Origin of the sequence: Nocardia sp. NPDC019219, from assembly GCF_040632645.1 — a bacterium.
Classification (GTDB): Bacteria; Actinomycetota; Actinomycetes; order Mycobacteriales; family Mycobacteriaceae; genus Nocardia; species Nocardia sputorum.
In genome coordinates this window covers 56,767-114,157 of sequence record NZ_JBEYCG010000011.1, presented here as the reverse complement: position 1 = coordinate 114,157, position 57,391 = coordinate 56,767, and the positions used below count along the sequence as shown (strand labels likewise).

Genomic DNA, 57,391 nt, shown 5'->3' with positions numbered 1-57,391 from the left:
TCCACCGAGGCGGTGGGGTCGATGCAGGATCGGTTGCCGTTCTTCGCCGATCTGGACGCCGCGCAGCGCGCCGGCGTGCAGATGCTGGTGCAGACCGCGGTGGTGAACTTCCTGGAATGGCTGCAGGACCCGGACAGCGACATCCGGTTCAGCCTGGACGCCTTCCAGGTGATCCCGCAGGATCTCGCGCGGCGGCTGACGCTGCGCCAGACGGTGGACATGGTCCGCGTCGCCATGGAGTTCTTCGAGCAGTGGCTGCCCGCGCTCGCGCGCAACGATCGGCAGCTGGTCGCTCTGACCGAGGCGGTGTTGCGATACGGGCGCGAGCTCGGATTCGCCGCCGCCTCGGTGTACGCCAGCGCCGCCGAGTCGCGCGGCGCGTGGGACACCCGGTTGGAGGCGCTCGTCGTCGACGCCGTGGTGCGCGGCGACACCGGGCCCGACATGCTCTCCCGAGCGGCGACGCTGAACTGGGACGCCACCGCACCGGCGACGGTGCTGGTGGGCACCCCGCCCGGCGAGCAGGGCGTCTCGTCGGTGGGTGCCGTGCATTCCATCGCGGCGCGGCACGGGCGGGCCGCGCTCGCGGTCGTTCAGGGCACCAGGCTGGTGATGGTGGTCTCGGGGCACCTGGGGGAGACCGGTCAAGTCTCCCCGTTCCTGGCCGACCTGCTCGCCGAGGTGTTCTCCGACGGGCCGGTGGTGATCGGGCCGACCACGCGCACGCTGGGCGCGGCCCACGCGAGTGCGGTGGAGGCGCTGGCCGGAATGGAAGCCGTGGTGGGCTGGCGCGGGGCGCCGCGACCGGTGCACGCGGCGGAATTGCTCCCGGAACGCGCGTTGCTGGGTGATCGAGCTGCGATCGACGCGCTGAACGAGTACCTTGTCCTACCGTTGGCCGCAGCGGGGTCGTCGCTGGCGGACACGCTCGATGCCTACCTGGATTGCGGCGGAGCGGTCGAGACGTGTGCGCGTCAGCTGTACGTCCATCCAAATACGGTCCGGTATCGGCTCAAGCGCATCGCCGAGGTCACCGGCCGTGATCCGCTCAATCCGCGGGACGCGTATGTGCTCCGGATCGCCGCCACCGTGGGTCGTTTGACACGAACCCGTAACGAATCATCAGCTTCTGCCCCAGAGGTCACTTCGGTGGCCTTCGGTACCGAGGGCCTGTAACGCATCCGTGGAATCGGTCGATTCGGACAGCCCACGTGGTCTTTTGTGGAACCCCCACAAAAGCGCTTCCGAACCTTCATTCGCGTCGACATCTCGTGCGGCCCGCCTCACAGTGTTTTCTTAGAGGCGTGATCGCGTTGTTCGCCCCTGGACAGGGCTCTCAGACACCCGGCATGCTCGCGCCTTGGCTCGACCTTCCCGGCGCGAATGAGCGCCTGACGCTGTGGTCCAAGGCTTCCGGCCTGGACCTGGTCCGTCTCGGCACCACCGCGACGGCCGAGGAGATCACCGACACCGCTGTCACCCAGCCCCTGGTGGTCGCCGCGGCGCTGCTGGCGTTCGCGGAGATCTCGCCCGACGAGCTTCCCGCCGCTACCATCGTCGCCGGGCACTCGGTCGGTGAACTCGCCGCCGCCGCGGTCGCCGGAGTCATCTCCGCCGACGACGCGGTTCGGCTGGCCGCCATCCGCGGAGCGGAGATGGCCAAGGCGTGTGCACTGGAGCCGACCGGAATGTCCGCGGTGCTCGGCGGCGACGAGGCCGCCGTGCTCGAACGGCTCACCGAACTCGACCTCGTGCCGGCCAACCGCAACGCGGTGGGTCAGATCGTGGCCGCGGGCCGGTTGGACGCTCTCGCCGAACTCGCCGCGAACCCCCCGGAGAAGGCCAGGGTTCGGGCGCTGCCCGTCGCGGGCGCGTTCCACACGGCGTTCATGGCCCCGGCGCAGGATGCTGTGACCGATGCCATAACGAAGATCACGCCGAACGAGCCGACCAGGACCTTGCTCTCGAATTTCGACGGCAAGCCGGTCGCGTCCGGACAGGACGCGATCGATAAGCTCGCCGCGCAGGTCACCAGGCCCGTGCGCTGGGACCTGTGCACCGAGACCGTCCGGCAAGCCGGCGTCTCGGCGGTGGCGGAACTGCCGCCGGCGGGCACCCTCGTCGGCATCGCCAAGCGGGAACTGAAGGGCACGCCCACGCTGGCCCTGAAGACCCCGCAAGACCTCCCCGCGTTGGCTGAGCTGACCGTCTCCGGCTAGCTTTCCTCCGCGACCATGCATGCAGATGCGAGGTCGTGACCGAGAGGCGGTAACTATTACCGCGCTCGATCCGAAAAAAACCAGTAGAGCCCTACAAAGTATCAAGAAGGGAGCCACGAAGTGGCCGCTCTGACCCAGGAACAAATCGTCGAGGAACTCGGCAAGATCATCGAAGAGGTGACCGGCATCGAGCCCTCCGAGGTGACGATCGAGAAGTCCTTCGTCGATGACCTGGACATCGACTCGCTGTCCATGGTCGAGATCGCGGTTCAGACCGAGGACAAGTACGGCGTCAAGATCCCCGACGAGGATCTGGCCAGCCTGAAGACGGTCGGCGACGCCGTCAACTACATCCAGAAGCTCGAAGCCGAGAACGCTGAGGCGGCGGCCGAGCTCAAGGCCAAGTTCGACAACGCCGAGTAGGGCCGAAACTGTGACCACTCCTTCCACCTTGAACGGGAACTTCCCCAACGTCGTCGTAACCAGCCTTGCGGCGACCACGTCGATCGCGGGTGACGTCGATGCGACGTGGAAGGGACTCCTCAACGGCGAGAGCGGCATCGACGTTCTCGAGGATTCCTTCGTCGAGGAATACGACCTTCCGGTCCGCATCGGCGGTCACTTGAAGGTCCGGCCCGACACTCTGCTGTCTCGTGTCGAATGCAGGCGCATGGCCTACGTCGAGCAGCTCGCGACCGTGCTCGGTCGTGAGGTCTGGCGGAACGCGGGCAGCCCGGAAGTCGACCCGGAGCGGCTGGGTGTGGCCATCGGCACCGGATTGGGCGGCGGTGACGCCCTCATCGATTCGGTGGACAAGCTGAAGAACGGCGGTTATCGCAAGATCTCGCCGTTGGCTGTGCAGATGGTCATGCCGAACGGCCCGTCGGCCGTTGTCGGCCTCGAACTGAAGGCCAGGGCAGGAGTGGTCACTCCGGTCTCGGCATGCTCGTCGGGCTCCGAGGCCATCGCCAACGCCTGGCGCATGATCGTCATGGGTGACGCCGACATCGTCGTGACCGGTGGCGTCGAAGGCTTCATCGACGCGGTGCCGATCGCGGCGTTCACCATGATGCGCGCCATGAGCACCCGCAACGACGACCCGAAGGGCGCGTCGCGGCCGTTCGACAAGGATCGCGACGGCTTCGTCTTCGGCGAGGCGGGCGCTCTGATGGTCATCGAGACCGAAGAGCACGCGAAGGCCCGTGGCGCGACCATCCACGCGCGCCTCCTGGGCGCGGGCATCACCTCCGACGGCTTCCACCTCGTCGCCCCCGATCCCACGGGTGACGGCGCCGCGCGGGCGATGACCAGGGCGATGCAGTCCGCGGGTCTGACCAAGAAGGACATCACGCACATCAACGCGCACGCGACCGCGACGCCGATCGGCGACACCGCCGAGGCGAACGCGATCACCAAAGCCGTGGGCACCCACGCCTCGGTGTACGCGCCCAAGTCGGCACTCGGCCACTCGATCGGCGCCGTCGGCGCCCTGGAGTCCGTGCTGACCGTGCTCAGCATCCGCGACGGCATCGTGCCGCCGACGCTGAACCTGGAGAACCAGGACCCGGAGATCGACCTCGACGTGGTGAAGGGCGAAGCCCGCCGCCAGGAGATCGAGTACGCGATCAACAACTCCTTCGGATTCGGTGGGCACAACGTGGCGCTCGCCTTCGGTCGGGCGTAGCCGCGCGATCGACTGCACAACGATCCCGGCGGGGCCGGCCATCTGTAGTGGCTCGGCCCCGCCGTGTTTCGACATACGCAGCCGCGGCAGCGGCGCACTCATTGAGGTTGAGGAGACAACGCGATGACAATCATCGCTCCCGCGTTGCATCAGGAGACGGCGACCGACCCGCGTGATCCGCTCGGTCGACTCCAGCGCTTCTTCGATCCGGGCACCATTCTTCCGCTCCACCCGCGTGACAAGTCCGGCGTGCTCGCTGCCATCGGCGAGGTGGACGGCGTCCGCACCGTGGCATACTGCTCCGACGCGACCGTCATGGGCGGCGCGATGGGCGTGGAGGGCTGCAAGCACATCGTCGACGCCATCGACACCGCCATCGACTCCGGTGTCCCCGTGGTCGGCCTGTGGCACTCCGGCGGCGCCCGCCTGGCCGAGGGCGTCGAGGCGCTGCACGCGGTCGGCCTGGTCTTCGAGGCCATGGTCCGCGCGTCCGGCCTGGTTCCGCAGATCTCCGTGGTGCTCGGCTTCGCAGCCGGTGGCGCCGCCTACGGTCCGGCGCTGACCGACATCGTCATCATGGCTCCGGAAGGCCGCGTCTTCGTGACCGGCCCGGACGTGGTGCGCAGCGTGACCGGCGAGCAGGTCGACATGGCCACCTTGGGCGGGCCGGAGACGCACGGCAAGAAGTCCGGCGTCACCCACATCGTCGCCGACGACGAAGCCGACGCCCTGCACCGCGCGCGCAGGCTGGTGTCGATGTTCGCCGAGCAGGGCGAGTTCGACCTGGTCGCGGCCGAGCACGGCGACGTGGACCTGAAAGCGATGCTGCCGGAATCGGCCAAGCGCGCCTACGACGTGAAGCCGATCATCCACGAGCTGCTCGACAACGTCGACGGTGAGTCGTCGTTCGAGGAGCTGCAGGGCGGGTACGCCCGCAGCATCGTCACCGGTCTGGGCCGTCTCGGTGGCCGCACCGTCGGCGTGCTGGCGAACAACCCGATCCGCCTCGGCGGCTGCTTGAACTCCGAAAGCGCGGAGAAGGCGGCGCGTTTCGTGCGGCTGTGCGACGCGTTCGGCATTCCGCTGATCGTGATCACCGACGTGCCGGGTTATCTGCCCGGCGTGGGCCAGGAATGGGAAGGCGTCGTGCGGCGCGGCGCGAAACTGCTGCACGCGTTCGCCGAGGCGCGCGTTCCGCGGGTCACGCTGGTCACCCGCAAGATCTACGGTGGCGCCTACATCGCGATGAACGCCCGCTCGCTCGGTGCGACGGCGGTCTACGCGTGGCCCGGTTCCGAGGTGGCCGTCATGGGCGCCAAGGCCGCGGTCGGCATCCTGCACAAGAAGGCCCTCGCGGCCGCGCCGGAGGAGGAGCGCGAGGCGCTGCACGAGCGCCTCACCGCCGAACACGAGCGCATCGCGGGCGGTGTGGAGCGCGCCATGGCGATCGGCGTCGTCGACCAGGTCATCGACCCGGCGAAGACCCGCAGCATCATCGCCGCGGCGCTCGCCGCGGCTCCGGCTCGCGCCAGCCACCACAAGAACATTCCGCTCTGATCCACGCATCGAAGCGGGCCCCGGCACTGCCGGGGCCCGCTTCGCGTTTCCGGACTCCGCGCCAATGCCGCGTCCGCGAACGGGCGGTGCGAGCCCACTCGGTGGTTTCGTGCGATGTACTCGTCCGGGCAGGCGGCGGTCGTGAGGTTTCACGGGGCGGGGGCGGCTGGGTGGTCGGTAGCATCGGAAGGTGCGCTACGAAGAACTGGCCGATGTGCCGTGCTCGATCACGCGCCCACTCGTGATCTTCGGTGACCGCTGGACGCTGCTGATCCTCAAGTCGTGCTTCTCCGGTATCCGGCGGTTCAACGCTTTCCAGAGCGCACTGGGCATCTCGCGCAGCAGGTTGCAGGATCGGTTGGACCGGCTGATCGACAACGGCATCCTCGTCAAACAGAAGGCTGCCGTGGGTGCGCACGAGGAGTACCGCCTCACCCCGAAGGGCCACGACATCTACCCGATCCTGCTGGCCATCCGCGATTGGGGCGACACCTACATGGCGCCCGAAGGTCCGCCGGTGCGCTACGGCCACCGCGATTGCCCGGGCGAGGCGCACATCCGGCTCGAATGCGACTCGTGCGGAACCGAACTCACCGCGCGCGAGGTCATCCCCGAGCCGGGGCCGGGCCTGCTCGGCGCCGCCGGTGCGGAGGCCGCCGGTCGCACGCGCTGAGGCATGCTCGAAAGGACGATGCCGTCGGTGCTGGGGTGGCCGGAAGACGCGCGTCAGTGGCCTGTCCGCACGAGCGCGTCGAAGATCCGGGCGGTGGGTGACCCCGGTGTCGCGCAGTACACGATCATGCGTTGATCGGTGTCGGAGATGTGCAGCACTTGGCATGCTTGGCCCACGATCGCCGTCCGGGGGTGGTACAAATCGGTCCTCCCCGGCGGCAGCGGCGGATGACAGCCTCGTGGTGTGACGACAACCGCATTGATCACCGGCGCCAACAAAGGCATCGGATACGAAATCGCTCGGCAACTCGGCGCACGTGGCGCGACCGTCCTGGTCGGCGCCAGGGACGAAGCCCGCGGCGCCGCGGCCACCGAGAAGTTGAACGCCGAGGGCGCCGACGCGCACTTCGTGCGACTGGATGTCACCGACGCCGATTCGGTCGCGCGGGCGGCGGCCCGAATCGAGGAGGAGTTCGGGGAGCTCGACGTGCTCGTGAACAACGCGGGCATCGCCGGTCGCCTCGACGGGGATGGCAAACCGTCGTCCACCGCGCTGTCCACCTTGCGAAAGGTCTATGAGACCAACGTCTTCGGTGTCGTCGCGGTGACGAATGCGATGCTGCCGCTGCTGCGCCGGGCCGAGGCCGCTCGAATCGTCAACGTGTCCAGCGAGGTCGGATCACTGGCCTTGATGATGGATCCGGACGGGCCCATGTGGCCGATGGCCGCGATCGCATACCCGTCCTCGAAAACCGCGCTGACCATGGTGACCGCGATGTATGCCAAGGAGTTGTGGGATACCCCGATCAAGGTGAATGCCGCGAACCCCGGGTATTGTGCGACCGACTTCAACGGCCACAGCGGTTTTCGTACAGCCGCGCAGGGCGCCGAAGTCGCCGTGCGTCTCGCGACGCTGCCCGCCGACGGACCGAGCGGGCAGCTGTGGGGATACCGCTGGGGCGCTGCCGGGGACGACGAATACGGCGTGCTGCCCTGGTGACACGACCGCCGGGGCCAGGGGCCATCGTGCGTGCTCCGCCGCCACCGAGCAGTGTCGGGCGGTGGCGGAGCCCGCGGCCCGAGACCTCACTCGGCGAACCAAGTGGCGACTTCGTCCGGCTCCGCCCGTGTCGTGCGGAAACCGTTGACCGGGTGATCGGTGTCCGGGTAGCCGAAGGAGATTCCGCAGACCACCTTTCGGTGATCGGGAATGCCGAAATAGTCGCGGATGAAGGGGGAGTAGGAGGCCAGTGCGGCCTGCGGCGCCGCGCCGAGGCCGAGGCTCTGCGCGCCCAAGAGGAAACTGCCGATGTAGAGCCCGCAGTCCACCGCCCCGTAGACGCCCAGATCCGCTTCGCTGGTCACGATCGCGACGTGCGGCGCGTCGAAGAGTTCGAAATTCCGCACGGCCTGCCGCATGGTCTTCTCGTGATCGCCTTTTGCGATGCCGACGCTGTCGTACAGTTGCTTCCCGCATTCGCGCCTGCGCTCCCGGTACACGCCGGTGTATTGCGCGGGGAATTCGAAATCCGGTGCGGGGACAGCGGTCGCGATGTGCTCGATGAGGTTTTTGCGGAAGCGATCTGTTCCGGCGCCCTCCGTCACCACGACCTGCCAGGGCTGGGTGTTGCACCACGACGGCGTCCGCTGAGCCAGCCGCAGCAACGCGCGGATGGTGTCGCGCTCGACCGGCTCGGAACGGAACTGCCTGCAGGTCCACCGCTCGTCGAGCACGCGCGTCAGCGCCGCGAAGTCGTCGGTCGTCACGGTCATCCCCCGCCTCCTTTGGGAGTCTTATTTTGAGACCGAACGCTAGCATCGAACCCCTCGGCGCGAAAGCACTGGCCGCGGTGGTGCCGGGCGAGTCGATCGCGACGCGCGCGATCGCGCGATCCAGTTGCCCCGTTGCGGCGATCGGCGCGGCCGCAGCAGGCAGAATCCCGATATGGCGTCCGAAGCCCCCGCCGCGCGGGACCGCAAGCGGCACGGCAGGCATTACACACCACCCGTGCTGGCCCGGTTTCTCGCGCAACGGCTACTGCGCCATGTCGAGCCGTCGGACGCCGGCGTGCTGCGCGTGCTCGATCCCGCCTGCGGCGACGGTGAATTGCTGTTCGCCGTGCATCGCGAGGCCGCGACCCGGTTCCCCGGTGTCCGCTTGGTGCTGATCGGCTACGACCTGGACGCCCACGCGCTGGCGGTCGCCCGCGAGCGCGCCCGTGCGGCGGGGATCGCCGCGCACTGGCGCAGGGCCGATTTCCTCGCCGTCGAGGCGCGGCTCCCGGACGGCTCGTTCGACGCCGTGATCACCAACCCGCCGTATGTGCGTACCCAGCAGCTGGGCGGATCGACCGCGCGGTTGTTGAGCAAGCGGTTCGATCTGCGCGGGCGGATCGATCTGACCCACCCGTTCGTCGCGACGCTGCCCCGCCTGCTGACCGCGGGAGGTGTGCTGGGCCTGTTGTGCGCCAACCGATTCCTGACCACGAAGGCCGGTGCGAATATCCGGCGGTTGCTGCTGACCGACCTGGCTCCCGTCGAGCTGTACGACCTGGGGGACACCAAACTGTTCACCGCCGCCGTCCTCCCCGCGATCACCATCGCGCGCCGTTCCGAGCGCGACGACCGCTGCCGTTATGTCTCCGCCTACGAGGTCAGCGGCGCTGAACCCGGCGCCGGAACGCTGTTCGAGGCGCTGGTCGGCCAAGACGGCTCGATCGTCGCGTACAACGGCCGGACGTTCGTGGTCGAGGTCGGCACGCTCGTGACCGAATGCGGGCCCGTCGGCAGTTCCGGAGCCGGTAGGAGCCGCGGCGACAGCGCGATCGGCGCGGTGACGCGCGACGGGCCGCCGGAACTCGCCGCCGGACGAACGACCCGCCGCGGCGAGACGGAGGCGGCGTGGCGGATGTCGCACGAGGCGATCGATGCGTGGCTGGCGCGGATAGCGACGACGACCTGGCGCAGTTTCGGCGACCTCGCGCGCATCCGGGTCGGCATCAAGACGACCGCCGACCGCGTGTTCATCTCCGACCGCTGGGCGCAGGCCGACCCGTGCCCGGAGCCCGAACTGCTGCTCGATCTGATCACGCACCACGACCTCGCGCCGTGGCGGACTGCGCGCGCCCGCGACGTGCGCGTGCTCTACCCCTACGACCTGGCCAGTGCGCGTCGCACGCCGATCGATCTGGAGGAGTATCCCGGCGCCGCCGCGTATCTGCGTTCGCATCGGGAGACGCTGGCCGGGCGACGCTATGTCGCCGAGAGCGGTCGCGCCTGGTACGAGATCTGGGTTCCGCAGCGTCCGCATCTGTGGCGGGAGCCGAAACTGGTCTTCCCCGATATCAGCGACCGCCCCCGCTTCGCGCTGGACAGTTCGGGCGCGGTGGTCAACGGCGACTGCTATTGGATCTCGCTGCCCGATCTGGCCGGTGCGCCCGCCGAGGCGACGCGCCTCGCGTATCTGTTGATGGGCGTGGCCAATTCGGCGCTGGGGTTGCGGTTCTACGACGTGGTCTGTGGCAATCGGTTGTACTCGGGCCGGCGGCGCTGGATCACCCAGTACGTGTCGCGGCTGCCGGTGCCCGATCCCGCGGCCGCCCGGTCGGCGGACGTGATCGACCTGGTGCGGGAGTTCGTCGAGGGCCGGACGCCGGATCCGGCGGCGCGGGCCGAACTCGACGAGCGGGTGGCCGCCGCGTTCGGTGTCGGTTTACGCGTCGACCCGGACGCCGACCATCGGCAGCAGGGTGCGGCGGGCGAATTCGCGCGCCGCGTTCCGGTCGCTGACCGGGATCAGGCCGTCGGGGGTCAGGGCCAGCGACAGCGCCAGCCGGGCCATGATCTCGGCGACCAGATCGGCGTCGAAGTCGTGCGTGCCACCGGCATTCCGTAACTCGCGCAGCTTCTCGGCCAGATAGTCGCGGCCGACGGCGAGGATCGGCCCCGCCTCGGTGGTCAGCCGGGGCAGGATCAGGTCGGGCTCGGTCCGCAGGAGCCTGCGCAGCAGTTCGTTGCCCGCGATGGCGCCGATGAACGCCACGAAGATCTCGACCAGCTGATCGTCGTTTCCGGAGACGGTGTGCACCTGCTTCTCGATCGAGGCGACGAAGCGCTGTGCCTCCCGGACGCTGACCGCCTCGACGAGATCGTTTTTGGACTCGTAGCGCCGGTACAGCGTGGCCGGGCTGATTCCGGCGCGGCGGGCGATCTCGCCCATGCTGGTCCGCTTGATGCCGAAATCCAGGAAGGCCGACAGCGCGCTTTCCAGGAGCTTTTCGCCGTCGGCGACCGGCTTCTCGAGGATGCGCTGCAGCATGGGCGAGATGGTTGGCATCGGATCTCCAGTGGGTTCGGCGCGGTGGCCGGGCCGTGGCCGGTGGGCGCGGCCTCGCGACGGGTGCGGACGGGAACGTCCATTATTTCATTGGGCGGGCGCAGCGGGACCGGGCATTGCCCGACCGCACGATCCCGTCGAGCAGGTCGCGTGTCCAGATCCGACTGGCTAGCCTGTGGATGACGTCCGGCCGCTTCCTCGGCCGGTGCGGAAAGGGGTTGAACGGTGGGGTATTTCGCGGATCGCGTAGTGGCGGTCACCGGCGCGGGCGCGGGTATCGGCCGGGAATTGGCGGTGGCCCTGGCCGGTGCGGGGGCGTGGTTGGCACTGTCGGATAAATCGACGGAGGCCGTCGCCGAGACCGCGCGGTTGTGCGCCGCCGCGGGCCGGGAGCCCGCGGTGAGCACGGTGGACGTCACCGATCGCGCGGCCGTGTTCGCCTACGCGGAGCGCACCGTCGCACGGTACGGGCGGGTCGAGGCGCTGTTCAACAACGCGGGCATCCTGCACGTCGGCGGTGTGCTGGAGTCGCCGTTCAGCGATTTCGAAGAGGTCATGGCCGTCGACTTCTGGGGCGTGGTCAACGGAACCAAGGCGTTCCTGCCGCATCTGCTGGCCGCCGATCGCGCGCATGTGGTGAACATGTCCTCGGCCTTCGGGTTGGTGGCCGTGGCGCGGCACGCGCCGTACAACGCGGCGAAGTTCGCCGTGCGGGGCTTCACCGATTCGCTGCGCCAGGACATGCGCGCGGCGGGCGGGTCGGTGCGGGTCACCGGGGTGTATCCCGGCGGCGTGCTCACCGGGATCGCCCGGTCGGCGAGCCTCGCGCCGGGGGTCGACGCGGGGCAGGTGGTGCGCCGATTCGAAGGGCACGTGGCGCGGACCAGCCCGGCCGCCGCGGCGCGGACCATTCTGCGCGGCGCCGCGCGCGGCGAGGCGAAGGTGCTGGTCGGACTGGACGCCGTCGTTGTGGACCTGGTCACACGGATCGCCGGGTCCTGCCACGAGAAGGTGCTGGACATGGTATTCCGTTCCTGAGACCGCGCGCACGGATCCGCGGTCAGGGACGGGGATGTCGAAATGATAACTGGTAGAACGTATCTCACGTTATGGGGGTTGGTCGACGCTCCGCGCCGCGCCGGTGACGGCGCGCGGGGGCGTCAGCGGTGACGAAATGGATTCTCCTCGAATGTTTCTCGGGTTCTCCGGGACGAGTGATCGCGGTGGGGTCGGCGCCGAAATCGTTCGTGCCGCTGACCAATATCGTGCGCAATCCGGCGTCGCTGGCCGACGCCGAGTCCGCGATGCGGCAGGCGTGCGCCGCCGGCGTGCCGGTGGGGTGGGTCTCGGGTGACGGGCGGCGCACGGTGCGGGCCGAGCCGCTGCTGATCGCGCCGGGGAAGACGCATGCCGTGCGACTGTGGGTTGGCCCGCGGCAGGAGGCGGTCGCGGCGGCCGACCCGATGGGTGCCTGGCACTTCGACCTGACGACCAATCGTTCGGTGCGCAGCATCGACCTGCTGGACCTGTACGGCGTCGCGCCGCGAGACCGTGCCGCCGAGCTGGCCATCGCAGGCGCGTTCACCCGGCTGGTCACCAACCGCGACGAGAGCGAGGCGCTGGCCAAGATCGTCAACTCCGCGCCGGGCACCGAGCATCAGGCGGTCTGGACCATCCGGCGCGACGACGGCGCCCTGCGGGCGGGGCATTTCGCCTGCCGGATCGTGACCGAGTTCGATGACGCGGGCGAACGGCACGTGCTGCTGCGCGGCGTGACGCAGGACATCGGCGCGGCCACCGCGGTCTCCGCCGCCCCGCCGCCGACGATCCTGGAGTACGCGGTGCTGGAAGCCGCCACCGAACCCGGGGAGTACCGCGCGATCGTCAACCTGCGCTCGTTGCGGCTGATCCGGTGGATCGGTCAGCCCATGCCGGACATCGCCTGGGAGGATCTCCCGGGGCAGCCGAGGCCGCAGATTCATCCGGAGGACCTGGCGACCGCGAAGACCATGTCACGAGACCTGGCGCGGCATCGCACGGAAGGGACGGTGCGCCTGCGGCGACTGGACGGTGGTTGGCAACCGGTGCGGATACGGGCCGCGTTGATGGCGCTGGATCAGCACACCACGGCCGGACTCGCCACGGTCACCGCGGCATAGCCGGCCGCGGTGACCGTGGCGTCGAAGTCATTGGCGCGGCAGATCCAGCTCGGCCATTTCCTTCTCGATCGCATTCGCGGCGAAATCCACGCCGCGGGAACGCAACTCATGAACCCGGCGCTGGAGTGCCTCGACTCCCCCGGGCTGGGCCGCGATGTCGGCGACGCTGATCCGGCCCTTGGGCCCGTGCACACCCGACTGCACGTACGACACCGTGATACCTCCTGCCTGCACGCTCACCCACCCACCGACCCGGGTGGGTTCCCCACTGCGCTACAAGTCGCACGACAACCGTGTCGACAGGAGAGCCCGGGTCGCCGGGCACGCTGGCTGAATGCTATCAGCGAACCGTACTGGACCCTCGAGCGATGTGTCGTGTTTCACACCTCATTCGCCGTGCGATGTTGAGCTGTATTTGCTAGGTAGACAGACGCATTCAGGCGAATGCGATCTTGCTCCTCGGCGCGCAGCTCCCGGCGCACCTTGCCGGGCACGCCCGCCACGAGCGAGCCCGGCGGAATCTGCGCGCCTTCCGGGATCAGCGCGTTGGCCGCGATCAGGCTGCCCGGCCCGACGACGGCCCCGTTGAGGATGGTGGCGCCCATGCCGACCAGCACGTCGTCGCCGATCGTGCACCCGTGCAGGATCGCATTGTGTCCCACCGAGACCCCCGTGCCGACGGTGAGCGGGAAGCCCGGATCGGCGTGCAGCACGCAGCCGTCCTGGATATTGCTGCGCGCGCCGACCTCGATCGTCTCCAGGTCACCGCGCAGCACCGCGTTGTACCAGACGCTGACCTCGGCGCCGAGCCGCACCCGGCCGATCACCGTGGCGTTCGGCGCGATCCACGCGCTCTCCTCGATCTCCGGCGCATGTTCGCCCAGCTGAATCCGCATGGTCACGAACTTAGCCGCCCCGCTGTCCGGGCCGCCCACGGCCCGCGCGGCGGGATCTCCGGTCAGCTCTGCCCTTGGAAGCTGGCGCGGTGCGCGGCGGGGCTGGTGCCGAGGATGCGGTGGAAGTGGTGGCGCAGGCTCATCGCCGTGCCGAAGCCGGTGTCGACCGCGATGCGTTCCACGGTGTCGGTGGTGGACTCCAGCAGCAGCCGCGCCCGGTCGGTGCGCTGGAGCAGCAGCCACTGCTGGGGGCTGGTGCCGGTGCGATCGCGGAAGCGGCGGGTGAAGGTGCGCCGCGACATCAGCGCGACGCGGGCCCAGCCGTCCAGGTCGACCGGATCGCCGAGATGCGTCCGTGCCCAGACCATGGCCCGCTCGATCGGATCGTCGTCGGCGGCCTCGGGCACCGCGACGGGAATGTACTGCGCCTGTGAGCCGCTGCGGTGCGGAGCGGTGACCAGCGCCCTGGCCAGTTCGGTGGCCGCTTTGCTGCCTAGATCCCGGCGGACCAGGTGCAGGCAGCAGTCCAGCGCCGCGGCCACGCCCGCCGAGGTCACGACGTCGCCCAGATCCGACCACAGCGTGTCGGCGCGAACCCGGACCGCGGGGAACGCGCGGGCCAGCTCGGCGGCGGAGGCCCAGTGCGTGGTGACCTCCCGTCCGTCGGCCAGCCCGCTCGCCGCCACCGCCCACGAGCCCAGGCACAGGCCGACGATCCGGGCGCCGCCCGCGTGGGCGGTTCGCAGGGCGGCGCGCAGTTCGCCGGGCAACGGTTCGCCGGAACGCCAGCTCGGGATCACGACGGTGTCGGCGCGGGTCAGCGTCTCCAGGCCGTGCTGGACGTGGATGTCGAAGCCCGCCGGTGTGCGCAGGCTTCCGGGCTGTTGGGCGCACACGTCCACGCGATACGGCGCGGGCCCTTCGACGCCGACCCGGCCGAAGACCAGGCTGGGCACGGACAGATGAAACGGGCTGATCCCGTCGAACGCCAACACGGCCACGGTGCGCATGGCCCGATCTTAACGGTAAGCGGCTCTCGGGCCACTGTTGTCGCCGTTGCGGGCGGGACAAGATCAACGACATGAGCGACACGATCGAACGCACCGGCCTGGAAATCCTGCACGTCGGCGGTCCGACCCTGCGGTTCCGCTACGCGGGCCGCACCTGGCTGACCGACCCCACCTTCGACGAGCCGGGCGACTACCCAGGGCCCGTCACGTTGCACAAGCTCACCGGACCCGCGGTGTCGGCCGACGAGGTCGGCCCGGTGGACGTGGTGCTGCTCTCGCACGACGAACACGCCGACAACTTGGACGACTCCGGCCGGAAGCTGCTGACCACCGTGCCGACCGTGCTCTCCACGCCCGGCGCCGCCACCCGCATCGACGGTGTGCGCGGACTGGAGAACTGGGAGACCGTGACGGTGCACGGAGTGCGGGTGACCGGTGTGCCCGCCCTGCACGGACCGGAGGGGTGCGAGCCGTTCAGCGGGATCGTCACCGGGTTCGTGCTGCGCGCCGACGGGGAGCCGACGGTGTACGTCTCGGGTGACAACGCCTCCGTGGACGTGGTGCGGGAGATCACCGAACGGATCGGCCGCATCGACATCGCCGTGCTCAACGTCGGCGGCGCGAACGTCGGACGTTTCGGGGACACCGACGTCACCTTGAACGCGCGCACCGCGCTACAGGCGGCCGAAGTACTCGGCGACGCGGTGATCGTGCCGGTCCACTCCGATGGCTGGGCGCATTTCAGCGAGACGCTCGATTACCTGGGGCACGTTTTCCGTTTCGGCGGCCGCGCCGAGCAGTTGCGGATACCGCCGTTGGGTCGCCCGGCCACCGTGTGAGGCGGGCCGCCCGCGCTCAGCTGGGCAACGTGCCGAGAAACTCGCCCCGGCGCGGGTCGCGGGTGGTCGCGGTGCGCGCTCGGCGCGTCGATCGTGGCGCGGGCCCCGCCCCGGGGCGACGATGACGGTATGAGGATCGGAGTACCACAGGAGGTCAAGGAGCAGGAGTTCCGAGTGGCCCTGACTCCGGCGGGCGCCGGGGAACTGGCCGGGCAGGGACACGACGTGCTGGTGCAGGCGGGCGCGGGCGTCGGATCGGGCTTCCCCGACGCCGACTACGCCGCGGCGGGAGCCCGCCTGGTCCCGGACGCCGACCAGGTGTGGCGGGAAGCCGAGCTGGTGTTGAAGGTGAAGGAACCGATCGCACCGGAGTACCCGCGGATGCGCCGCGGGCAGGTGTTGTTCACCTTTCTGCACTTGGCGGCCTCGCGCGACTGCACCGACGCGGTGCTGCGCTCGGGTATCACCGCCATCGCCTACGAGATGGTCCGCGCCGCCGACGGGTCGCTGCCGTTGCTGGCCCCGATGAGCGAGATCGCGGGCAAGCTCGGCGCCCAGGTCGGCGCGTACCACCTGATGGCCCCGCTCGGCGGCGCGGGGCTGCTGCCCGGCGGCGTTCCGGGCGTGCGCCCGGCGGAAGTCGTGGTGCTCGGCGGCGGCGTCGCGGGGTCGAACGCGGCCGCGGTCGCCGTCGGCATGGGCGCGCGGGTCAGTGTGCTGGACACCAACCTGCATCGGTTGCGCGAGCTCGACGCTCGCTTCGACGGGCGGATCGCCACCGTCGCGTCGAACGCCGCCGAGATCCGGCGCGCGGTGCTGTCGGCCGATCTGGTGATCGGCGCGGTGCTGGTACCGGGGGCGCGTGCGCCGGAACTGGTTCCCGACGACCTCGTCGCCGGTATGCGCCCCGGTGCCGTGCTGGTCGACATCTCCATCGACCAAGGTGGCTGCTTCGCCTCCGCGCACCCGACGACGCACGCCAATCCCACCTTCCGGGTGGCCGATTCGCTGTTCTACTGCGTGGCCAATATGCCGGGAGCGGTGCCGCACACCTCGACGATCGCGCTCACCAACGCGACCCTGCCCTACGTGCGGGCGATCGCCGACCTCGGCTGGCAGGAGGCATGCGCCACACATCCCGATCTGGCGCACGGGCTGACCGCGGACGCCGGGCGGCTGCTGTCGGCGGAAGTGGCGGCCGCGCACGGGTATTCGCGGCCGCTCGGCGTCGCGGGCTGACTACTCCTGCTCGGTGCGGCCCTCGCCCATGAACCAGTCGGGCATACCGTCCGTGGGCAGGTCGCGAAGCTTGTCCGGGTTGCGGACCACGTCGATCGCGACGATGCGTCCGTCGTCGACGGTGAAGGAGAACACGCCGGTGTGGGTGCCGTCGAACACCACCAGGCCGGGCTGGCCGTTGACGAGCACCGCGCGACCCCAGCCACCGACCGCGGACGGCGAGTGGTACCAGCCGAGCAGCAGCTTGGCCACGAGTTCGGCGCCGCGCACGGGCTGCCGGATCGCGGGCACCTTGCCGCCGCCGTCGGCGGTGAGGCTGACGTTCGCGTCGAGCACACCCAGCAGGGCGCTGAGGTCGCCGGAACGCCAGGCCACCGAGAAGGCGGACACCACCTTCTTCTGCTCGTCCGGCGAGGCCGGGAAGCGCGGCGTGCCCTGCTCGACGTGCTTGCGGGCCCGTGAGGCGAGCTGGCGGACGGCGGCCGGGGTGCGGCCGACCACTTCGGCGACCTCGGGGCCGCTCATGCCGAAGACGTCCTGGAGCACGAACGCGGTGCGCTCGGCCGGGGACAAGGATTCGAGCACCACCAGCAGCGCGGTGGTGACCCGCTCGTCCTGCGTGATCCGGTCGGCGGGGTCGTCCCAGCTGGTCACCTCGGGCTCCGGCAGCCATTCGCCGACGTACTGCTCGCGGCGGACGCGGGCGGAGCCGAGGTGGTCGAGGGCCAGCCGGCCGGTGACGGTGGACAGCCAGGCGCGCAGGTTGTCGATCTCGCTCGCGGCGCCCGCCTCGTACTGGCGTTGCAATCGCAACCACGCCTCCTGCACGACGTCGTCGGCGTCGCTCAGACTGCCCAGCGTGCTGTAGGCGAGCCTGCGCAGATAGGGGCGGTGCTCCTCGAACCGCCGCGCCAGCTCGGCCTGGTCGAGGGACTCGGGGGAAGGCTGTTCGGAAGTCACTGCTGTTCGCCGTTCGTCGTTCGGGCCCCGCCGGGCGAGTCTATGGATGCGTCACCGGGTCGACGACGCAGGGGCACAGAGTGTGACACGGGGGCGGGCGGTCCGGGCCGCGCGCGCCGGTCGACGCGCGCCCGATACTGTCGCCGGGTGCAGAAGGGGACCTCCACCGCGCTCGGTTTGCTGCTCGGATTCGCGCTCGATCGAGTGTTCGGGGATCCGCGCCGGTGGCATCCGGTGGCCGGATTCGGCTCGGCGGTGGCGGCTTTGGAGTCGGTGACCTACGCCGACCGGCGCGCGGCGGGGTTGCTGCACGAGACGCTGGCCGTCGGCGCGGTGGTCGGGCTCGGGGCGGCCGTGCGGCGCGGCGGCGTGGCCGCGACCGCCGCCGCCACCTGGACCGTGCTGGGTGGACGCAGTCTGGCCCGGACCGGTCGCGCGATGGCCGACCGGTTGGCCGGTGGCGACCTCGACGGCGCTCGCGCGCTCCTGCCTTCTCTCTGTGGCCGCGATCCGCAGGCGCTGGACGCGGACGGGCTCGCTCGCGCGGCACTGGAGTCCATCGCCGAGAACACCTCCGACGCGTCCGTCGCGCCGGTGGTGTGGGGAGCGGTGGCGGGCATCCCGGGTCTGCTCGGGTATCGCGCGGTCAACACGCTGGACGCGATGATCGGCTACCGCAACGAGCGCTACCGGCGTTTCGGCTGGGCCGCCGCCCGCGTCGACGACGCGGCCAACCTGATCCCGGCGCGGATCACCGGTTTGCTCACCGCCGCCCTCGCCCCCTTGATCGGTGGCGGGCCCGCTGCCGCCCTGGCCGCATGGCGGCGGGACGCGGCCGGCCATCCCAGCCCCAACGCGGGGGTGGTGGAAGCGTCGATGGCCGGGGCGCTCGGCGTCCGGCTGGGTGGCCGTACCGAGTACCCGCACGGTGTCGAGATGCGCCCGATCCTCGGGGACGGCCCGGCTCCCACGGTGCACGACCTGCGCCGCGCGGTCCGTCTTTCCGAAGCAGTGCAGCTTGCCGCCACGCTGCTCGCCGCCGCCGTCGCCTTGACCAGGCGCTGAGTGGTCCGACCGGGCCGCCGCCGCGCTCCAGCGGGAATGCGCACCGCGCATACGGCGGGCCCGGTCGCGCGACCGCACGACACACGCTCCCAACGCGCTGTCGGTTCGCTCGCCGGTCGTCCGCGGAGACAGCCCGCCCATGTCGCGCGGCACGCCGTAGACATGGCACGCGGGCAGAGCACCTGGACGGGCTCCCAGGGACCGGCGCGAGTGCCGTCGGCCTCGCAAGCCCGCGTGCTGATCCGGATAGGCTTCCGCGATGCGGATCGGACTGATGACCATCGTCGTGGCGGAGTACGACCCCGCGATCGCCTTCTTTGTCGATTCACTGGGATTCGAGCTGGTCGAGGACTCGGCGGCGCTCACCGACGACGGTCGCGCGAAACGGTGGGTGGTGGTGCGCCCGCCCGGCGCCGAATCGGGCATCCTGCTCGCCCGGGCCGACGGTGCGGCGCAAACCGCGGTGATCGGGCAGCAGGTCGCGGGCCGGGTCGGCTTCTTCTTACAGGTCGAGGACTTCCACTCGGCGTACGACCGGATGGTCGCGCGCGGTGTCGAGTTCGTGCGCGCGCCCCGCGACGAGCCGTACGGGCGGGTGGCGGTCTTCCTCGACATCGCGGGTAACCGGTGGGACCTACTGGGGCCGAATCGTTCCTGACTCGACGAACGCCGAATCGGGGTGCTCACCCGCGGCCGCGGCCGTAGCGGTCGGCGAGGCGGGCTTCCGTGGTCGGTGCGGCGGGTGCGGTCGGAGTGGTCGAGGCCACCGGTTCGGATCGGGGCCGTTCGGTGGGGGACGCGCGTACCGGCTCGGCGGCGGAGCCTTTCTCCTTCCGTCGTTCGCGGATCTCCGCGTAGACGAAGTAGCCGAGGCCGAGCGGAGCCATGATGCCGAAGGCCAGCCATTGCAGGCCGTAGGACAGGTAGGGGCCCGCGTCCAGCTGGGGGAGCGGAGTCGGGGTGAACGCGCCCGGTTGGCTCTCGCTCAGCTGCAGGTAGCCGCCGCGTTCGCCGCCGGTGGGAACGGCGGTGAGGGGTTGTCGCAGAACCGTCGATTCCTGGGCGGTGTCGATGGAGTACACCTGGCGATAGCCGTCCTGGACGCTCGGGTCCTTGCCGGGCGTGACGCCCTCGGACATCCGGACCCTGGCCTCGATGCGCTGCGGTCCCGCGGGCGGCTCGGGGACCTGGGGCGGGCGGGTGCCGTCGACCGCCGACACCAGTCCGCGGTCGACGAGCAGCACGCGGCCGTCGTCCAGCCGGAACGTCGCGAGCACCGCGTACCCGGGAGCGCCGTCGAGGTGGCGCAGCCGCACCAGCACCGTGGAGTCCGGCAGGTAGCTGCCGGAGGCGGTGACGCGCCGCCACTCGGTGTGCTCGCCGGTTCCGGAGAGCACGGTGGTGACGTCCACGGGCTCGGCCTTCACCGAGTCGGCGATCAACTGGTTGCGGTGCGAGGTGGCCGTGTTCTTGCCGAGCTGCCACGGCGCGAGCACGGTGAAGCACAGGTAGGCGAACGCGGCGACCAGCACCGCCAGGATCAGCCAGCTGGGGCGCAGCAGGAAGGCGAGCCTGCGCATCAGGATCGCTCGTCGGAGACGAGGCGCGGATCGGGCGGTTCGGCGGCGGCCAATTCGGCGCGCACCCAGTCGAGCAGGCCGGGCACGGCGGCCTCGATCTGCGCGCGCACGAGTTCGAAGTCCGTCGCGTCGCCGTAGTAGGGGTCGGCCACGTCTTGGCCGTCGGCGTCGGGGTCGAAGGCACGCAGCAACCGCAGTCGCTCGGCCGGGATGCCGAGCCGGGCCAGGTCGCGCTGGTGCGAGCGGTCCAAGGCGATCACCAGATCCGCGTCGCTGTGCTCGGCCCCGAACACGGCGGCGACGTGGCCGGTCGGGTATCCGTACTTGCGCAGGGTCGCGCAGGTCCGCGGGTCGGCGTCGTCGCCGACGTGCCACGACCCGGTGCCCGCGCTGCTCACCCGCACCCGGTTGGCGAGCCCGGCCCGGTAGAGGTGCGAGGCGAAGATCTTTTCCGCCATCGGAGAGCGGCAGATGTTGCCGGTACAGACGAACGAGACGTGCAGCTGACCCACGCCTGCCATTCTGGCCGGTCCCGCTCCCGCAGCGCCACGTAGGGTGTGATCTCGTGGCCGAGGACACCGTCGATCGCGCGAAACTGCGTCACCACGGCGACGTGGACGCGCGCCCGGGCATGCTCGATTTCGCGGTGAACGTCCAAGGGACGGCGCCACCGAAGTGGCTGCGCCTGCGCCTGGCCGGGCGGCTGTCCGATCTGGGCCGCTATCCCAGCGCCGAGGACGCCGAGGCCGCGCGCCGGGCGGTCGCGGCCCGGCACGGCCGTGTCCCGGATGAGGTGTTGCTGCTGGCAGGGGCGGCCGAAGGTTTCGCGCTGCTGCCCCGTCTCGCGCCACGTTCGGCCGCGGTGCTGCACCCGTCGTTCACCGAGCCGGAACTCGTGTTGCGGGAGGCCGGCGTCCCCGTCACCCGGGTCGTTCTGGAATCGCCCTACCGCCTGGATCCCGGCGCGGTGCCCCCCGAAGCCGACCTGGTGGTGCTCGGCAACCCGACCAACCCGACCTCGGTGCTGCACCCGGCCGACACGATCCGCGCCCTGCGCAGGCCGGGCCGCGTCATCGTGGTCGACGAAGCCTTCGCCGACGCGGTCGCGGGCGAGCCGGAATCCCTCGCCGCCGACCCCGCGCCCGACCTGCTCGTTCTGCGCAGCCTCACCAAGACCTGGGCGCTGGCGGGCCTGCGCTGCGGCTATTTCCTGGGAGCACCGGACGTTCTCGCGCGCCTCGGCGCAGGGCGGCCGCACTGGGCGCTGGGCACGCTGCAACTGGAGGCGATCACCGCCACCGCGAGCCCGGCGGCCGTGACCGAGTCCGAGCGCTGCGCGCGCACGCTCGCCGTGCATCGCGCCGCGATGATCGAGCGCCTGACCGGCCTCGGCATCGCCGTCCACACTCCGGCCGAGGGGCCGTTCCTGCTCCTGCGCGTCCCGGACGGCGAACTGCTGCGCAAGCACTTGGCCGCGGCGGGAATCGCGGTCCGGCGCGCGGACACCTTCCCCGGCCTCGGCCCGGACCATCTGCGCGTCGCGGTCCGCGGTGCGGCGGAGGTCGATTTGCTGGTGGAGGCGATCCGGTCGGCAGATGTCGGGATCGAAGCAAAGGAAGGTGGACGATGACCACGCTCGCGGATCTCATCGGGGTGCTCGACGCGGCCTACCCGCCCACGCTGGCCGAGCCGTGGGACTCGGTCGGCCTGGTCTGTGGTGACCCGGCCGAGGAGCTGACCCGGGTGCTGTTCGCCGTCGACGCGACCGCCGCGGTCGTCGAGGAGGCGATCGACTGGCGCGCGCAGGCCCTGGTGGTGCACCACCCGCTGCTGCTGCGCGGCGTCGACACCGTCGCGGCGAGCACGCCGAAAGGCGCGCTGGTGCACCGGCTGATCCGTTCCGGTTGCGCGCTGTTCACCGCGCACACCAACGCCGACTCCGCCGCCCCGGGTGTCTCCGACGCACTCGCGGCCGCCCTCGGACTGACGGTCACCGGCCCGCTGGATGCGAAACCCGAATCGGCTGTGGACAACTGGGTGATACAGGTGCCGAGCACGCACACCGACGCGGTGCTCGCCGCGCTCTTCGCCGCGGGTGCGGGCCGACGAGTGGACCACTGCGACTGCGCGGTGCTGGTACCGGCCAAGGCGCAGTCCCGCCCGACGACCGAAGGCTCGCCCGTGCAAGAGACCTTGGGCGAACTCCAGTACGCCGAGGAGGAGCGGGTGGAGGTCGCCGCCCCCTCGTCGGCCCGTTCCGCCGTGCTCGCCGCGCTGCGCGCCGCGCATCCCGGCGAGGACCCGGTCTACCACATCGGTGAACGCGCCCAGCTGCCGTCGTCGCTGGGCCTCGGCCGGGTCGGCACCCTGCCGGAACCGGAATCGTTGCGCGCCTTCACCGATCGCGTGGCGCGCGCGCTTCCGCCCACGGCATGGGGCGTGCGCGCCGCTGGTGACCCGGACCGCTCCGTCTACACCGTCGCCGTCTGCGGCGGCGCGGGCGACTCCTACCTGAGCCGGGCCACCGCGCTCGGCGTCGACGTGTACGTCACGTCCGATCTGCGCCACCATCCGGTCGACGAGCACCTGCGCAAGGGCGGTCCCGCGTTGGTCGACGCCGCGCACTGGGCCACCGAATTCCCTTGGTGCGCGCAGGCCGAAGCGGTCGTGCGCAGCGCTCTGCCCGGCCTGGAGACCAGGGTGTCCACGTTGCGCACCGACCCGTGGACGGTGCGCGGCACCGGCTGAGCGCCCGAAACCGTTGGCGCGCCGACGGAGTGGTAGCGGCGTGTCGGGGCGTGTCCGCGCCGAGCCGGGACGGGTTGGGCGGATTGCGTGAATCGAGTAGTTCGTGCGGGGTACAACTACCGCATGAACTTCCCGGTTGACTTCGGGCTCGTGCAGATCGGGCTGATCCTGCTGCTGGTCGTCGGTGTGGCGCTGATCGTCTCCGGTTTGGTCGCGTGGCGCCGGGTGGGGATGCGGCCGCTGCTCGCGCGCGGGTCGGGCGGGCTCGCGCTGCTGCTGGTCGCGGCGGTGCTGCTGTGGATCGCGACCCTGCTGCAGACCTACCTCGGACTGACCGGCGAGATCAAGGCGGCGCACGTGGTGGCCAAGCCGGTGGCGGGGCAGGAACACCAGATGGACGTCGACCTCGTCCTGTACGGCGACGACGATCACCCCGAGCAGCGCCGGACCTACCGGGTCGAAGGTGACATGTGGGTGCTGCAAGCGGGCATCGTGGAGCTGGAGCCGTGGGTCAACGCCCTCGGCTTCCATTCCGGCTACCGGATCAGCCGCCTGTACGGCCAGCGCCTCGACGGCGTCGCGACCCGGCAGAACCAGATCTTCCTCAACGACGGCGACAGCGACTTCTTCGCCGACATGCGCGAGGGCCGCTGGTGGACCCAGCCGTTCGTGCGCTCCGCCTACGGCAACGCGGTGATCGCGGTGCCCGGCGAGTACGACGTCTACATCTCCCGCGACGCCATCAAAACTCGCCCCGTCGGCGGCTGACGCCGGTTCGCCGATCCGGCGGGGTACGGTGGAACTTCGGTCCCGTCCACCCCGCCCAGGAGTTTGTCCGCGTTGAATGTCGAACCCCCGATCCAGGCCGAGCTGCTGCGGCTCGCCGCCGTCGACGCCGAGCTGACCCGGATCGCGCACCGTCGCACCGTGCTGCCCGAGCAGCAGGAGGTGGCGCGGCTGGAAGCCGAGCGCAACGCGCACTCCGACGCCGCGGTGGCCGTGCAGATCGTGCTGGACGACCTCGACCGCGACATCCGCAAGCTGGAGGGCGAGGTCGAGGCGGTGCGCAAGCGCGAGGAGCGCGACCAGGCCATGCTCACCGCGGGAACGGTGAACGCCAAACAGCTTTCGGAGCTCCAGCACGAGCTGGGCAGTCTGCAGCGGCGCCGCTCCGTACTGGAGGACGAGCTGCTCGAGGTGATGGAGCGGCGGGAGGCCTCCGCCGCCGACTACGAGCACGCGGGCGCGCGGTTGAGCAAGACCGAGGACGAACTCGCCGCCGCCCGGCGGCAGCGCGACGAGGCGCTCGCGGATCTGGACGTGGCGCAGACGCGCTGCGAGACCGATCGCGCGGGCATGGTGGCGAAGGTTCCCGGCGAGCTGCTCGCCATCTACGACCGGCAGCGCATACAGCACGGCGCGGGCGCGGCGCTGTTGCAGGCTCGCCGCTGTGGCGCGTGCCGGATCGAACTCGATCGCGGCGAGATCGCGCGCATCGCCAAGACGGCGCCGGACGTGGTCGTGCGCTGCCCGGAGTGCGGCGCGATCCTGGTCCGGACCAAGGAATCGGGGCTGTGAGTTCGTCGCGACCGGTTGCCGGGCGATCGCGATGAGAGTGCCCGAGGTGATCGTCGAAGCCGACGGCGGTTCCCGTGGCAATCCCGGCCCGGCCGGTTACGGAGCCGTGGTCTACGACGCCGACCACGCCCGGGTGCTCGCCGAGCGCCGGGAGTTCCTCGGCGTGGCCACCAACAACGTCGCCGAATATCGCGGTTTGATCGCGGGGTTGGCGGCGGCGGCCGAACTGGGCGCCGAGTCGGTCGTCGTGCGCATGGACTCCAAGCTGGTCGTCGAGCAGATGTCCGGGCGCTGGAAGATCAAGCACGCGTCCTTGATTCCGCTCGCCGACCAGGCCCGCAGGCTCGCCGCCGGATTCACCCGGGTCAGCTACGGCTGGATTCCGCGCGCGCAGAACTCGCACGCCGACCGGCTGGCCAACGAGGCCATGGACGAGGGAAGCGGCGTCGCCGAGAACCGCGCGGCGGCCGCGGACGCGCGCACCGCCGAGGCCGCCGATCCGGCCCTCGCGGTCACCGAGCGCGACCTGCCGAGCTGGATCGATGAAGTCAGGGACGTGCACGCCGAGCAGGCCGCCCCGGCGCAGCACGGTCCGGGCTGGACCCGGGCCACCGGTCGTCCCACCCGGTTGCTGCTGCTTCGCCACGGCCAGACCGAGTTGTCGGTGCAGCGCCGCTATTCCGGTCGCGGCAATCCGCCGCTCACCCCGCTCGGGCGGGAACAGGCCGCCCGCGCCGCGAAAATGCTGGCCGCCAAGGGCGGCATCGCCGCGGTGGTCAGCTCGCCGCTCGGCCGTGCCCGGGAGACCGCCGAGGCGGCTGCCGGCGCGCTCGAGGTCCCGGTGGAGATCCACGACGGGTTGATCGAGACCGACTTCGGCGCGTGGGAGGGCCTGACCTTCGCCGAGGCCGCGCAACGCGATCCCGGCCTGCACGCCCGCTGGATCGGTGATCCCACCGTCGCCGCGCCCGGCGGGGAGAGCTTCGAGCAGGTCCTCGCGCGGGTGGACGCGGCTCTGCGCGATCTCGTCGAGCGGTATCCCGGCGCCAATGTGGTGGTGGTCAGTCATGTGACCCCGATCAAGACGCTGCTGCGGCTGGCCCTCGATGCCGGCCCGTCGCTGTTGTACCGGTTGCATCTGGATCTGGCGTCGCTATCGATAGCGGAGTTCTATCCCGACGGTGGGTCTTCGGTGCGCCTGGTGAACGACACGTCCTACCTCTGACGCCCTCCGCCGCACCGGAATCGAGGGCGAACGCGGTGCGCGGAGGGCGAATTATGCCCCATTGCAACACATTTGCGTTTCACATTCGCGCGATGCGGTGAATCTCACTTCAACTCTGCCTTGCGCGCCGAGTAGCGGTAGGCTTCCCGTCGGTCAGGCACAGGCGTCCCAGGGGCCTGCTTGGCCGGGGTCGACGCAGTGACCTCGGTCAGCGCTGCTCGCTGGGATGGTTTCGCGCGGGCAGTGTGGCCCGTGGGCCGCGTCGCGGCAGAAAGCACCTGTGCCGTCGAGTGGTTCGATGAGAGTGCAGGTTCGATGAGCAGTCCGATCAAGGTTGTCGTTCTCGGGGCGGGGATCGGAGGACTCACCACCGCGGCCGCCTTGCGGCATGCGGGTTTCGGCGTCGAACTATATGAAGCCGGTCCGGAACTGCGGGCGCAGGGCTTCGGACTTTCCGTGCAGGCCAACGGCATCAACGCGCTGCGCACCCTCGGCCTCGGGCTCGACGAGCAACTGCTCGAGCGCGGCGGCCGGGTCGAGACCTTCCGTTTCTGCAACCCCGACGGCAGCCCGATCCGGGTGCTCCCGGTGCATCGGCTCGACGCCCAGCTCGGCGCGCCCGCCGTGGCGCTGCACCGCACCGACCTGCACGACGTGCTGTTGAGCGCGATCGGTGATACGCCGACTTTCGTCGGCGCGCAAGCCACCCGCTTCGTCGACGACGGCGAGCACGTGCGCGTCGAGTTCGCCGACGGCCGGGTCGCCGAGGGTGACCTGCTCGTCGGCGCCGACGGCATCCACTCGATGGTGCGCGCCCAATTGCACGGCCGCGCCGAGCCGCGCCCCGGCAATTTCGTGTGCTGGCTGGCCTGCATCCCGTTCGAGCACCGCAACGTCGCCCGCGGCCTGTCGGCGCACTTCTGGGGCACCGGAATGCGTTTCGGCATCCACGACATCGGCCACGGCCGGGTCTACTGGTGGGGCACCAAGACCTTGCCCGCCGACGAGGCCGCGAACTGGCAGGGCGGCAAGGAAGACCTGCTGCGCCTGTACGCCGGATGGGCGCCGGAGGTGCGCGCCTGCATCGAGCAGACCGACGAATCGGCGATCCTGGCCGTGCCCGCGCAGGATCGGCCGCCGCTCGCGCAGTGGGGTCGCGGCCGGGTGACGCTGCTCGGCGACGCGGCGCACCCGATGCTGCCCAGCCTCGGCCAGGGCGCCAACGCCGCCATCGAGGACGCGGTCGTGCTGGCCAGTGTGCTGCGCAACGCCCTGGATCCGGTTGCCGGGCTGCGTCGTTACGAGAAGCTGCGTGCCGACCGCACCGCCATGTTCGTCAACGGTTCGGCCTCGCTGGCCAAGATCGAACAGACCACCGATCCGCGCTTGGTGCGGGTGCGCGACACCTATTTCCGGCACGCGCCTACCGAATTCTTCCTGCGGGAACTCGGCAAGCCGATGTCCTTCCCGGCGCCGGACGGGCCGACCGCGCGGCTGCCGCGTCCACTCTCGCCGGTCGAGCGCTGGCACTGGATCGCCGATCAGCTGGCGCCGCTGCACATCCTGTCGCGCGTGCGAATCCGCGGACACGTCGAGGTCGAGCGGATTCGCGCGGGCTTGGACGAGGTGCAGCGCCGACATCCGCTCCTGCGGGTCGCCGTCGCCGCCGAACCGGACGGCACCGCACCGCGATTCGTGCCGGTACAGGCGCCGATCCCGCTGCGGGTGATCGAATCCGAGGACAGCACGAACTGGCTGGCCGAGGCCGACGAGGTGGAATTGCGTGAGCCGTTCGACTGGCGCACCGGCCCGCTGGCCAGGGCGGTGCTGATCAAGGAGACCGACGGCACCAACGAGCTGATCGTCACGCTGCACTACGCCATCGCCGACGGCGAGAGCGCGCTGTCGGTGGCCAAGCAGGTGCTCCAAGTGGCCGCCGGGGAAGGGGGCGACTTCGCGCCCGCGCCGGTCCGGCCGGGCCCGGAGGAGCTGTTCCCGCCGCGCTTCCAAGGTGCCGGCGGTGCGCTGCGCACCGCGAGTTCATTTCTGCGCGACCAGAAGTCGCAGCTGCGCAAACCGCGCAGGCTGGAGCCGACCACGCTCGCGCCGCCCGCGCAGCGGCGCAGCCGGGTGGTGCACCGCAGCCTCGACGGCGACCAGCTCGAGGCGCTCACCGCGGGATGCGACCGCCACGGCGTCGGCCTGCAGGCTGCGCTGTCGGCCGCGCTGCTGATCGCGGCGGCCAGGGAGGCCGGCACCGAGAAGGCGACCTGGTACACCGTCGGCAGCTCGGTCAACTTCCGCGACCACCTCGACGGCGCCGCCGGTGACACCGAGGTCGGCACCTATCAGGGCATGATCGCCACCCCGGCGAAGTACGCGCCGTGGGCCTCGCTGTGGGAGATCGCCGCGGAGATCGAGCGCGAATACGGCGCGCGGATGCAACGACGTGATCACTTGTCCGCGCTGAACCTACTGAAGGTGGCCGCGCCGAAGTCGGTGGCCGCCAGCGCGTCCACGGTGAAGCTCATGGACACCCGCGGCCCGGGTCATCTCTGCATGACCTACCTGGGCAGCTACCCCTTCCCGGACAAGATCGGCGCCTGGCAGCTGGAAGGCGCGCAATTCGTCTCCGGCATGTCCGTCAGCGGCTTCATCATGGCCACCGCCAACGCGACGCACAACGAGCTGTCGCTCAACATCGGCTACGTCGAGCCCGCGGTCTCGCGCGAACGAGCCGATCGGCTCGCCGACGAAAGCGTGCGCGCGCTGCTGTCGGCCTGCTGACCGGCCCGCATACACCGCGATACAACAGCAGAGTCGCGGCATCGGCACAGCCGATGCCGTGATTCGCGATATCGATAACTGGATAAGTGTGGTAGCAGCTTTGCGTGTCAGCGATCAGGGTGGGCTTGGTTAGATCCGCGCACGGCCGGTGCCGCGACTGTCGCGATAGGAGTGACTGTGACATTCGAACCGAGTGCTACTTCCGAGAGACCCCCCGAAGCCTGGCCGGTCAGCGCGTACCAGCGCGATGTGCTGTCCGTCGCCTACCGGTATGCCCCGGCGCCGGTCACCCGAAACGCCTACTGCGCGTTTCTGGACGAGCCTTTCGATATGGCCCGGTTGCGGGCGGTGGTGCGCCGGGCCCTGCTCGCCGATGACGCGCTGCGCCTGCGATTCGAGTTCTCCGAGGGTCGTTTCTGGCAGTGGGTCTCCGACGAGCTACCCGAGGTCGAGCTGGTCGATCTCAGCTGGGCGTCGGATCCCGCCGCGGCCCGTCGCGACTGGGTGAACCGGGCCAACGTGACGCCGTCGCCGCCGCGGCAGCCGTTCCGGATCGCCGCGCTGGTCGACGGGCCCGACCACTTCCACCTGTACGTGGCGATGCACCACGCCATGATCGACGGCTGGGGCGTGAACGCGCTGTGGAGCGCCCTGGTGGACACCTACGGTCGCACGGACCTGTCGCTCGAAGAACTCGCCGAGCCGGATCCGGTGACCGAGCAGACCGACCGCGGCGCCGCGACCTACCGCAAGATCGCCGCCGAGCACGAGGAATACCTGTCCTCCGCGCAGTGGGTGGCCGATCGCGACGCGCTGGTGCGCCGCTTCGAAGGCGTGGTCCCCGCCCTGTTCTCCGGCCGGGCGAGCACGCCCGACGTCAACCGGGGACGGCAGCGCGTGGTCGTGGAACCGGCGTTCTTGGACCGCATCCGAGCCACCGGCTTCTCCGTCTTCGCGTTCACCGTTTCGGCGCTGGCCGCCTACCTGACCACCATCCACCGCTCCGAGGAGGTGGTGATCGGGGTCCCGATGCTCAACCGGCACAGCCCGGAGACCTTCCGCACCTCCGGGCACCGCACGAACGTGGTGCCCCTGCGCATCCGCGTCGACCCCGCCCGACCGCTGTCGGCGGTCGCCACCGAGGTCGCCGCGCAGATCCGGGAACTCAAGCGCTACGAGCGTTTTCCTTACGGTGACCTGGCCCGCGCGCTCAGCAGCGACCCGACGGCGCCCCCGCTGTTCGACGTGGCGTACTCCTACATCAAGATGCCGCCGTCGGATCACCTAGACAAGATCCTCGGCACCCTGGACATCGTCAATCCGGGCACGGTACTCGAGGCGCTGAACATCCTCGGCGTCGAGCACGCGCGCGACGGCTCGCTGAACCTTCAGCTCTATTACGACCGGGACGTCTTCGACGAGAATTTCCCCTTGGAGTCGGTCGTGCGCGGCATCGGCGCCCTGCTGGTGGCGGCGCTGGACCGGCCCGAGGAGCCGATCTCGGCGCTGCCGCTGATGCCCGCGCGCGAGCGGGCGGCCATCGCGGCGTTCGAATCCGGTCCGCGCGAGGACTTCCCGTACACCACCCTCGACCGGCTGGTCGCCGAGGTGGCCGCCCGGCATCCGGAACGCATCGCGATCGAACCGGTCGCCGGGTCGGGGGAAGAACCGCTGCGATACGCCCAATTGTCCGCGCTGGCGGACGGATTCGCCGCGAGGCTGCGCGCGCTGGGCGCGACCGGCAACGAATGCGTGCCGGTGGTGCTGGCCCGCTCGACCGAGATGCTCGTCGCGATCTTCGGTGTGTTGCGGGCCGGTTGCGCCTACGTGCCGCTCGACCCGGACTTCCCGGCCGCCCGCATCGAGACAGTGCTCGCCGATTGCGGGGCTCGCTTCGTCGTGGCGGGGGAGCGGCATCGGGCGGTCTTCGACGAGCTGGGCGTCACCAGGATCGCGGTCGCCGACACCGTCCCGGCGCGCGGGATCGAAAACGTCTCGCATCCAGCGGATCTCAGCTACATCATCTACACCTCGGGTTCCACGGGCGTGCCCAAAGGCGTCATGATCGAGCATCGGTCGGTGGTGAACCGCCTTGTCTGGATGCAGCGGCGCTACCCCCTGCACGAGGCGGACGTCATCCTGCAGAAGACGCCGGTCACGTTCGACGTGTCGGTGTGGGAACTGTTCTGGTGGGCGATCACGGGCGCCCGGGTGGCGCTGCTGGAACCGGGCGGGGAGCGCGATCCGCGTCGCATCGCCGAGGCGATCGCCGCGCACGCCGTGACGGTGCTGCATTTCGTGCCCTCCATGCTGGCGGCGTTCGTCGACGAGCTGGCGGCCGATCCGGCGACGGTCGCGCGGATCGGCAGCGTGCGCCGGGTGATCTGCAGCGGCGAGGCGCTACCGCCGGCGCTGGTGCGCCGGTTCCACGCGGTCTTCGCCGCGGCCGGGGCGACAGCGCCGCAGCTGGTGAACCTCTACGGCCCGACCGAGGCCACCGTCGACGTCTCCTACTTCGACTGCCCCGCCGACGAACCGCTCGACGTGGTGCCGATCGGGCGCCCCATCGACAACATCGACCTGCTCGTGCTCGACCACATCGGACGCCGGGTGCCGGTCGGCGTGCCGGGGGAGCTGAACATCGCGGGCGTCGGCGTGGCCCGCGGCTATCGCGGCAGGCCGGAGCTGACCGCGGCGGCGTTCGTCGACGATCGCGGGGTGCCGGGACGCCGCCGGTACCGCACCGGCGACCTGGCGCGGTGGCTGCCGGACGGCAACCTCGAGTACCTGGGCCGCTTCGACGACCAGGTGAAGATCCGCGGCAACCGGATCACCCTCGGCGAGGTGCAGAACGCGATGCTGGGCTGCGCCGGGGTGCGCGCGGCGGCCGTGGTGGACGAAGTCTCAGAGGCACACGGCGTGCAACTGGTCGGCTACTTCGTCGGGGAGGACGTCTCCGGCGAGCGGATCGCCGAGCAGCTCACGGCCCGGCTGCCCCGCTACATGGTGCCCTCCCGGTTGATCCGGGTGGACCGCATCCCACTGACCCGCAACGGGAAGCTGGACCGGCGCGCGCTCGCCGAACACCTCGTGCTCGGCCACGGCGCCGAGCCGGTCGTCGGCCGCGAACCGCGAACCGCTGTCGAAGCCAGGCTCGCGCAGGTCTGGCAAACCGTGCTCGGCGTCGAGTCGATCGGCGTGCACGACAACTTCTTCACCCACGGCGGCGATTCCATCCTCGCGCTGGCCGTGCGCACCGCCGCCGAACGCGCGGGGCTCTACTTCGACGTGGACGCCTTCTACCAGGCGCCGACCATCGCCGAGCTGGCCCGCGTCGTGCGCGATGACCGGCGCGACGACCGTGAGCTCGTCGCGGCGCCCCTGCAGACGGTGCCGCTGATCGACCGGGCGGCATTGCACCAAGCCGAGGACGCCTTTCCGGCGACGGCCCTGCAACTGGGCATGCTGTATCACAGCATCGAGCGCACCGACTCGGTCACCTACAAGGACGCGTTCCGCTACCGGCTCGAAATCCCCTGGGATACAGCGCAATTCCGGCAGGCCGTGGACCGGCTGGTGCGGCGGCAACCCGCGCTGCGTTCGTCGTTCGAACTGAGCAGGCATTCGGTCCCGCTGCAGATCGTGCACGTCGCGCCGCCCTACGAGCTCGAGATCGTCGACCTGGGGGCGATGGACGAGGCGGACGGCGAGGACCTGATCGAGATCTATCTCCAAGAGCGCACCCACGCCCAGTACGACATCTCGGTGGCCCCGCTGTTCGCCATCCGGGCGTTCGTCCGCCCCGGCCCGCAGGAACCGGTCGGCACGGTGGACCTGGTGCTGAGCTTCCACCACGCCATCCTGGACGGCTGGAGCGTCGCCACGTCGGTGCTGGAACTGCTGCTGGACTACCTCAACCACCTCGGCATGACCCGGACCCAGGTGGAGGCCACCCCGCATCCGGCCACCGTGCTGGCCGAGTACGCGCAGGCCGAGCAGGGCGCGGCGCACGACCCCGCGGCCCGCGCGTACTGGCGGACCGCGCTCGCCGGGGCCGAACCCACCGCGCTCACCGCGCTGGGGGTGCACCAGCCGGTGGTCGCGGGCGTGCCGCAGGCCCGGGCCCTGGTGCCGCGCGCGCTGGCCGAACGGGTGTCGGCGTTCGCCACGCGCCACCAGGTTCCGGAGAAATCGGTCTATCTGGCCGCGCACTGCCTGGCGCTGCGGGCGCTCACCGGCCGCACGGACGTCACCACCGGCGTGGTGAGCCACGGCCGCCCGGACCGGGCCGGCGCCGAACGCGTGGCCGGGTTGTTCCTCAACACGCTGCCGATCCGGTTGGACCGGACCGCGACCACCTGGCGCGCCGCGGTGGAGCAGCTCGCCCGGCGCGAGCGCGAGGCCTACCCGTTCCGCCGCTACCCGCTGCGGTCGATCCTGGCCGACGGCGGGCCGGTCTTCGAGACGGCGTTCAACTTCGTCAACTATCACGTCTTCCAGCCCATGCTGGTGCTGGACGGGGTGCGCCTGCTGGACTTCGACGCGCGGGAGGAGACCAACTTCCAGCTGCTGGTGACCGCGGCCACCGACCCGCGCGACGGCCGGATGTGGTTGCGGGTCGACGGCGATCACACGCTGACCGCCGAGCAGTGCGAGACCGTGGCGCTGACCCAGTTGCGCATGCTGGCCGGCATAGTCGCCGATCCCGACGGGGCGATCGACCGTGGCGTCGGTCCCGCGACCGCGCGCGACGTGGGCACGCTGGTGGCCGAGGCGGCCGCGCTCAACCCCGCCCGCGTCGCCCTGGCCGGTGACGACGAATCGGTCACCTACGACGAGATGATCGAGCGCTCCGATCGGCTGGCCCGGCGCCTGGTGGGACTCGGGGTGTCGCCGGGCGACCGGGTCGGCATCCTGATGGGGCGCCGCCCGCAGCTGGTGCTGCTCGTGCTCGCCCTGACCAGGATCGGCGCCGCGTGCGTCCCGCTGGACGTCAGCTATCCGCGGGCCAGGCTGAATCTGATGATCGATCGCGCCCGCCCGCACCGGGTGATCGCCGACACCGCCTATCGCGACATCGTCGACGACGCCGCCTTGGTGCTGGACAGTGCCGCGCTCTTCGACGACTCCGCGCCCTACGACGACTCCGCGCCCGGCGCCGAGGTCGCGCTGCCGGATCACATCTCGCCCGACGCGGTGGCCTACGTGCTGTTCACGTCCGGGTCGACCGGGGAGCCCAAGGGCGTCGCGATGCCGCACCGCGGCTTGACCTCCCTGGTGGAGTGGCAGAATCGCGCGGTCACCGGCACCGGCCTGCTGAGCACACTGCAATTGGCGCCGTTGAGTTTCGACGTGTCGTTCCAGGAGATCTTCACCACCCTCGCGGCCGGGGCGACCCTGCGCGTGAGCTCGGCCGATCTGCGCTCGAACGTCGAGCAGTTGTTGCACACGGTGGTGGAGGAGGGCATCGAACGACTGTTCCTGCCGTATGTGGCCTTGCAGGCGTTCGCCGAGGCCGCCGTGGGGCGGCGGATGTTCCCGACCGAGCTCAAGGTGCTGATCTCCTCCGGCGAGCAGCTGCGCATCACCGATGAGATCCGCGCGCTCTGCAAAGTGGTGCCGGGCCTGGTGCTGGAGAACCAGTACGGCCCCACCGAATCCCATGTCGCGACCAAGTTCACGCTCACGGGTCCGGCCGACGAGTTCCCCGCGCTGCCGCCCATCGGCCGCGCCGTCGACGGCGACACCGTCGAACTGCTCGACAGCGCCCTGCGGCCGGTGCCGGACGGCGTGATCGGCGAGATCTACCTCGGCGGCCGCAGCATCGCCCGCGGCTACGAGGGCAGGCCCGCGCTCACCGCACAGCGGTTCGTCGCCACGCACGCGGGCGGCATCCGCTACCGCACCGGCGACCTCGGTGTCCGGCTGTTCTCCGGCGACATCGTCTGCCTCGGCCGCAGCGACAGCCAGGTCAAGATCCGCGGCTTCCGGGTGGAGCCGGCCGAAGTGGAACTGTGCATCCTGGGCCTGGTCGAGAAGTTCCCCGGCATCACCGAGGCCGCCGTGGTGGCCCGCGGTTTCGGCGGCATCGACGGCTCGCTGATCGCGTTCCTGGTCGGCGCGGCCGAGCAGACCGATCTGGCCGCGCTGCGGCACGATCTGCGCTCGATGCTGCCCGCGCACATGGTGCCCACCCGGTTCGTCTGGCTCGACGAACTGCCTCGCACGCCCAGCGGCAAGCGCGACGACGCGACGCTGCGCGATTACGGGGAGGACGCCACGGATTCGGTGTCGGCGCGGCGCGAGCCCGCCGACGAGTACGAGCGGTCGGCGGTCGAACTGCTGGCCGAGTACGCGGGACTGCGCGCGATCGGCGTCGACGACGACTTCTTCGCCGCGGGCGGCACGTCGATCGGCGCGATGCGCGTGGTGATGGCGTTGTCGCGCCGATGGGGCGTCGAGGTGCCGCTGGACGCGTTCATCGGCGCGCCGACCGCCGCCGGGCTCGCCACGCTGGTGCGGGCGGGCGACGTCCGGCGCACGTTCGACCCGCTGGTGCCGATCAGCGTGGGCGGTGCCAAGCCGCCGGTGTTCCTGGTGCACCCGATCGGCGGAAACGTGTTGTGCTACCTGACTCTCGCGCGGTACCTGGACCCCGATCGACCGGTGTACGGGTTGCAGGCGGCGGGCGCGGATCCCGGTAGCGCGCCGGAGAAGACCATCCCGGCGATGGCCGAGTCGTACTTGCAGGCCGTACGACGGGTTCATCCGACCGGCCCGTATCACTTGGCGGGCTGGTCGTTCGGCGGCTACGTCGCCCTGGAGATGGCCCGGCAGCTTCCCGAGCACGAGGTGTCCAGCGTGACGCTGCTGGACACGATGGCGCTGCGCGCTCGCACGCGGATGCCGATCCCGGAGGAGAAACTCATCCGGTGGTTCTTTCTCGAGCTGCTGTGGTACGCGCGCGGGAGCCGGTCCGCCTTGGTGGATTTCGAGCCCGACGTGCACAATTCCGAGGAGTTGTTCGCGGCGATGCTGGCGGAGTCGGTGCGGTCGGGCATCCTGCCCGCCGACAGCTCGCCGCAGGCGATCCGGCGGCTCTACGAGGTGTTCTACGCCAACTACTCGGCGATGCTGGACTACAAGCTCGCGCCGTACGACCGCGATATCACGCTGTTGCGCGCGACCGAGGGGCTGCCGCCGGGCGTCGACCTGGCGCACAAGACCGTCGGCAGCATGTTCGACAGCGCCGACAACGGCTGGAAGCAGTACGCGGCCCGCCGGTTCACGGTGATCGACGTGCCGGGCGATCACCTGAACATGATGAGCGAACCGAACATCGGCGAGCTGGGCCTGCGCCTGGACGAGGTGCTCTCCGCCGCCGACCCGGACCTGGATCGCGAGTGGGACGAAACCATGCTGGACGCCTGAGCGTCGCTCACGCGTTCGCCGCGGCCGCCGCCTCGCGCAGCGCGGCCGCGGTGAAGTCGTCCAAGGGGTAGAACAATTCGATGGCCAGCTCCGACAGCGTCACGTCGGCGGGCGCGCCGAAGGTGGCCATCGTGCTGAACATCGACAATTCGCCGACCGGCGTCCGGATCCGGATCGGCACCTCGAACGGGCTCGGCGGCGCGCCTGCCTCCGCTTCCGATCCGCCCGCTCCGGCTGGATGGGGGTAGGCCGACACCTCCTCGTACAGTGCGGCCAGTTCCGCGTCACCGCTCGCGCCGACCTGCCTGCCCAGCCGCTCCAGGAACAGTCCGCGCACCTGAGCGAGGTTGGCCAACCGGGCCGAGAGCCCGTCCGGATGCAGCACCAGCCGGTACACGTTCGGTCGCGGCGCGCGCACGTGCTCGGGAACGCCGTCCATCAGCACGCTCATCGCCGCGTTGCCCACCACCACGTTCCACAGGCGATCGATCACCACCGCCGGATACGGCTGGTGCGCGGTCAGCATGGTGTCCAGTGCGGCGCGGACCGACGCGAGATGGGCGTCGTCCAGGCCGCTCTCCCGGTAAGCGGGCGCGAAACCGGCGGCGACCAGCACCGTGTTGCGTTCGCGCAACGGCACCTCCAGCGTCTCGCACAGCCGCAGCACCATCGCCCGGCTCGGTGCGGCCCGGCCGGTCTCCAGGTACGACAGGTGCCGCGCGGAGGTGTCGGCGGCCAGCGCCAGATCGAGCTGGCTGAGCCTGCGCCGTTGCCGCCATTCGCGCAGCAGGATGCCCGCTCGCGAAGGTGTCCGCACCGATGTCATTCGACCAGCTAAGCACCCTATCGCGCGGTGCCGCCATGACCTCCGAGGTTATTGAGACGGCCACTTTCGGTCAGCAGGGTTGGTGCCGGAGCCGACGGGGCTCCGGCAGATCGATGAACTGGAGGACGACATGGGATCCACCCTGGCCCGCCGCGACGGCGCCGCGTTCCTGCGCTCCGCGCTGCGCGTGGACGGCTGGAGCACGGGAATCTTCGGCGGGCTGCTGCTCGCCGGAGCGGGACTGCTGCGTGACCCGCTCGGGCTGCCGATCGGCTGGAGCATCGCGTTCGGCGTCGTCATGCTCGGTGGGGCGCTCGCGTTACTGACGATCGCCCGGCGCCCCGAGGTGCCCGCACGCCACGCGCAGGTGGTCGTGGCGGTCAACGTGCTGTCGGCCGCGGGGATGACGGGACTGGCGGGATCGGACATCCTCGCGCTGACCGGACTCGGCCTGGCGTTCCTGCTCGTCGGCGCGGCGGTGGTCGCTACTTTCGCCGGACTGGAATTCGCCGGGTTGCGCAGACTCGGGTGAGCGGCGGTCGCGTACCGACTGGCGAACAAGACCGTCGGCAGCATGTTCGACAGCGCCGACAACGGCTGGAAGCAGTACGGGGCCCGCCGGTTCACGGTGATCGACGTACCGGGCGATTACCTGAACACGATGAGCGAGCTGAACATCGGCGAGCTGGGCTGCGCTTGGACGAGGTGCTCTCGGCCGCCGATCCCGGTGATGGCGACCGGCGGCAGGCGGCACGGCGGTTGCGCACCGAGTTCCAGGACACGAGGATCGCCGACCGGGGGGCGTGGACAGCGCCTCCGTCCTCGACCGCGTCGCCTATTTCCGTTATGCAGGAGTCCGGCGATCGGGGTAGAGACATTCGGATGGACGTCTCGACACACGCGATCAGATTGCTCGTGCCCGACGACTGGGCGCTGTTCCGGCGCGTCCGGATCGCGGCGCTGACCGACGCTCCGCAGTTCTTCGGCACCACCCTGGCCGAGGCGCAGGCCCGCACCGAGAGCGACTGGCGGCGCGCGCTGTCGGATCGGGCGCAGTTCGTCGCCGAGTCGGGCGGTGACGCGGTGGGGACGGTCGCGGGCATGCCCGACCCCGAACGCGGTGGCGTGCATGTGATCTCGATGTGGGTAGCGCCGCGGGCGCGGGGGACCGGTGTGTCGGACCGGCTGGTCCGCGCGGTGCTCGACTGGGCGGTCGCGGGTGGGCACGACGTCGTCCGCTTGGAGTTCGCCGAGCACAATTCCTTCGCCGAGCGGCTGTACCTGCGCCACGGCTTCGTGCGGACCGGGGGTGGTGGGCCGATCGCCCCGGGCGATCCGCGCCGGGAATTCGAGATGGAATGGCGGCCTCCGAGGTCCGGTTTGCCCGTGCATCCGCAGGGTATCCGGGCGGCGACGGCATCCGAGACGTCCGTCCCGCACCGCGACGCCGAGCACAGGAGACAGCCATGAACGATCGCAAACCCGCGGACAAGGGGACCGACGACGCTCCGGGCACCGCCGGTGGGTCCTCCGGGATCGGGCAGCCGTCCCACGGTGCGGCGGGCGCGGTGAGCGGTGCGGCCGGGACGAGCCGGAACGGGGACCCCACGGCGGACACGCCCGGCCAGGACCGCGGCGACGGCACGGGCACACCCGGTGCGGCACAGGTCCCCGAGGACGCGGCCGTGCAGGCCAGCGGCGCCGTCGGTGCCGCGCCGGAGCCCGAGACGGTGACCTCGGAGCAGGATCCGCGAGACGCGGGGGCGGAGTTCCGCGGTGCCGGTGCGGACGACGAATCAGAAGCGGTGACTTCGGCACAGGCCCCGGAGACTGCGGCTGCGGAGGCCGGTGGTACCGCGGGGAAGCGGGAGACCGTGAGTTCGCGTCCGGTGGGCGCGGCGGAGTCGGCCGCTGCGGGCGGCAAGACCGAGACGGTGAGTTCGGCGCAGATCTCGGAAGACGCGGCGGCGGAGTTCGGCGGTGCCGCCGGTACGGGCGGCGAGCCGGAGACGGTGGTTTCCGAGCAGGCCCCGGAGAGCGCGGCTGCGGAAGCGGTCTCCGCCGGCGCGGCAGCAACCACGGAGCCAGGATCCACCGCACGGCAGTCGGCCGAGGACGCCGACCGGCGGGAGACACCGATATCGGAGTCGGTTCGACGCGCCGCCGAGCGCGCCGAACAAGTCGAGGCGGAGGCCGCCGCGGCAGCCGAACGCGGCGCCGCGGGCATCCCCGGACCGGTGACCCGTCCGGGCCGCACACTGCTGGAGACGCTGCGCGACAAGCCGATTCTCGCCGCCATTCCCGCCTCCACCCTCGCGTTCATCCTCTGGCGCGCGTTCCGCCGGCGCTGACCCGCCCTCACACGCGACGTCGATAGACCTGCCGAGAACCGCCTTCCGGACCGGGAGCCGCGTCTTCCGCGGGATGGAAACCCATGCTCTGGTAGAACGCGCGCGCACCGCTGGCGATCGCGCCGGGATGATCAGGACCGAAGGTGACCACTTCGAGCGTGCCCGGGGCGGGGACGTACCGGCGGATCGCGTCCGCGATCAAGGTCCGCCCGATGCCGTGCCCGCGCGCTTGTTCCGCGACGACCAGCCAGCGCACCCGGTAGATCGGCGGCTTCGGCCCGAACAGGAGGCCGCCGAGCACCTCCGCGCCCGCGGACCGGGCGACGAGCGCCGTACCCCGCTCCACGTGCCGCAGCACGGCGGCACGGAATTCGGCGTCGTCGGCGGCCGCGCCGAACCAGTGCTCGACCTGACCCGCCAGTTCGGAGAAACCGGCGAGGTCGTCCTCCCGCGCAAGCCTGACAATCATCCGCGCCATCGTGACAGCATCGGCCGGCTCCGTCGACTCGGGGCGGTCTCAGCCGGTGCGCCGCCCGAGCGCGCCGTCGAGTTTGGTGAGGAATCGTCCGAGGTGAGGGTCGGTGTGGGGAAGGACAGCGCCCGCGATGCCCCACCAACGCTCGCCATCGAACTCGCCCGGGTCGAGGGCGTGGTAGTGGGTGCGGTCGCCACGGATGACGTACCAGAGGCTGACGTCCTCGTGGGGGTCGGAGCCGACCGTGGTGGTGACGGTGAGGAACAGCGGATCGGGTCCGATGACGTCGAACCGCGCCTGGATGCCGATCTCCTCGGCCGCTTCGCGCCGGGCGGTCTCGAGCGGATGCTCGCCGGGATCGACGTGCCCGCCGGTCGGCAGCCACAATCCGGAGCGGCGGTGCTCGCCCAGCAGCACCGCCCGCGCGTGCGGATCGACCAGGACGACATAGGAGACCAGATGCCGCGGCGGCGTGGCGGGCTTGATCCGCCGGAAGATGTCATGAGTCGACGCGAGCCAGGCGAGCGTCGTGTCGATGTGCTGCTGCTCGAGCCCGTCGAGCGGGACGATGTGGCGGACGATGTCGGCTACCACGGCGGAATGCACGGTACGGACTGTAGCGCCGGGCACCGACAGGTTTTCCGCTCGACGCGGGCTCTTTCGCAATTCGATCAGCGCGGCACCGAGGTGCGGCCCGGCGGCATAGCACCGGGCCGCTGACCACCTAGGGTCGCAGCACCGACACCAGGAATTCGGTCTGGTCGTAAACCGCCTTCTCGAAGACCTCGTCGAAATAGATGTCGAAATGCCCGGCGGGATAACGCTTCACCACCGCGTGCTTGGTGCGCTCGGCGGCGCGCAGCGCCGATTTCACCGGCGCCACGGAGTCGTCGTCGCACAGCGCGTACAGCACCGGCATCTTCAGGGCTTTCGCGCGTCGCCCCGGTGCGTCGAAGAGCGCGGAGAACGCCACTCGCGCAGCCACTTTCGGCTCGTAGGTCTCGCTCTCGTCGGTCAGCCTGCGGAAGCCGTCCGGCACATCGGGCGCGCTCATCAGCGCCGCGGCGCGCTTGCGTCCGGCGAGCCGGATCCCGATCGGCTTGCGCCGAATCGGCGCGAGCAGCAGATCGGCTGCGGCGATGGTGGCGACCTTGATGGAGCTGATCGGCCCCTTGGCCAGTGCCGAGGACAGACCGCTGGTGAACGGCACCTGCGCGACCACGGCCGCGAGGTAGGCGTCGTCCGGCGCGACCGACAGCACGTGACCGCCCCCGAAAGACGTGCCCCACAACGCGATCCGGGTCGCGTCGATGCCGCGCAGCGTGCGCGCGTACGCGATGGCGGCATGCCAGTCCGCGCGCTGGCGCCCGATGCTCAGCAGTTGGCGTGGTGTGCCCTGACTGGCACCGAAATGCCGATAGTCGAAAACCAGGACCGCTATTCCCGCGGCGGCGAATCGCCGCGCGTACCGATCCAGTCCCATTTCCCGATTGGCCCCCAGGCCGTGTCCCATCACCACTAGCGGGCGGGGTTTGGGTGCGCCGTCCGGGCGATATAGCCACGCCGCGCACTGTTCGCTTCCGGAGGGGAAGCCGACCTCGACACGTTCCATGGCCACCAACCGTACCCAGTATCCTGGGACGGCGGACGAGTTGGTCGGGCGGCCGCGGCGTCGGGAACGGGCACGGCAGTGCCGCCGCCCGGCGCCGAGGAAAGTCCGGACTCCACAGAGCAGGGCGGTTGTTAACGGCAACCCGGGGTGACCCGCGGGAAAGTGCCACAGAAAACAAACCGCCCACGGCCTCGCGGCCGTGGGTAAGGGTGAAACGGTGCGGTAAGAGCGCACCAGCGCCCCGGGTGACCGGGGCGGCTGGGTAAACCCCGCCCGGAGCAAGGTCGAAGGTCGCACCGTCCGCGGTGCGGCTGCGCAGGCGTTCGAGGGCTGCTCGCCCGAGCCTGCGGGTGGACCGCTCGAGGCACCCGGCGACGGAGTGCCCAGATGGATGGCCGCCCCCCGGCCCCAGGGCCGGGGACAGGATCCGGCTTACAGACCAACTCGTCCGCCCGCCGGGGCTGCTTCGCGCCCCTGCCCGAAGCCTCGGAGTTTCCGTGCCGCGGGAAATCGATCGGGTATGCGAAGCACGCCTGAAGGCCGGGGTCAGCACATGAGTTTGGCCATTTGGTAGATCGCCTTGGCTTCCTCGGCGCTGGGCTGGGTGGCGCCGCCCGCGCGCTTGGTGATGTTCTTGACGACGTCGTCCTCGGACTTACCCGCTTTGATGTCCCCGCAGGTCTCGGTCAGGATGCTCGCGATCTTCGCGTCGTCCTTGCCTTCGGCCAGCTTGGGAAACGCGCCGCGGAAGCTGACGAGGAACGCGCCCGCCTTCACGCTGTCGACCTGGGCGGCGGCCTGCGCCGCCGTCGTGGTGGCGGACGAGGTGGCGTCGCTGGTCTTGTCCTCGCCGCAACCGGTGAGGAGCAGGGCGAAGAGGGTGGCACTGGCCGCGATAGCGGCGGTAGTTCTTGTCACGAGGCGGCATGCTAGCGGGCTCTGACCACCGTCGCCTCCCGTGAGGTGAACGGGAGGCGACGAGTAGTGGGAAAAAGAATCGCGCGGTCAGACCGGGTTGATCACGAAAACCTGAGCCCAGTACGCGGCCTGCTCGGGGCCCAGCAGAGGCAACAGGTAGTCGTACAAAATCGATGACATAGGCGTGAAGCTCCCAAATTGTCGACGTGTGGGACATTTCCGAAGGCGCGGGCGAACCGGACGCCCGTCACGGCGGGCCACGTTAGCAGCGCGACCTCGCTCATGTCGCGCGGCCGGAATTTCCGTTGCCCGATTCGTTCGGAACTGGCCCTGAGCGTGATCGACGTCATAAAGTAGTCGCCGTTGGCAAGGCCCGATGCGGGGCAGCACCGGGCCCTTCGTTCTTCGATCGCGGGAAAGCAGGTCTCAATACATATGCGAGTAGTTCGCTCCATGGTCGCCGGCGCATTGGTCGCGGGCGCCGCTTCGATTTTTGCGGTGCTGGGTGCGGGTTCGGCGAGCGCGGTCGCGGTGACCCCGCTGCCGGGTGGGGTTCAGGTCGACCTGAGTCCCGCGGACACGGTATGGGTTCACCAGAACCACGTCGGCCTGGCTCTCGCCGGGCTGCCGCATCCGTCCGCCGCCTCCTTCGGCGAGGCGCTGGACGCCGCGGCTCAGGTGTCGTCCTCGGTCCCGGGTGGCCGGGTCACCTTCACCGTCTACGGGCCGTTCGACCAGTTGAACGGCACCATGCTGGCGCTGCAGTAGGACCGGCGCGCAAGCGTGGAACTCCACCAGCGGATCGTCTCGGCACCGATCGATTTCGGCGCCATACGATCGGAGTTCGGCCTGGCCTCGGCGTATCCCGCCGAGGCCAGCGCGGAGGCCCGCGACGCGGTGGACGCGTTCGCGGGCGACCGGGTCGATCGCACGGACATCCCGTTCGTGACGATCGACCCGCCCGGGGCCATGGATCTGGACCAGGCCCTGCATATCGAACGCACTCCCAGCGGTTTCACCGTGCATTACGCCATCGCCGATGTGGGTGCCGTGATCTACCCCGACGGCGCGCTCGCCAAAGAGTCCGGCGCGCGAGGGCAAACCTTCTATCTTCCCGACGGCACCGTTCCACTGCACCCGCCGGTGCTGTCGGAGAATTCCGCGAGCCTGCTTCCCGACCAGCCGCGTCCGGCCGCGCTGTGGACCATCGAGCTCGACGACCAAGCCGAACCGGTGCGGTTCTCGGTGGTCCGTGCGCTGGTGCGCTCCCGCGCCCGGCTCGACTACCTGCGCGTGCAGGCCGACGCGGAGTCCGGCAGCCTGCATCCCTCGATCGCGGCCCTGCCGGAATTCGGCACGCGGCGCATCGAGGCGGGGGTGGCGCGCGGCGCGATCGGGCTGCGGTTGCCCGCGCAAACCATCATCGAGGACGAGCACGCCGACGGGCACTGGCGGCTGGTGGTGGAACCGCGCACCGCCGCCGACGACTGGAACGAGCAGGTCTCGCTGCTCACCGGCATGTGCGCGGCGCGGATCATGCTGGACGGGGACGCGCCCGCCCGGGAGCGAGTCGCGCTGCTGCGCACCATGCCGCCCCCTTCCGAACCCGCGCTCGAGTCGATGCGCCGGACCGCGCAGGCGCTGGGCGTGGCCTGGTCCGCCGACGAACCGGTCGGGCAGATGCTGGCCCGGCTGGACCCCGGCACGCCCGCGGCGCTGGTGCTGATGTCCGAGGCGACCACCCTACTGCGCGGAGCGTCTTACACCGTGGTCGACGGCGCGGCCGGGGAGCCGCCCGGGCCCGACACCCTGCGGCACAGTGCGATCGGGGCCCCGTACGCGCACGTCACCGCCCCTTTGCGGCGGTTGTCGGACCGGTTCGCGACCGAGATCTGCCTCGCCCGCTGCGCGGGAGCCGAGGTGCCGCGCTGGGTGCGGGACGGGCTGACGGGCGCGGCCGACGCCATGCGGCGCAGCGACAGCGTCGCGGGCAAAATCGAGCGCGCCTGCATCGATCTGACCGAGTCGAGCGTGCTGGCGCGGCGGATCGGTGCGGAGTTCGACGCCGTCGTGGTGCGCGAGGCCAACGGCAACCGGCCGGCGGTGGTCTTCGTCGCCGACCCACCGGTGCTCGGGCCGTGCGTGGGAAAACCACCGGAAGGCGAGGCGGTGCGGGTGCGGCTGCTGTCGGCCGACCCGGCGGAGCGCAAAGTGTCCTTCACCTACCCTGCGTGAACGGGAGCGGCGCGCCGCCGGATCACCCCGTGATGACCTGTTCGAACACGGCGGCGGCGGTGGCCGGGTAGCGGCTCAGCTCACGCCCGGCCGCGGCGTCCTCCGCCGCCGCGAGAACCTCGTAGAGCCCGGCGTCCTCGCCTGCCGCTACCGCCTCGGTCGCCCGGTGCCGGATCGCGGCGTGCGATTCCACCGCGTCGCGGTGATCGCCGAGCACGGTTTGCAGCTTCTTGGCGCGGCTGCCGCGCTCGGCGGCCTCCTCGCCGAGCACCTGCTCCGCCGCCTCGCACGCGTACCGCAGCCGCTTGGCGCTCTTGCGGATGTCGTGCAGCAGTTCCACCCGTTCGCTCGGGTCGACGGTGGGCTCGGCGCGGACCAGGTTCTGCACCCGGTCGAGGTCGCGGCGCAACACTTCCCCGAAGACGTCCGTCGCGGACGCCGCGGCGCGGGAGTGGCGCAAGGGCGGATCGGTGCGCCATCCGGACAGTTCTTCCCGCAACGCGCGGTAACGCGCGTCGTCCAGCGCGGTCAGCACATCGTCGTGCGCCGCGCGATAACGATCCCGTTCGGCCTGCGCCAGACGCGCGGTGACGGCGTCGAGGGCGGCCGGGTCGGCGTGCTCGGCGTGCTCGGCCAGCAGCGCGGCGAACCGGTCGGCGCGCACCTCCGCGTCCCGCGCCGCGCCGAGCAATCCGGCCAGCCACTTGAGTTCCGCGCCCATCTCGGCGGCCGATTGCTTGACCAGCAGTTTGCCGTAGGACCGCAGCACGCTGCGCAGCCTGCGGGTGGCCACCCGCATCTGATGGACCGAATCCGGTGCGTCTGCCCGGACCTCGGGCTCGGCGGCCAAGAGCCGATCGATGTCCTCCCGCAGCGCGTCCACCAGTGCGTTCCCGGCCGTGAGCACCGTGCCCACCCCCGCTTTCGCGAATCGGTCGGTCGCTTCGACGAGGTGGTGCGTGATGCCGGGCTCGCTCGCCGCGTGCCCGGCGTCGTCGACGATGTGCAGGACCGAGCCCGGCCAGGCCCGGTGCAGCTCCCACGCGCTCACGGCCGGGCAGACGATGTCGTGGCGGCCTTGCACGATCACGGCGGGGATGTGCGAGATCACGCCGATGTCGCGCAACAGCTGGCCCTCGTCGAGGAACCCGCCGTGGCGGAAGTAGTGGTTCTCGATTCTGGCGAAGGCCAGCGCGAATCGCGGCTCGGAGGTCTCGGTCACCCGATCCGGTTGCGGCCGCAGCGAACTCGTCGCACCCTCCCAGCTGGACCAGGCGATCGCGGCGGTGCGCGCGATGTCTTCGTCGGGCGAGTGCAGCAGCCGGTGGTAGACCTCGACCAGATCCTGGTCGCGTTCGTCCTCGGGCACCGGCGCGAGGAACTTCTCCCACTCGTCCGGATAGACGTAGCCCGCGGCGCCGTTGTAGTACCAGTCGATTTCCTTGCGCCGCAACAGGAATATGCCGCGCAGCACCAATTCCGTCACCCGCTCGGGGTGCCGTTGCGCGTAGGCCAGCGCCAGCGTGGAACCCCACGAGCCGCCGAACACCTGCCAGCGGTCGATGCCGAGATGTTCGCGCAGCGCCTCGATGTCGGCGATCAGATGACCGGTGGTGTTGTGCTCCAGACTCGCGCCGTCGGCCAGGTGCGGGGTGGAGCGGCCGCAACCACGCTGGTCGAACAGCACGATGCGATAGGCGGCCGGATCGAAGAACTGCCGGTGGAACGGCGCGGTGCCGCCGCCCGGCCCGCCGTGCAGGAACACCACCGGTTTGCCGTCCGGATTGCCGCTGACTTCCCAGTAGACCGACTGGCCGTCGCCGACCGCCAGCATGCCGGAGGCGTAGGGCTCGATCGCGGGGTAGCGGGTACGCATCCGGCCGCCCGGCTCAGAACGCCAGACCAGAGGCCAGATCCGGGATGCCCAGCGCCTCCACGGCCTGCTGGCGCACGTCGGGGCAGGCCTTGATCGTGGCGCGGTCGACGATCGGCTTGTCGGCCAGTACCGCGGCGTTGATGCCGCCGTTGCGCAGCGCCCACTCGTGGACCAACGCGTTCAGGCCGATCTTGCCCAGGGTCCCGCCCTGGATTCGCCAGTTGGACAGCTCCGGCCGGATCATGTCGCACAGCTGGGTCGCGGCCGCGTCGGAGATCTCCGGGCTCGCCGGGGTGGTGCGGCCCGCGGTGGTGCCCGGCGTGGCGGTGGCCGACGCCGTGGTCGAACTCGAGCTGCCGGTGGGGGCCGGTCCCGAGTCGCTGCCGCAAGCGGTCAACGCCGCGGCGGCGAGAGCGCCCGCCACCAGCAGGGTGCTGCGTGAAATCCAACGGCTGTACGGCATGGGTACCTCTGGTCGTGTCGGTATTGTCGGCATCGAGTCTGCCATTGATTTCGCCGACCGGCCCGAACCGGCCGTTTTCGGTGGGAATAGCTCAGCGCAACCGCGCGCGCAGCTCGGACCGCGCGGTATGCACAAGTCACCGACGGGACGAAGAGTGTCGTCCAGGCTCGGTCCGCAACCGGCGCAGTTGATTCGGCAGGTGGAGCGCTGACTGCGCGCCTGAAGTCCTCCGCGCCGTCGGAGCTAGCGATCGACGCGGATCATCGGAAGCTCTGGTCGTACCTTTGCGATGGATTCGAAGTCGGCATCCGCGTGCAGGAGCGTCAGGTGGTGTTCGAGCGCGGTGAGAGCGATGACGATGTCCATCGGCGACGGCCCGCGATGGTGGCCGATTCGGATCAGGTCACGTTGCACCGCCAGCACGTGACGCCACGGATCGTCGAGCGCGGGATACCAGCCGAACGTACGGCCCAGCACCGCGAAGAACGGTTCGAAGTCCTTGCCCGACCGAACGGAGACCATGAGTTCGGCTTCGACGGGCGGGCAGACGGCGACGAGTCCTTGTGCCACTTGGCGCGGCCACGGGTCGTGCACCTGGCCACGGAGCAGCCGCCACACGGCCGAGGTGTCGGCGAGGTAGGTCAACGCCGGGACCGCTCCTCGCCCGCCAGCACGTCGAAGTCCAGGATCTCCTCGGCATTGGCCTGCAGCCAGGCCAAGCCGCGGGCGCGATCGTCCGCGGTCAGGCCCGCCGCGATGGCCAATGCCCGGTTTATCGTGTCACGCTTGGTTCGTGTGCCCAGCTGCTGCTGCGCGAACGCCAGTGCGCCGTCGTCGAGATCGACTATGGTCCGCGACATGGCTGCACCTCCCTTGATATACGGATATAAGCGAGTATATCAAGGGAGGTCGCGATCTCAGAAGCTGTGCTCCGGCCCCGGGAAGGTGCCCCGGCGCACTTCGTCGGCGTAGGCAGCGGCGGCAGCGCGCAATTCGTCGCCCACGTTGCCGAAACGTTTGACGAACTTCGCGGTCTTGCCACTGGTGTAGCCCGCCATGTCCTGCCAGACCAGCACCTGCGCGTCGGTGTCGGCGCCGGCGCCGATGCCGACCGTCGGAATGGTCAGCTTGCGAGTGACCTGCCCCGCCAGCTCCGCCGGGACCATCTCCATCACCACGGAGAACGCGCCCGCCTCCTGGACCGCGATGGCGTCGGCGATCAACTGCTCGGCGCCGTCGCCGCGCCCCTGCACCCGGAATCCGCCGAGGGTGTTCACGCTCTGCGGGGTGAAGCCGATGTGCGCCATGACCGGGATTCCCGCCGCGGTGACGAGCGCGATCTGCTCGGCGACCCGCTCGCCGCCCTCCAGCTTCACCGCGTGCGCCCCGCCCTCCTTCATGAACCTGGTCGCGGTGGCCAGCGCCTGCTGCGGGGAGGACTCGTAGGTGCCGAACGGCAGGTCGGCCACCACCAGCGCGTGCGGCGCGCCGCGCACCACGCCGCGCACCAGCGGGATGAGCTCGTCCACGGTGATCGGTACGGTGGTGTCGTAGCCGTACACGACGTTGGCCGCGGAATCGCCGACCAGCAGCACCGGGATGCCTGCTTCTTCGAACAGCCGCGCCGAGGAGTAGTCGTAGGCAGTCAGCATCGCCCAGCGTTCGCCATCGGCTTTCATCTGCTGCAAGTGGTGCACCCTGGTCTTGCGCACGACCTTCTTGGGCTCCGCGGGCGCCGCACCGTAGGCAGGGGTTTCCGAATCGGATACGGACATCATCGTCCCTTTCGTCTGTGTCGCCTCGGGGCCCGTCCGGGTCCCCGGGATTGTCTGACGAGAATCAGTGTGCCACCCGCCACCGAGCCGGATTAAGGCCGATGACCGGTGCAATTGGTCACAGCGCCGAAGTTTGCCCGGGGCGGTGCCCCCGGGTGCCCGGTGGCAATATCGGAGGCATGTCGACGGTTCGGAATGGGCGCGGTGCGCTCCCGGTGGCGGTGCTGGCGTCGGTCGCTGTCCTGATGTCGGGGTGCGTCGTCACCCGCACCGAATCGGGGCAGCCGACGACGGCGCCGCCCACCGGGTTGGAGAAGTTCTACGGCCAGACGGTGCAGTGGGGCGACTGCACCGGATTCGGCGGACCGGACGACCGGCTCCCGCCGAGCACCGAGTGCGCGCGGATCACCGTGCCGGTGGACTACGCGGCGCCCGACGGCGCGACCGCGCAGATCGCGATCTCCCGCACCCGGGCGACCGGGCGGCGGGTCGGTTCGCTGGTGATGAACCCGGGCGGGCCGGGGGAATCCGGTCTGGGCCTGTCGTCGCTCGGCAACAAGACCGAGCTGGCCGAGCGCTTCGACCGGATCGGCTTCGACCCGCGCGGCATCGGCTCCTCCCTGCCCGTGATCGTCTGCCAGACACCCCAGGAGCAGGACGCCGAGCGAGCCGAGCCGGAGGAGGACTACACCCCGGCGGGCATCGCCGACGCGGAGGCCGACAACCGCCGGTACGCGGACCGCTGCGCCGAGCGCACCGGCAAGGACTTCCTCGCCCATGTCGGCACCCGGGAGGTCGTGCAGGACCTCGACGTCATGCGTGCGGCGCTCGGGGACGAGAAGCTGACCTACGTCGGGTACTCCTACGGCACCAAGATCGGTTCGGCGTACGCGGAGAAGTTCCCCGACCGGGTGCGCGCCATGGTGCTGGACGGCGCCATCGACTCCTCACAGGATCCGGTGCAGGAGTCGCTGCGCCAGGCGGCGGGCTTCCAGAAGGTGTTCGACGCCTACGCCGCGGACTGCGCGCAACAGCCGGACTGCCCGCTGGGCTCGGATCCGGCGCAGGCGGTGGCGCGGTTCCGCGCGCTGGTGAACCCGCTGTGGGACAAGCCGGCGCAGACCACCGATCCGCGCGGGCTGACCTACGGTGACGCGCTCACCGGCGTACGCCAGGCGCTCTACACCGACGAGTTGTGGAAGGTGCTCACGCTCGGGCTGTCGGAGTTGCGGGACGGGCGCGGCGATACGTTGCTCGCGCTGGCCGACCTGTACGACGGCCGCCGCGACGACGGCACGTACACCAACACCACCGACGCGTTCAACGCGATCCGCTGCGTGGACGATCCGCGCATCACCGATCGCGCGGTGGCCGGCCGCCAGGACGCGGAATACCGCAAAGCGGCCCCGTTCCTGGACGACGGCCGCGGCACCGGCGCGGCGCCGCTGGAACTGTGCACCGCGTGGCCGGTGCCGAACACGAGCGAACCGCATCGCATCGCCGTGGCGGGCCTGCCGAAGACGGTGGTGGTCTCGACGACCGAGGACCCGGCGACGCCGTACCAGGCCGGAGTGGATCTGGCCGCGCAACTGGGCGCCGCGCTGATCACCTACCAGGGCAGCCGGCACACGGTGGCGCTGGCGGGTGGCGTGCCCTGTGTGGACGACGCGGTCATCGCCTATCTGGTCGATCTGACCGAACCTGCTCCCGGCCTCACCTGCTGAGGCCGCCGGGCACGGTTGCCGACCGGTGGCCCCGCGCGGGCGTTTCCGGAAAAAACTCACAAAGGGGACGATCCGGCTGTGCGGACTCTTCCGAAAAAATCCAGGTCAGCAATCTTAAGCGTGTATGTAACACGGATTTAACGCCGGATGCTTACGCTCGCGGGCATGGATCGCCAGAAGGAATTCGTGCTGCGGACGCTCGAAGAGCGGGACATCCGCTTCGTACGTCTCTGGTTCACCGACGTCTTGGGCTACCTGAAGTCCGTCGCCATCGCACCCGCCGAGCTGGAAGGCGCGTTCGAAGAGGGTATCGGATTCGACGGATCGGCCATCGAGGGCTTCGCCCGGGTCTCGGAGGCCGACATGGTCGCCCGGCCGGATCCGTCGACTTTCCAGGTGCTGCCGTGGGCCACCAGCAAGGGGCACCAGCACTCCGCGCGCATGTTCTGCGACATCACCATGCCGGACGGCTCGCCGTCCTGGGCCGACCCGCGCCACGTGCTGCGCCGCCAGCTGAACAAGGCAGGCGACGTCGGCTTCAGCTGCTACGTGCACCCCGAGATCGAGTTCTTCCTGCTGGAGAACGGAACGCGGGACGGTGCCCCGATCCCCGCCGACAGCGGCGGCTTCTTCGACCAGGCGGTACACGATTCGGCGCCGAACTTCCGCCGCCACGCGATCGACGCGCTGGAGTCCATGGGCATCTCGGTGGAGTTCAGCCACCACGAGGGCGCACCGGGCCAGCAGGAAATCGACCTGCGCTACGCCGACGCGCTGTCCATGGCCGACAACGTGATGACCTTCCGCTACCTGATCAAGGAAGTGGCCATCGACGAGGGCGTGCGCGCGACCTTCATGCCCAAGCCGTTCGCCCAGTACCCGGGCTCGGCGATGCACACCCACATGAGCCTGTTCGAGGGCGAGACCAACGCCTTCCACGACCCGGACGACCCGATGAACCTGTCGGAGACGGCGCGGGCGTTCATCGCGGGCATTCTCGAGCACGCCCCGGAGATCAGCGCGGTAACCAATCAGTGGGTGAACTCCTACAAGCGCCTGATCCACGGCGGGGAGGCCCCCACGGCCGCCTCGTGGGGCCGGTCCAACCGCTCCGCGCTGGTGCGTGTGCCGATGTACACGCCGAACAAGTCGTCCTCGCGTCGCGTCGAGATCCGCAGCCCCGATTCCGCGTGCAACCCCTACCTGGCCTTCGCCGTGCTGCTCGCGGCCGGTCTGCGGGGCATCGAGAAGGGCTACACGCTGCCGCCGGAGGCCGAGGACGACGTGTGGTCGCTGACCGTCGCGGAGCGGCGCGCGATGGGCTTCCGCGAGTTGCCCGGCACCCTGGACGAGGCGCTGCAGGCGATGGAGCGCTCCGAACTGGTCGCCGAGACCCTCGGTGAGCACGTGTTCGACTTCTTCCTGCGCAACAAGCGCCGGGAATGGGCGGACTACCGCAGTCAGGTCACGCCGTTCGAGCTGAAGGAATACCTGGGGCTGTAATCCGAGTGATGCCCCGGGGGAGCGTGCCCCCGGTCGCGGCCGGGTAATTTGAGAACCATGGTCCGGCCTCCGTCTGCGCGCTCCGTCGTCCCCGGTGTCGGTCGGCTCGGATTGCTCGAGCCGTCGGCCGCCGCGTCGCTGCGCGAGCTGGGCTGGGACAACGTCGAGAGCATTCCCGTGCTGTGGTCGCTGTCCCGCGCGCCGGACGCCGATCTCGCGTTGAGCACGCTCATGCGGCTGCGCGAGAGCATCGGAGACGGATGGGACGCCGTCGATTCGGCGATCCGTACCGATACGGCACTGCGGGGCAGGCTGTTCGCGCTGCTCGGCTCGTCCAGCGCGTTCGGCGACCATCTCGTCGCGGCGCCGTCGGCCTGGGAGGGTCTGCGGCGCAAGGAGTTACCGGAACGCGACGAGCTGATCGCCGATCTGCTCGCCGTCGTCGAGGCCGAACCCGAGCGAGGGCCCAACGCGGCCCCGTTGCTGTTCCGCGCCGGGGTCTCGGGGCCCGAGGTGGTGGCGTCGCTGCGCAAGCGGTACCGCGATCATCTGATGCTGCTGGCCGCGCTGGATCTGGCGGCGACGGTGGAGAACGAGCCCGTGCTGCCCTATCAGGTGGTCGGCAGGCAGCTCACCTACCTGGCCGACGCCGCCCTGACCGCGGCGCTGGCGGTCGCGGTGGCCCGGGTCTGCAAGGACGAGCCGGTGCCGGTGCGGCTGGGCGTGATCGCGATGGGCAAATGCGGGGCATGCGAGCTGAATTATGTCAGCGACGTCGACGTGGTGTTCGTCGCCGAGCCTGCCGACGCCACCGCCACGCGCTTGGCAGCGGAGCTGATGAGCGTGGCGAGCCAGGCGTTCTTCGAGGTCGACGCGGCACTGCGGCCGGAGGGCAAAGCCGGTGCTCTGGTGCGCACGCTGGATTCGCACATCGCCTACTACAAGCGGTGGGCGCGGACCTGGGAATTCCAGGCGCTGTTGAAGAACCGCCCGGCCACCGGCGATCTCGCGCTCGGCGAGCAGTACCGCGCCGCGCTGATGCCGATGGTGTGGTCGGCCTCCGAGCGTCCGGATTTCGTCGCCGAGGTGCAGGCGATGCGCCGTCGCGTGGAGGATCTGGTACCCGCCGACCTGCGGGAACGCGAACTCAAACTGGGGCGCGGCAGTCTCAGGGACGTCGAATTCGCCGTGCAGCTGCTGCAATTGGTGCACGGGCGGGTGGACGAGACGCTGCACGTGCAGGGCACCGTCGAGGCCCTGACCGCGCTGGCCGCCGGCGGGTACGTCGGCCGCGACGACGCGGCCAATCTCACGGCGTCGTACGAATTCCTGCGGCTGTTGGAACACCGCCTGCAACTGCAGCGGCTGCGTCGCACCCACACCCTGCCCGCCGCCGACGACGAGGAGGGCATGCGCTGGCTGGCCCGCGCCGCACACATCCGGCCGGACGGCAGGCAGGACGCGGTGGGTGTGCTGACCAGCGAGATCCGCCGCAACGCGGTGCGCGTGCGGCGATTGCACGCCAAGTTGTTCTACCGGCCGCTGCTGGAATCGGTGGTGCGCATGGAACCCGACGCGCTGCGCCTGAGCCCCGAGGCCGCCATCCGGCAGCTCGCCGCGCTCGGCTACGCGGCGCCGGAACACGCCCTCGGCCACCTGAAGGCCCTCACCGGCGGGGTGTCGCGCAAAGGCCGCATCCAAGCCCTGCTGCTGCCGACGCTGCTCGAATGGCTCGGTGAGACACCGAATCCCGATGCGGGCCTGCTGGCCTACCGTCGGGTGTCGGAAGGGCTCGCCGACCAGATCTGGTTCCTGCGCGAGCTGCGCGACGAAGGGGCGATCGCGCAGCGGCTCATGATCGTGCTCGGCTCCTCGGAGTACCTGCCCGATCTGCTGATCAACGCGCCCGAGACGATCCGGATGTACGCCGACGGCCCCGGCGGCCCGCTGCTGCTGGGTCCGCAGCCCGACGAGGTGGCTCGCGGCATCCTCACCGCCGCCGCTCGCTACGAGGACCCGAAACGCGCCGTGGCCGCGGCGCGTTCGCTGCGCAGGCACGAACTCGCACGGGTGGCGTCGGCCGATCTGCTCGGCATGCTCGACGTGCCGCAGGTGTGCCGGGCGTTGTCGTCGGTGTGGGTCGCGGTGCTGGAGGCGTCGTTGCGCGCGGTGATCCGGGCAGGTGAGGCGGAACGGGGCGCGCCCGCGCCCGCCGACATCGCCGTGATCGGCATGGGGCGGCTCGGCGGCATGGAACTGGGCTACGGCTCGGACGCGGACGTGCTGTTCGTCTGCGACCCGCGCCCCGGCGAGGACGAGACCAAGGCCGTGAAGTGGGCGATCGGGGTGGCCGACCGGGTGCAGCAACTGCTCGGCGCGCCGAGCACCGACCCGCCGCTGCACGTGGACGCCGGGCTGCGGCCGGAGGGGCGCAACGGCGCGCTGGTACGCACGCTGGCCGCCTACGCCGCGTACTACGAGCAATGGGCGCAGCCGTGGGAGGTGCAGGCGCTGCTGCGCGCCAACCAAGTGGCCGGTGACGAGGAGCTCGGGGTGCGCTTCCTGCACGTCATCGACAAGGTGCGCTACCCGGAGGGCGGTGTGTCGGCCGAGGCGGTGCGCGAGATCCGGCGGATCAAGGCCAGGGTGGACGCCGAGCGGCTGCCTCGCGGCGCCGATCCGGCCACCCACACCAAGCTGGGACGTGGGGGCCTGGCCGATATCGAGTGGACGGTCCAGCTGGTACAGCTGCGGCACGCCCACGAGGTGCCCGGCCTGCACAACACCTCCACGCTGGAGGCGCTGGACGTGATCGAGCGGACCGGACTGCTGGACGCGCAGGACGTGGCGCTGCTGCGGGACGCGTGGCTGACGGCCACCAACGCCCGCAACGCCTTGGTGCTGGTGCGCGGCAAGCCCACCGACCAGCTCCCCGGCCCCGGCCGCCTCCTGTCCGCGGTCGCCCGCGTCGCGGGGTGGCCCAACGACGACGGCAGCGAATTCCTCGACCACTACATGCGCGTCACGCGGCGCGCCAAAGCCGTCGTCGAACGCGTCTTCGGCGCGTGAGCCGCGCGTCGGCTGGTCGCTTCCCGCGCGGCTCCGGCAGCCGGATTCAGGACTCGAGCGTGAGCCCGGCGCGGGCCGCGCGCTGTTCGCCCCAGTCGTAGAGGGCGGTGAGGACGGGAACCAGGGTGCTGCCTTCGTCGGTGAGGGTGTATTCGACCTGCGGCGGCACCGTGTCGTAGACGGTGCGCCGGACCAGGCCGTCGGCCTCCAGCTCGCGCAATTGCTGCACCAGCATCTTCTCGCTGGTCGCGGGCATCCGCCTGCGCAGCTCGCCGTAGCGGTGCACCCCCTCCTTCAAGTGGGCGAGGATCACCGGCTTCCACTTGCCGCCGATCAGGTCGACGGTCACCTCCACCGCGCAGTTGTAGCGCTTGCCGGGCACCTGTCCTCCGAGTACTCACCGAAAAGTGCGTTCTTGTAACACTGTAATCATCGCGATTCCATGGATGCCGTTCACCGGAAACCACACGCGCACATGGAGCGAAATTCTATGAAGGTCATCGTTTTCGACCGATTCAAGCCCGGCGTCACCCTGGAGACGATCAACCCGTATCTGCCCGAGGAAGTCGCCAATGTGTGGCGGCTGTGGAAGGCGGGCATCGTCCGGGAGAACTACGCCCGCGCCGACGAGCCCGGGGTGGTCATCGTCTTCGAGGTCGACAGCGTCGAGGAGGCCCGCAAGTACGTCGCGGACTTCCCGCTCACCAAGGCCGGGTACCTGGACTGGACGTTCGTCCCCGTGCAGGCTCCCTTGCCGCTGGAGGCGTTGATGGACCCGGCCGTGGACGTCGCCGAGCCCTACGACCGGACCGCGTGAGCATGCGGCACGCATTCGGCTTGAGCATTCCGCAGACCGTGCCGGACGCCTGCGATCCCACGCGGATGGCGCTGCTCATCTACGACATGCAGGTCGGCATCGTGCGGCAGATTCCCGGCGGCGAGGAGATCGTGCGCGCGTGCGTGCGGCTGCGTGACGCCGCCCGGGCGGGCGGATTCCGGGTCTTCTACACCCGGCACATGTCGCTGCCGGTCGCGGCGTCGGGCGTGGCCCAGTTGCGCACCGCCATGTCCTGGCAGCGGGTGGCCGACCCGGCGGACGTGCGCTCGAGCTTCCCGCAGGGTTCGCCGCAGTTCCACCTGGTGCCCGAGCTGACGCCCGGTCCGGACGAGGTGGTGTTCGACAAGATCACCATGTCGGCCTTCGCGGCGACCCCGCTGGATTTCGCCTTGCGCGACTGCGGCATCGACACCTACGCCGTGGCGGGCATCGCCATGGAGGTGGGCATCGAGCCGACCGTCCGGCACAGCCTGGACCTGGGTTATCTGCCGATCGTCGTCACCGACGCCTGTGGAGCCGGTCATCCGGCGGCGGCCGAAAGAGCGCACGCCACCCTGGAATTCGCCGGTGGGTCGCTGACGACGGACACCGCGGGACTGAGCGAACTGATGAGGCGCTGCGCGCCGTGACGCATCGGACGCGGTGAGGCGGTGCGCGCTGTGACGCGTTGGACGCGTCAGGATTCGTCCGGTGTGCGTCGGCCGGGGACCGCCGTCGTCGACCGGGAGTTCGGATGCGCTGCGCCGGTATCCCACCGCCTCCGAATGATCGACCGACGGGTAGGCGATCGTCAGGAGGGTCGCGATCCGCGCGGGACAGCGGCTCTCCCGCTGCGGCCGAGCACGCGTAACGCGCGCTTGCCTGCCGAACTCCGGGCGCCGGGTGTGCGACTCGGAGTCGCCCCGCCGGTCAAGGCTTGGAAGCGATCGACGAACCGGCGGATGGCCAGCCGGTCTTCGTCACCGAGCCCGTGCGCGGTCGTGACGGTGACCAGGTCGCCGGAGTCGATCCGCAGGACATCCCAGCACCACGGCAGGACGGGCGCGTGCACGCTGCGCCCGTTACTGCTGATCGTGATGGCCGAACGGGTCACACCCGGAATCACGGCCAGATCTTCGGCGATCCCCGCTGTGAGCGGCCCCTCCGCGCGGAATTCCTCGACGTACATTCTCGACCTCGTCACGTCGTCGGCAGTAGTGAGCCAGTGTAGACGTGCGGCGGATCTCGCTCGAGCACACGGAATCCACACCCGCGCTACACCGGCTCTTCGAAGACGGTGCCTAGGCTCGACCGCATGCGTAAATGGATGGACCGGGCGTTGCTCGGTGTGGGGTGGTGCGCAGTAACCGCGGGCGCCCTCGGGATCGTGCTGCATTTCGGGGCGTGGCAGCGGCGCGGGCTGGTGCTGCTCGCGTCGGGGGCGTCGTACTTCATGATCGGGGCGCTCGTCGGCCTGGTGTTGTTGCTGATCGCGCGCGGGTGGCGCAGTGCGGCCGTGGCCGGTGTGCTCGCCGCGGCGGTGCTCTGGACGCTGGTGCCCGCGTTCGTGCCGGAGAGCCGGGCCGCGAGCGGTCCCGAGGTGACCGTCATGCAGTCGAATATCTTGTTCGGCGGTGCCGATCCGGCCGCCGTGGTGCGCGCGGTGCGGGACCACCGGGTCGACGTGCTGACGGTCGACGAGCTGACCGGCGCGGCGCTCGAACGCCTGGCGGGCGCGGGCCTGCTCGCCGAATTGCCGCAT

51 protein-coding genes, 1 other RNA gene and 2 pseudogenes (2 of these 54 running past the window's edge) are annotated in these 57,391 nt (G+C 70.5%); 33 read left to right on the top strand and 21 right to left on the bottom strand.

What is annotated here, in order from left to right:
- From ABZ552_RS21005 to ABZ552_RS20975, 7 genes are all read left to right on the top strand, one after another.
- Positions 1-1,176 carry the 3' portion of a helix-turn-helix domain-containing protein gene (locus tag ABZ552_RS21005; protein WP_281916993.1) on the top strand. Its footprint begins 159 nt before the window's first position, so only the last 1,176 of its 1,335 coding nucleotides appear in the window; the start codon falls outside the window, past its left edge; the stop codon is at positions 1,174-1,176.
- Positions 1,177-1,304: 128 nt separating this feature from the next.
- Positions 1,305-2,219, top strand: a complete 915-nt coding sequence (locus ABZ552_RS21000; protein ID WP_281874732.1) for an ACP S-malonyltransferase — start codon at positions 1,305-1,307, stop codon at positions 2,217-2,219.
- 120 nt (positions 2,220-2,339) lie between these two features.
- Positions 2,340-2,642: a meromycolate extension acyl carrier protein AcpM gene (gene acpM, locus ABZ552_RS20995; protein WP_039796877.1), complete on the top strand. Its 303-nt coding sequence runs from the start codon at positions 2,340-2,342 to the stop codon at positions 2,640-2,642.
- A 10-nt stretch (positions 2,643-2,652) separates the two neighbouring features.
- Positions 2,653-3,903 (top strand): KasA/KasB family beta-ketoacyl-ACP synthase, encoded by a 1,251-nt coding sequence (locus tag ABZ552_RS20990; protein ID WP_159840133.1) that lies wholly within the window; start codon positions 2,653-2,655, stop codon positions 3,901-3,903.
- 123 nt (positions 3,904-4,026) lie between these two features.
- Positions 4,027-5,460: a carboxyl transferase domain-containing protein gene (locus ABZ552_RS20985; protein ID WP_281874731.1), complete on the top strand. Its 1,434-nt coding sequence runs from the start codon at positions 4,027-4,029 to the stop codon at positions 5,458-5,460.
- Between the two features lie 190 nt (positions 5,461-5,650).
- Positions 5,651-6,133: a helix-turn-helix domain-containing protein gene (locus ABZ552_RS20980; protein ID WP_281874730.1), complete on the top strand. Its 483-nt coding sequence runs from the start codon at positions 5,651-5,653 to the stop codon at positions 6,131-6,133.
- Between the two features lie 243 nt (positions 6,134-6,376).
- On the top strand, positions 6,377-7,132 hold the full coding sequence (locus ABZ552_RS20975; protein ID WP_281874729.1) for an SDR family oxidoreductase: 756 nt from the start codon (positions 6,377-6,379) through the stop codon (positions 7,130-7,132).
- Positions 7,133-7,218: 86 nt separating this feature from the next.
- Here the strand turns inward: ABZ552_RS20975 and ABZ552_RS20970 are convergent, their stop codons facing one another.
- On the bottom strand, positions 7,219-7,905 hold the full coding sequence (locus tag ABZ552_RS20970) for a nitroreductase (protein ID WP_281874728.1): 687 nt from the start codon (positions 7,903-7,905) through the stop codon (positions 7,219-7,221).
- A gap of 172 nt (positions 7,906-8,077) precedes the next feature.
- On the opposite strand from ABZ552_RS20970, the gene ABZ552_RS20965 reads away from it, so the two are divergent.
- Positions 8,078-10,027, top strand: a complete 1,950-nt coding sequence (locus ABZ552_RS20965; protein ID WP_281874727.1) for an N-6 DNA methylase — start codon at positions 8,078-8,080, stop codon at positions 10,025-10,027.
- Here the strand turns inward: ABZ552_RS20965 and ABZ552_RS20960 are convergent.
- A pseudogene (locus tag ABZ552_RS20960) lies at positions 9,950-10,351 on the bottom strand (TetR/AcrR family transcriptional regulator); the annotation flags it as partial. The gene ABZ552_RS20965 and the pseudogene ABZ552_RS20960 sit on opposite strands and share 78 nt — an antisense overlap.
- 342 nt (positions 10,352-10,693) lie before the next feature.
- Between ABZ552_RS20960 and ABZ552_RS20955 the strand changes: the two are divergent.
- Both ABZ552_RS20955 and ABZ552_RS20950 read left to right on the top strand, forming a co-directional pair.
- On the top strand, positions 10,694-11,506 hold the full coding sequence (locus tag ABZ552_RS20955) for an SDR family NAD(P)-dependent oxidoreductase (RefSeq protein WP_281874726.1): 813 nt from the start codon (positions 10,694-10,696) through the stop codon (positions 11,504-11,506).
- 128 nt (positions 11,507-11,634) lie between these two features.
- A complete protein-coding gene (locus ABZ552_RS20950) occupies positions 11,635-12,627 on the top strand; it encodes a GAF domain-containing protein (protein ID WP_281874725.1) in 993 nt (330 codons plus the stop codon).
- 27 nt (positions 12,628-12,654) lie between these two features.
- Here the strand turns inward: ABZ552_RS20950 and ABZ552_RS20945 are convergent, their stop codons facing one another.
- The 3 genes from ABZ552_RS20945 to ABZ552_RS20935 form a co-directional block, all read right to left on the bottom strand.
- Positions 12,655-12,840 (bottom strand): hypothetical protein, encoded by a 186-nt coding sequence (locus ABZ552_RS20945; RefSeq protein WP_039803648.1) that lies wholly within the window; start codon positions 12,838-12,840, stop codon positions 12,655-12,657.
- A gap of 167 nt (positions 12,841-13,007) precedes the next feature.
- A complete protein-coding gene (locus ABZ552_RS20940) occupies positions 13,008-13,523 on the bottom strand; it encodes a gamma carbonic anhydrase family protein (protein WP_281874723.1) in 516 nt (171 codons plus the stop codon).
- A 62-nt stretch (positions 13,524-13,585) separates the two neighbouring features.
- Entirely contained in the window at positions 13,586-14,533 is a 948-nt protein-coding gene (locus tag ABZ552_RS20935; protein ID WP_281874722.1) for a helix-turn-helix domain-containing protein, read from the bottom strand.
- A gap of 71 nt (positions 14,534-14,604) precedes the next feature.
- Between ABZ552_RS20935 and ABZ552_RS20930 the strand changes: the two genes are divergently transcribed.
- Both ABZ552_RS20930 and ald read left to right on the top strand, forming a co-directional pair.
- Positions 14,605-15,372, top strand: coding sequence for an MBL fold metallo-hydrolase (locus ABZ552_RS20930; RefSeq protein WP_281874721.1), 768 nt, complete (start codon positions 14,605-14,607; stop codon positions 15,370-15,372).
- Positions 15,373-15,501: 129 nt separating this feature from the next.
- Positions 15,502-16,611 carry an alanine dehydrogenase gene (gene ald, locus ABZ552_RS20925; RefSeq protein WP_281874720.1) on the top strand — a complete coding sequence of 370 codons (1,110 nt, stop codon included), beginning with the start codon at positions 15,502-15,504 and terminating at the stop codon, positions 16,609-16,611.
- Here ald and sigJ read toward each other — a convergent pair whose 3' ends face one another.
- Complete coding sequence (sigJ, locus tag ABZ552_RS20920) at positions 16,612-17,571, bottom strand: RNA polymerase sigma factor SigJ (protein WP_159840242.1); 960 nt, start codon at positions 17,569-17,571, stop codon at positions 16,612-16,614.
- A 147-nt stretch (positions 17,572-17,718) separates the two neighbouring features.
- Between sigJ and ABZ552_RS20915 the strand changes: the two genes are divergently transcribed.
- Both ABZ552_RS20915 and ABZ552_RS20910 read left to right on the top strand, forming a co-directional pair.
- The gene (locus tag ABZ552_RS20915) at positions 17,719-18,636 is read left to right on the top strand and encodes a cobalamin biosynthesis protein (RefSeq protein ID WP_281874719.1); all 918 of its coding nucleotides are present in this window, start codon (positions 17,719-17,721) and stop codon (positions 18,634-18,636) included.
- A gap of 259 nt (positions 18,637-18,895) precedes the next feature.
- Positions 18,896-19,294, top strand: a complete 399-nt coding sequence (locus ABZ552_RS20910) for a VOC family protein (protein WP_281874718.1) — start codon at positions 18,896-18,898, stop codon at positions 19,292-19,294.
- A 25-nt stretch (positions 19,295-19,319) separates the two neighbouring features.
- Here the strand turns inward: ABZ552_RS20910 and ABZ552_RS20905 are convergent, their stop codons facing one another.
- Together ABZ552_RS20905 and ABZ552_RS20900 are read right to left on the bottom strand one after the other, a co-directional pair.
- On the bottom strand, positions 19,320-20,216 hold the full coding sequence (locus tag ABZ552_RS20905; protein WP_281917000.1) for an SURF1 family protein: 897 nt from the start codon (positions 20,214-20,216) through the stop codon (positions 19,320-19,322).
- Positions 20,216-20,737, bottom strand: coding sequence for a low molecular weight protein-tyrosine-phosphatase (locus ABZ552_RS20900; protein ID WP_281874716.1), 522 nt, complete (start codon positions 20,735-20,737; stop codon positions 20,216-20,218). Before ABZ552_RS20900 ends, ABZ552_RS20905 begins: the two co-directional genes overlap by 1 nt.
- A 44-nt stretch (positions 20,738-20,781) precedes the next feature.
- Between ABZ552_RS20900 and cobC the strand changes: the two genes are divergently transcribed.
- The 7 genes from cobC to ABZ552_RS20865 all read left to right on the top strand — a co-directional run bounded on the left by cobC (position 20,782) and on the right by ABZ552_RS20865 (position 35,985).
- Entirely contained in the window at positions 20,782-21,846 is a 1,065-nt protein-coding gene (gene cobC, locus ABZ552_RS20895; RefSeq protein ID WP_281874715.1) for an Rv2231c family pyridoxal phosphate-dependent protein CobC, read from the top strand.
- Positions 21,843-22,964, top strand: coding sequence for a Nif3-like dinuclear metal center hexameric protein (locus ABZ552_RS20890; protein ID WP_281874714.1), 1,122 nt, complete (start codon positions 21,843-21,845; stop codon positions 22,962-22,964). Before cobC ends, ABZ552_RS20890 begins: the two co-directional genes overlap by 4 nt.
- A gap of 123 nt (positions 22,965-23,087) precedes the next feature.
- Entirely contained in the window at positions 23,088-23,732 is a 645-nt protein-coding gene (locus tag ABZ552_RS20885) for a hypothetical protein (RefSeq protein WP_281874713.1), read from the top strand.
- Positions 23,733-23,804: 72 nt separating this feature from the next.
- Positions 23,805-24,542 (top strand): C4-type zinc ribbon domain-containing protein, encoded by a 738-nt coding sequence (locus tag ABZ552_RS20880; RefSeq protein ID WP_281874712.1) that lies wholly within the window; start codon positions 23,805-23,807, stop codon positions 24,540-24,542.
- Between the two features lie 37 nt (positions 24,543-24,579).
- Positions 24,580-25,767: a bifunctional RNase H/acid phosphatase gene (locus ABZ552_RS20875; RefSeq protein ID WP_281881090.1), complete on the top strand. Its 1,188-nt coding sequence runs from the start codon at positions 24,580-24,582 to the stop codon at positions 25,765-25,767.
- A 315-nt stretch (positions 25,768-26,082) separates the two neighbouring features.
- Positions 26,083-28,554 carry an FAD-dependent monooxygenase gene (locus ABZ552_RS20870; protein ID WP_281874711.1) on the top strand — a complete coding sequence of 824 codons (2,472 nt, stop codon included), beginning with the start codon at positions 26,083-26,085 and terminating at the stop codon, positions 28,552-28,554.
- A 177-nt stretch (positions 28,555-28,731) separates the two neighbouring features.
- On the top strand, positions 28,732-35,985 hold the full coding sequence (locus tag ABZ552_RS20865; RefSeq protein WP_357439126.1) for an amino acid adenylation domain-containing protein: 7,254 nt from the start codon (positions 28,732-28,734) through the stop codon (positions 35,983-35,985).
- Between the two features lie 7 nt (positions 35,986-35,992).
- Here the strand turns inward: ABZ552_RS20865 and ABZ552_RS20860 are convergent, their stop codons facing one another.
- Positions 35,993-36,811 carry a helix-turn-helix transcriptional regulator gene (locus ABZ552_RS20860; RefSeq protein ID WP_357439123.1) on the bottom strand — a complete coding sequence of 273 codons (819 nt, stop codon included), beginning with the start codon at positions 36,809-36,811 and terminating at the stop codon, positions 35,993-35,995.
- Between the two features lie 82 nt (positions 36,812-36,893).
- Between ABZ552_RS20860 and ABZ552_RS20855 the strand changes: the two genes are divergently transcribed.
- From ABZ552_RS20855 to ABZ552_RS20845, 3 genes are all read left to right on the top strand, one after another.
- The gene (locus ABZ552_RS20855; RefSeq protein WP_281917005.1) at positions 36,894-37,343 is read left to right on the top strand and encodes a hypothetical protein; all 450 of its coding nucleotides are present in this window, start codon (positions 36,894-36,896) and stop codon (positions 37,341-37,343) included.
- A gap of 350 nt (positions 37,344-37,693) precedes the next feature.
- Positions 37,694-38,281, top strand: coding sequence for a GNAT family N-acetyltransferase (locus tag ABZ552_RS20850; RefSeq protein WP_357439121.1), 588 nt, complete (start codon positions 37,694-37,696; stop codon positions 38,279-38,281).
- Positions 38,278-39,162, top strand: a complete 885-nt coding sequence (locus ABZ552_RS20845; protein WP_357439119.1) for a hypothetical protein — start codon at positions 38,278-38,280, stop codon at positions 39,160-39,162. The genes ABZ552_RS20850 and ABZ552_RS20845 overlap by 4 nt, the downstream gene beginning before the upstream one ends.
- 7 nt (positions 39,163-39,169) lie before the next feature.
- On the opposite strand, the gene ABZ552_RS20840 is transcribed toward ABZ552_RS20845, so the two are convergent.
- The 3 genes from ABZ552_RS20840 to ABZ552_RS20830 all read right to left on the bottom strand — a co-directional run bounded on the left by ABZ552_RS20840 (position 39,170) and on the right by ABZ552_RS20830 (position 41,249).
- The gene (locus tag ABZ552_RS20840; protein WP_281874704.1) at positions 39,170-39,631 is read right to left on the bottom strand and encodes a GNAT family N-acetyltransferase; all 462 of its coding nucleotides are present in this window, start codon (positions 39,629-39,631) and stop codon (positions 39,170-39,172) included.
- A 48-nt stretch (positions 39,632-39,679) separates the two neighbouring features.
- On the bottom strand, positions 39,680-40,243 hold the full coding sequence (locus ABZ552_RS20835; RefSeq protein ID WP_357439116.1) for an NUDIX domain-containing protein: 564 nt from the start codon (positions 40,241-40,243) through the stop codon (positions 39,680-39,682).
- 118 nt (positions 40,244-40,361) lie between these two features.
- Positions 40,362-41,249, bottom strand: a complete 888-nt coding sequence (locus ABZ552_RS20830) for an alpha/beta fold hydrolase (RefSeq protein WP_357439113.1) — start codon at positions 41,247-41,249, stop codon at positions 40,362-40,364.
- Between the two features lie 36 nt (positions 41,250-41,285).
- Between ABZ552_RS20830 and rnpB the strand changes: the two genes are divergently transcribed.
- Positions 41,286-41,700: RNase P RNA component class A (gene rnpB / locus ABZ552_RS20825), an RNA gene on the top strand.
- Positions 41,701-41,795: 95 nt separating this feature from the next.
- On the opposite strand, the gene ABZ552_RS20820 is transcribed toward rnpB, so the two are convergent.
- Positions 41,796-42,167 (bottom strand): hypothetical protein, encoded by a 372-nt coding sequence (locus ABZ552_RS20820; protein ID WP_281874701.1) that lies wholly within the window; start codon positions 42,165-42,167, stop codon positions 41,796-41,798.
- A gap of 435 nt (positions 42,168-42,602) precedes the next feature.
- Between ABZ552_RS20820 and ABZ552_RS20815 the strand changes: the two genes are divergently transcribed.
- Entirely contained in the window at positions 42,603-42,935 is a 333-nt protein-coding gene (locus tag ABZ552_RS20815) for a hypothetical protein (RefSeq protein WP_281874700.1), read from the top strand.
- A gap of 15 nt (positions 42,936-42,950) precedes the next feature.
- Positions 42,951-44,402 (top strand): RNB domain-containing ribonuclease, encoded by a 1,452-nt coding sequence (locus ABZ552_RS20810; protein WP_281874699.1) that lies wholly within the window; start codon positions 42,951-42,953, stop codon positions 44,400-44,402.
- A 22-nt stretch (positions 44,403-44,424) separates the two neighbouring features.
- Here the strand turns inward: ABZ552_RS20810 and ABZ552_RS20805 are convergent, their stop codons facing one another.
- The 6 genes and pseudogenes from ABZ552_RS20805 to panB form a co-directional block, all read right to left on the bottom strand.
- Positions 44,425-45,285, bottom strand: a complete 861-nt coding sequence (locus tag ABZ552_RS20805; RefSeq protein WP_357439287.1) for a CHAD domain-containing protein — start codon at positions 45,283-45,285, stop codon at positions 44,425-44,427.
- 45 nt (positions 45,286-45,330) lie between these two features.
- Positions 45,331-46,278, bottom strand: a pseudogene (gene pip, locus ABZ552_RS20800) (prolyl aminopeptidase); the annotation flags it as partial.
- Positions 46,279-46,291: 13 nt separating this feature from the next.
- Positions 46,292-46,741, bottom strand: a complete 450-nt coding sequence (locus ABZ552_RS20795; RefSeq protein WP_281874698.1) for a hypothetical protein — start codon at positions 46,739-46,741, stop codon at positions 46,292-46,294.
- A gap of 243 nt (positions 46,742-46,984) precedes the next feature.
- Entirely contained in the window at positions 46,985-47,386 is a 402-nt protein-coding gene (locus ABZ552_RS20790; protein ID WP_281874697.1) for a PIN domain nuclease, read from the bottom strand.
- A complete protein-coding gene (locus ABZ552_RS20785) occupies positions 47,383-47,601 on the bottom strand; it encodes a DUF2191 domain-containing protein (RefSeq protein ID WP_159840266.1) in 219 nt (72 codons plus the stop codon). The genes ABZ552_RS20790 and ABZ552_RS20785 overlap by 4 nt, the downstream gene beginning before the upstream one ends.
- A gap of 57 nt (positions 47,602-47,658) precedes the next feature.
- Entirely contained in the window at positions 47,659-48,516 is an 858-nt protein-coding gene (gene panB, locus ABZ552_RS20780; RefSeq protein ID WP_281874696.1) for a 3-methyl-2-oxobutanoate hydroxymethyltransferase, read from the bottom strand.
- Positions 48,517-48,761: 245 nt separating this feature from the next.
- On the opposite strand from panB, the gene ABZ552_RS20775 reads away from it, so the two are divergent.
- The 3 genes from ABZ552_RS20775 (at position 48,762) to ABZ552_RS20765 (ending at position 54,812) form a co-directional block, all read left to right on the top strand.
- Positions 48,762-50,240 (top strand): alpha/beta hydrolase, encoded by a 1,479-nt coding sequence (locus tag ABZ552_RS20775; protein ID WP_281881088.1) that lies wholly within the window; start codon positions 48,762-48,764, stop codon positions 50,238-50,240.
- A gap of 165 nt (positions 50,241-50,405) precedes the next feature.
- A complete protein-coding gene (gene glnA, locus ABZ552_RS20770; RefSeq protein ID WP_159840268.1) occupies positions 50,406-51,743 on the top strand; it encodes a type I glutamate--ammonia ligase in 1,338 nt (445 codons plus the stop codon).
- A gap of 57 nt (positions 51,744-51,800) precedes the next feature.
- On the top strand, positions 51,801-54,812 hold the full coding sequence (locus ABZ552_RS20765) for a bifunctional [glutamine synthetase] adenylyltransferase/[glutamine synthetase]-adenylyl-L-tyrosine phosphorylase (RefSeq protein WP_281874695.1): 3,012 nt from the start codon (positions 51,801-51,803) through the stop codon (positions 54,810-54,812).
- Between the two features lie 46 nt (positions 54,813-54,858).
- On the opposite strand, the gene ABZ552_RS20760 is transcribed toward ABZ552_RS20765, so the two are convergent.
- Positions 54,859-55,194, bottom strand: coding sequence for a helix-turn-helix domain-containing protein (locus tag ABZ552_RS20760; RefSeq protein WP_281874693.1), 336 nt, complete (start codon positions 55,192-55,194; stop codon positions 54,859-54,861).
- 108 nt (positions 55,195-55,302) lie between these two features.
- Here ABZ552_RS20760 and ABZ552_RS20755 point away from each other — a divergent pair, with 108 nt between their 5' ends.
- The gene (locus ABZ552_RS20755) at positions 55,303-55,629 is read left to right on the top strand and encodes a hypothetical protein (protein ID WP_063020336.1); all 327 of its coding nucleotides are present in this window, start codon (positions 55,303-55,305) and stop codon (positions 55,627-55,629) included.
- Positions 55,630-55,631: 2 nt separating this feature from the next.
- Positions 55,632-56,279 carry a cysteine hydrolase gene (locus ABZ552_RS20750; protein ID WP_281881087.1) on the top strand — a complete coding sequence of 216 codons (648 nt, stop codon included), beginning with the start codon at positions 55,632-55,634 and terminating at the stop codon, positions 56,277-56,279.
- Between the two features lie 161 nt (positions 56,280-56,440).
- On the opposite strand, the gene ABZ552_RS20745 is transcribed toward ABZ552_RS20750, so the two are convergent.
- Positions 56,441-56,833 carry a hypothetical protein gene (locus ABZ552_RS20745; protein WP_281874692.1) on the bottom strand — a complete coding sequence of 131 codons (393 nt, stop codon included), beginning with the start codon at positions 56,831-56,833 and terminating at the stop codon, positions 56,441-56,443.
- Between the two features lie 111 nt (positions 56,834-56,944).
- On the opposite strand from ABZ552_RS20745, the gene ABZ552_RS20740 reads away from it, so the two are divergent.
- Positions 56,945-57,391, top strand: the start of a protein-coding gene (locus tag ABZ552_RS20740; RefSeq protein WP_357439104.1) for an endonuclease/exonuclease/phosphatase family protein. Its footprint extends 498 nt past the window's final position; 447 of the gene's 945 nt are visible here — the first part of the coding sequence; the start codon lies at positions 56,945-56,947; its stop codon lies beyond the right edge, outside the window.

Excerpts from the sequence above, each read along its gene's own strand:
- ABZ552_RS20905 (WP_281917000.1), bottom strand. The coding sequence starts at position 20,216 with ATGCGCAGGCTCGCCTTCCTGCTGCGCCCCAGCTGGCTGATCCTGGCG.
- ABZ552_RS20860 (WP_357439123.1), bottom strand. The coding sequence starts at position 36,811 with ATGACATCGGTGCGGACACCTTCGCGAGCGGGCATCCTGCTGCGCGAA.
- ABZ552_RS20930 (WP_281874721.1), top strand. The coding sequence starts at position 14,605 with ATGAGCGACACGATCGAACGCACCGGCCTGGAAATCCTGCACGTCGGC.
- ABZ552_RS20815 (WP_281874700.1), top strand. The coding sequence starts at position 42,603 with ATGCGAGTAGTTCGCTCCATGGTCGCCGGCGCATTGGTCGCGGGCGCC.
- ABZ552_RS20830 (WP_357439113.1), bottom strand. The coding sequence starts at position 41,249 with ATGGAACGTGTCGAGGTCGGCTTCCCCTCCGGAAGCGAACAGTGCGCG.
- ABZ552_RS20970 (WP_281874728.1), bottom strand. The coding sequence starts at position 7,905 with ATGACCGTGACGACCGACGACTTCGCGGCGCTGACGCGCGTGCTCGAC.
- ABZ552_RS20890 (WP_281874714.1), top strand. The coding sequence starts at position 21,843 with ATGACCACGCTCGCGGATCTCATCGGGGTGCTCGACGCGGCCTACCCG.
- glnA (WP_159840268.1), top strand. The coding sequence starts at position 50,406 with ATGGATCGCCAGAAGGAATTCGTGCTGCGGACGCTCGAAGAGCGGGAC.
- ABZ552_RS20870 (WP_281874711.1), top strand. The coding sequence starts at position 26,083 with ATGAGCAGTCCGATCAAGGTTGTCGTTCTCGGGGCGGGGATCGGAGGA.
- panB (WP_281874696.1), bottom strand. The coding sequence starts at position 48,516 with ATGTCCGTATCCGATTCGGAAACCCCTGCCTACGGTGCGGCGCCCGCG.
- ABZ552_RS20940 (WP_281874723.1), bottom strand. The coding sequence starts at position 13,523 with ATGCGGATTCAGCTGGGCGAACATGCGCCGGAGATCGAGGAGAGCGCG.
- ABZ552_RS20985 (WP_281874731.1), top strand. The coding sequence starts at position 4,027 with ATGACAATCATCGCTCCCGCGTTGCATCAGGAGACGGCGACCGACCCG.
- ABZ552_RS20910 (WP_281874718.1), top strand. The coding sequence starts at position 18,896 with ATGCGGATCGGACTGATGACCATCGTCGTGGCGGAGTACGACCCCGCG.
- ABZ552_RS20795 (WP_281874698.1), bottom strand. The coding sequence starts at position 46,741 with ATGCCGTACAGCCGTTGGATTTCACGCAGCACCCTGCTGGTGGCGGGC.
- ABZ552_RS20785 (WP_159840266.1), bottom strand. The coding sequence starts at position 47,601 with ATGTCGCGGACCATAGTCGATCTCGACGACGGCGCACTGGCGTTCGCG.
- ABZ552_RS20845 (WP_357439119.1), top strand. The coding sequence starts at position 38,278 with ATGAACGATCGCAAACCCGCGGACAAGGGGACCGACGACGCTCCGGGC.
- ABZ552_RS20935 (WP_281874722.1), bottom strand. The coding sequence starts at position 14,533 with ATGCGCACCGTGGCCGTGTTGGCGTTCGACGGGATCAGCCCGTTTCAT.
- ABZ552_RS20900 (WP_281874716.1), bottom strand. The coding sequence starts at position 20,737 with ATGGCAGGCGTGGGTCAGCTGCACGTCTCGTTCGTCTGTACCGGCAAC.
- ald (WP_281874720.1), top strand. The coding sequence starts at position 15,502 with ATGAGGATCGGAGTACCACAGGAGGTCAAGGAGCAGGAGTTCCGAGTG.
- ABZ552_RS20765 (WP_281874695.1), top strand. The coding sequence starts at position 51,801 with ATGGTCCGGCCTCCGTCTGCGCGCTCCGTCGTCCCCGGTGTCGGTCGG.
- ABZ552_RS20750 (WP_281881087.1), top strand. The coding sequence starts at position 55,632 with ATGCGGCACGCATTCGGCTTGAGCATTCCGCAGACCGTGCCGGACGCC.
- ABZ552_RS20965 (WP_281874727.1), top strand. The coding sequence starts at position 8,078 with ATGGCGTCCGAAGCCCCCGCCGCGCGGGACCGCAAGCGGCACGGCAGG.
- ABZ552_RS20850 (WP_357439121.1), top strand. The coding sequence starts at position 37,694 with ATGGACGTCTCGACACACGCGATCAGATTGCTCGTGCCCGACGACTGG.
- ABZ552_RS20775 (WP_281881088.1), top strand. The coding sequence starts at position 48,762 with ATGTCGGGGTGCGTCGTCACCCGCACCGAATCGGGGCAGCCGACGACG.
- ABZ552_RS20840 (WP_281874704.1), bottom strand. The coding sequence starts at position 39,631 with ATGATTGTCAGGCTTGCGCGGGAGGACGACCTCGCCGGTTTCTCCGAA.
- ABZ552_RS20885 (WP_281874713.1), top strand. The coding sequence starts at position 23,088 with ATGAACTTCCCGGTTGACTTCGGGCTCGTGCAGATCGGGCTGATCCTG.
- ABZ552_RS20755 (WP_063020336.1), top strand. The coding sequence starts at position 55,303 with ATGAAGGTCATCGTTTTCGACCGATTCAAGCCCGGCGTCACCCTGGAG.